This is a genomic window from Mesoterricola sp. MK458, from assembly GCF_055384935.1.
The window spans coordinates 453,920-509,834 of record NZ_AP045075.1 but is presented as its reverse complement, the minus strand read 5'-3'; the positions used below and the strand labels follow the sequence as shown (position 1 = coordinate 509,834).

General features: G+C 68.0%; 49 protein-coding genes and 2 pseudogenes (2 of these 51 cut by a window edge). 28 read left to right on the top strand and 23 right to left on the bottom strand.

Annotation, left to right across the window (positions count from 1 at the left end; translation table 11 throughout):
* Positions 1–371, bottom strand: partial view of a pyridoxamine 5'-phosphate oxidase family protein gene (locus tag ACZ5LB_RS02195; protein ID WP_464604528.1) — the 5' portion only. The gene continues 4 nt to the left of window position 1, outside the view; the window shows 371 of its 375 coding nt (coding positions 1–371); the start codon lies at positions 369–371; its stop codon lies off the left edge, out of view.
* A 49-nt stretch (positions 372–420) separates the two neighbouring features.
* Positions 421–939, bottom strand: coding sequence for an RrF2 family transcriptional regulator (locus ACZ5LB_RS02190; RefSeq protein ID WP_464604527.1), 519 nt, complete (start codon positions 937–939; stop codon positions 421–423).
* Between the two features lie 299 nt (positions 940–1,238).
* Between ACZ5LB_RS02190 and ACZ5LB_RS02185 the strand changes: the two genes are divergently transcribed.
* Positions 1,239–1,685 carry a helix-turn-helix domain-containing protein gene (locus ACZ5LB_RS02185; RefSeq protein WP_464604526.1) on the top strand — a complete coding sequence of 149 codons (447 nt, stop codon included), beginning with the start codon at positions 1,239–1,241 and terminating at the stop codon, positions 1,683–1,685.
* A gap of 3 nt (positions 1,686–1,688) precedes the next feature.
* Here the strand turns inward: ACZ5LB_RS02185 and ACZ5LB_RS02180 are convergent, their stop codons facing one another.
* The 4 genes from ACZ5LB_RS02180 to ACZ5LB_RS02165 form a co-directional block, all read right to left on the bottom strand.
* Positions 1,689–2,801 carry an ABC transporter permease gene (locus ACZ5LB_RS02180; protein WP_464604525.1) on the bottom strand — a complete coding sequence of 371 codons (1,113 nt, stop codon included), beginning with the start codon at positions 2,799–2,801 and terminating at the stop codon, positions 1,689–1,691.
* Complete coding sequence (locus ACZ5LB_RS02175; protein WP_464604524.1) at positions 2,798–3,547, bottom strand: ABC transporter ATP-binding protein; 750 nt, start codon at positions 3,545–3,547, stop codon at positions 2,798–2,800. Before ACZ5LB_RS02175 ends, ACZ5LB_RS02180 begins: the two co-directional genes overlap by 4 nt.
* Positions 3,544–4,608, bottom strand: a complete 1,065-nt coding sequence (locus tag ACZ5LB_RS02170) for an HlyD family secretion protein (RefSeq protein ID WP_464604523.1) — start codon at positions 4,606–4,608, stop codon at positions 3,544–3,546. Before ACZ5LB_RS02170 ends, ACZ5LB_RS02175 begins: the two co-directional genes overlap by 4 nt.
* Before the next feature lie 67 nt (positions 4,609–4,675).
* On the bottom strand, positions 4,676–5,305 hold the full coding sequence (locus tag ACZ5LB_RS02165) for a TetR/AcrR family transcriptional regulator (RefSeq protein ID WP_464604522.1): 630 nt from the start codon (positions 5,303–5,305) through the stop codon (positions 4,676–4,678).
* A gap of 124 nt (positions 5,306–5,429) precedes the next feature.
* Between ACZ5LB_RS02165 and ACZ5LB_RS02160 the strand changes: the two genes are divergently transcribed.
* From ACZ5LB_RS02160 to ACZ5LB_RS02120, 9 genes are all read left to right on the top strand, one after another.
* A complete protein-coding gene (locus ACZ5LB_RS02160; protein WP_306600021.1) occupies positions 5,430–5,762 on the top strand; it encodes an ArsR/SmtB family transcription factor in 333 nt (110 codons plus the stop codon).
* Positions 5,763–5,774: 12 nt separating this feature from the next.
* Entirely contained in the window at positions 5,775–7,076 is a 1,302-nt protein-coding gene (locus ACZ5LB_RS02155; protein ID WP_464604521.1) for a TolC family protein, read from the top strand.
* Between the two features lie 3 nt (positions 7,077–7,079).
* Positions 7,080–8,081: an efflux RND transporter periplasmic adaptor subunit gene (locus ACZ5LB_RS02150; protein ID WP_464604520.1), complete on the top strand. Its 1,002-nt coding sequence runs from the start codon at positions 7,080–7,082 to the stop codon at positions 8,079–8,081.
* On the top strand, positions 8,078–11,353 hold the full coding sequence (locus ACZ5LB_RS02145; protein WP_464604519.1) for an efflux RND transporter permease subunit: 3,276 nt from the start codon (positions 8,078–8,080) through the stop codon (positions 11,351–11,353). Before ACZ5LB_RS02150 ends, ACZ5LB_RS02145 begins: the two co-directional genes overlap by 4 nt.
* Entirely contained in the window at positions 11,350–11,754 is a 405-nt protein-coding gene (gene trxA, locus ACZ5LB_RS02140) for a thioredoxin (RefSeq protein WP_464604518.1), read from the top strand. Before ACZ5LB_RS02145 ends, trxA begins: the two co-directional genes overlap by 4 nt.
* Before the next feature lie 9 nt (positions 11,755–11,763).
* The gene (locus ACZ5LB_RS02135; RefSeq protein WP_464604517.1) at positions 11,764–11,970 is read left to right on the top strand and encodes a YgaP family membrane protein; all 207 of its coding nucleotides are present in this window, start codon (positions 11,764–11,766) and stop codon (positions 11,968–11,970) included.
* The gene (locus ACZ5LB_RS02130; RefSeq protein WP_464604516.1) at positions 11,970–12,161 is read left to right on the top strand and encodes a DUF6132 family protein; all 192 of its coding nucleotides are present in this window, start codon (positions 11,970–11,972) and stop codon (positions 12,159–12,161) included. The genes ACZ5LB_RS02135 and ACZ5LB_RS02130 overlap by 1 nt, the downstream gene beginning before the upstream one ends.
* A 3-nt stretch (positions 12,162–12,164) precedes the next feature.
* The gene (locus ACZ5LB_RS02125) at positions 12,165–12,536 is read left to right on the top strand and encodes a rhodanese-like domain-containing protein (RefSeq protein WP_464604515.1); all 372 of its coding nucleotides are present in this window, start codon (positions 12,165–12,167) and stop codon (positions 12,534–12,536) included.
* A 68-nt stretch (positions 12,537–12,604) separates the two neighbouring features.
* Complete coding sequence (locus ACZ5LB_RS02120) at positions 12,605–12,937, top strand: ArsR/SmtB family transcription factor (RefSeq protein ID WP_464604514.1); 333 nt, start codon at positions 12,605–12,607, stop codon at positions 12,935–12,937.
* A 4-nt stretch (positions 12,938–12,941) separates the two neighbouring features.
* On the opposite strand, the gene ACZ5LB_RS02115 is transcribed toward ACZ5LB_RS02120, so the two are convergent.
* The 3 genes from ACZ5LB_RS02115 to ACZ5LB_RS02105 form a co-directional block, all read right to left on the bottom strand.
* A complete protein-coding gene (locus ACZ5LB_RS02115; protein ID WP_464604513.1) occupies positions 12,942–13,325 on the bottom strand; it encodes a YciI family protein in 384 nt (127 codons plus the stop codon).
* A 76-nt stretch (positions 13,326–13,401) separates the two neighbouring features.
* Positions 13,402–14,649, bottom strand: coding sequence for an RNA polymerase sigma factor (locus tag ACZ5LB_RS02110; RefSeq protein ID WP_464604512.1), 1,248 nt, complete (start codon positions 14,647–14,649; stop codon positions 13,402–13,404).
* A gap of 81 nt (positions 14,650–14,730) precedes the next feature.
* Positions 14,731–17,055 carry a response regulator gene (locus ACZ5LB_RS02105; protein WP_464604511.1) on the bottom strand — a complete coding sequence of 775 codons (2,325 nt, stop codon included), beginning with the start codon at positions 17,053–17,055 and terminating at the stop codon, positions 14,731–14,733.
* 177 nt (positions 17,056–17,232) lie between these two features.
* Here ACZ5LB_RS02105 and ACZ5LB_RS02100 point away from each other — a divergent pair, with 177 nt between their 5' ends.
* The 3 genes from ACZ5LB_RS02100 to ACZ5LB_RS02090 are packed head-to-tail and all read left to right on the top strand — an operon-like array spanning position 17,233 to position 19,296.
* The gene (locus tag ACZ5LB_RS02100) at positions 17,233–17,856 is read left to right on the top strand and encodes an MBL fold metallo-hydrolase (RefSeq protein ID WP_464604510.1); all 624 of its coding nucleotides are present in this window, start codon (positions 17,233–17,235) and stop codon (positions 17,854–17,856) included.
* 56 nt (positions 17,857–17,912) lie between these two features.
* Positions 17,913–18,683, top strand: a complete 771-nt coding sequence (locus ACZ5LB_RS02095; protein ID WP_464604509.1) for a slipin family protein — start codon at positions 17,913–17,915, stop codon at positions 18,681–18,683.
* A 7-nt stretch (positions 18,684–18,690) separates the two neighbouring features.
* Positions 18,691–19,296: an exonuclease domain-containing protein gene (locus ACZ5LB_RS02090; protein WP_464604508.1), complete on the top strand. Its 606-nt coding sequence runs from the start codon at positions 18,691–18,693 to the stop codon at positions 19,294–19,296.
* Here ACZ5LB_RS02090 and ACZ5LB_RS02085 read toward each other — a convergent pair whose 3' ends face one another.
* Together ACZ5LB_RS02085 and ACZ5LB_RS02080 are read right to left on the bottom strand one after the other, a co-directional pair.
* Positions 19,297–20,742 carry a type IV pilus twitching motility protein PilT gene (locus tag ACZ5LB_RS02085; RefSeq protein WP_464604507.1) on the bottom strand — a complete coding sequence of 482 codons (1,446 nt, stop codon included), beginning with the start codon at positions 20,740–20,742 and terminating at the stop codon, positions 19,297–19,299.
* A gap of 66 nt (positions 20,743–20,808) precedes the next feature.
* Positions 20,809–23,028 carry a DNA topoisomerase 3 gene (locus ACZ5LB_RS02080; protein WP_464604506.1) on the bottom strand — a complete coding sequence of 740 codons (2,220 nt, stop codon included), beginning with the start codon at positions 23,026–23,028 and terminating at the stop codon, positions 20,809–20,811.
* 92 nt (positions 23,029–23,120) lie between these two features.
* Between ACZ5LB_RS02080 and ACZ5LB_RS02075 the strand changes: the two genes are divergently transcribed.
* Together ACZ5LB_RS02075 and ACZ5LB_RS02070 are read left to right on the top strand one after the other, a co-directional pair.
* The gene (locus ACZ5LB_RS02075; protein WP_464604505.1) at positions 23,121–23,555 is read left to right on the top strand and encodes an ExbD/TolR family protein; all 435 of its coding nucleotides are present in this window, start codon (positions 23,121–23,123) and stop codon (positions 23,553–23,555) included.
* Between the two features lie 7 nt (positions 23,556–23,562).
* Complete coding sequence (locus ACZ5LB_RS02070; protein WP_464604504.1) at positions 23,563–24,378, top strand: energy transducer TonB; 816 nt, start codon at positions 23,563–23,565, stop codon at positions 24,376–24,378.
* A 1-nt stretch (position 24,379) separates the two neighbouring features.
* On the opposite strand, the gene ACZ5LB_RS02065 is transcribed toward ACZ5LB_RS02070, so the two are convergent.
* Complete coding sequence (locus ACZ5LB_RS02065; protein ID WP_464604503.1) at positions 24,380–24,829, bottom strand: ATP-binding protein; 450 nt, start codon at positions 24,827–24,829, stop codon at positions 24,380–24,382.
* 146 nt (positions 24,830–24,975) lie between these two features.
* On the opposite strand from ACZ5LB_RS02065, the gene ispH reads away from it, so the two are divergent.
* Entirely contained in the window at positions 24,976–26,694 is a 1,719-nt protein-coding gene (ispH, locus tag ACZ5LB_RS02060) for a 4-hydroxy-3-methylbut-2-enyl diphosphate reductase (protein WP_464604502.1), read from the top strand.
* Positions 26,694–27,263, top strand: coding sequence for a hypothetical protein (locus ACZ5LB_RS02055; RefSeq protein ID WP_464604501.1), 570 nt, complete (start codon positions 26,694–26,696; stop codon positions 27,261–27,263). Before ispH ends, ACZ5LB_RS02055 begins: the two co-directional genes overlap by 1 nt.
* Positions 27,264–27,269: 6 nt before the next feature.
* Here ACZ5LB_RS02055 and mddA read toward each other — a convergent pair whose 3' ends face one another.
* Positions 27,270–28,010 (bottom strand): methanethiol S-methyltransferase, encoded by a 741-nt coding sequence (mddA, locus tag ACZ5LB_RS02050; protein WP_464604500.1) that lies wholly within the window; start codon positions 28,008–28,010, stop codon positions 27,270–27,272.
* A 220-nt stretch (positions 28,011–28,230) separates the two neighbouring features.
* Between mddA and ACZ5LB_RS02045 the strand changes: the two genes are divergently transcribed.
* From ACZ5LB_RS02045 to ACZ5LB_RS02030, 4 genes are all read left to right on the top strand, one after another.
* Positions 28,231–29,064, top strand: a complete 834-nt coding sequence (locus tag ACZ5LB_RS02045; protein WP_464604499.1) for an SDR family oxidoreductase — start codon at positions 28,231–28,233, stop codon at positions 29,062–29,064.
* Positions 29,065–29,109: 45 nt separating this feature from the next.
* Positions 29,110–31,914, top strand: coding sequence for a DNA polymerase I (polA, locus tag ACZ5LB_RS02040; protein WP_464604498.1), 2,805 nt, complete (start codon positions 29,110–29,112; stop codon positions 31,912–31,914).
* 26 nt (positions 31,915–31,940) lie between these two features.
* A complete protein-coding gene (locus ACZ5LB_RS02035; protein WP_464604497.1) occupies positions 31,941–33,095 on the top strand; it encodes an iron-containing alcohol dehydrogenase in 1,155 nt (384 codons plus the stop codon).
* Between the two features lie 145 nt (positions 33,096–33,240).
* The gene (locus ACZ5LB_RS02030; RefSeq protein WP_464604496.1) at positions 33,241–36,258 is read left to right on the top strand and encodes a diguanylate cyclase; all 3,018 of its coding nucleotides are present in this window, start codon (positions 33,241–33,243) and stop codon (positions 36,256–36,258) included.
* Here the strand turns inward: ACZ5LB_RS02030 and ACZ5LB_RS02025 are convergent.
* The 3 genes and pseudogenes from ACZ5LB_RS02025 to ACZ5LB_RS02015 form a co-directional block, all read right to left on the bottom strand.
* Complete coding sequence (locus ACZ5LB_RS02025) at positions 36,224–37,606, bottom strand: hypothetical protein (RefSeq protein ID WP_464604495.1); 1,383 nt, start codon at positions 37,604–37,606, stop codon at positions 36,224–36,226. The genes ACZ5LB_RS02030 and ACZ5LB_RS02025 overlap by 35 nt on opposite strands.
* Positions 37,607–37,880: 274 nt before the next feature.
* Positions 37,881–38,084 (bottom strand): annotated as a pseudogene (locus ACZ5LB_RS02020) (transposase); the annotation flags it as partial.
* 208 nt (positions 38,085–38,292) lie between these two features.
* A complete protein-coding gene (locus ACZ5LB_RS02015; protein ID WP_464604494.1) occupies positions 38,293–38,961 on the bottom strand; it encodes a pseudouridine synthase in 669 nt (222 codons plus the stop codon).
* A gap of 753 nt (positions 38,962–39,714) precedes the next feature.
* Between ACZ5LB_RS02015 and ppdK the strand changes: the two genes are divergently transcribed.
* On the top strand, positions 39,715–42,384 hold the full coding sequence (ppdK, locus tag ACZ5LB_RS02010) for a pyruvate, phosphate dikinase (RefSeq protein ID WP_464604493.1): 2,670 nt from the start codon (positions 39,715–39,717) through the stop codon (positions 42,382–42,384).
* Between the two features lie 275 nt (positions 42,385–42,659).
* Here ppdK and ACZ5LB_RS02005 read toward each other — a convergent pair whose 3' ends face one another.
* Genes ACZ5LB_RS02005 through ACZ5LB_RS01995 form a run of 3 tightly spaced genes read right to left on the bottom strand, consistent with a single transcriptional unit; the run spans position 42,660 to position 45,183 of the window.
* Positions 42,660–44,249 carry a hypothetical protein gene (locus ACZ5LB_RS02005; protein WP_464604492.1) on the bottom strand — a complete coding sequence of 530 codons (1,590 nt, stop codon included), beginning with the start codon at positions 44,247–44,249 and terminating at the stop codon, positions 42,660–42,662.
* Positions 44,240–44,983, bottom strand: a complete 744-nt coding sequence (locus tag ACZ5LB_RS02000; protein ID WP_464604491.1) for an ABC transporter ATP-binding protein — start codon at positions 44,981–44,983, stop codon at positions 44,240–44,242. Before ACZ5LB_RS02000 ends, ACZ5LB_RS02005 begins: the two co-directional genes overlap by 10 nt.
* Entirely contained in the window at positions 44,980–45,183 is a 204-nt protein-coding gene (locus ACZ5LB_RS01995) for a transcriptional regulator (RefSeq protein ID WP_464606360.1), read from the bottom strand. Before ACZ5LB_RS01995 ends, ACZ5LB_RS02000 begins: the two co-directional genes overlap by 4 nt.
* Before the next feature lie 1,022 nt (positions 45,184–46,205).
* Here ACZ5LB_RS01995 and ACZ5LB_RS01990 point away from each other — a divergent pair.
* The 3 genes from ACZ5LB_RS01990 to ACZ5LB_RS01980 all read left to right on the top strand — a co-directional run bounded on the left by ACZ5LB_RS01990 (position 46,206) and on the right by ACZ5LB_RS01980 (position 47,582).
* Positions 46,206–46,655 carry a hypothetical protein gene (locus tag ACZ5LB_RS01990; protein WP_464604490.1) on the top strand — a complete coding sequence of 150 codons (450 nt, stop codon included), beginning with the start codon at positions 46,206–46,208 and terminating at the stop codon, positions 46,653–46,655.
* Between the two features lie 170 nt (positions 46,656–46,825).
* Positions 46,826–46,963 (top strand): hypothetical protein, encoded by a 138-nt coding sequence (locus ACZ5LB_RS01985; RefSeq protein WP_464604489.1) that lies wholly within the window; start codon positions 46,826–46,828, stop codon positions 46,961–46,963.
* A 121-nt stretch (positions 46,964–47,084) separates the two neighbouring features.
* The gene (locus ACZ5LB_RS01980; protein WP_464604488.1) at positions 47,085–47,582 is read left to right on the top strand and encodes a hypothetical protein; all 498 of its coding nucleotides are present in this window, start codon (positions 47,085–47,087) and stop codon (positions 47,580–47,582) included.
* 14 nt (positions 47,583–47,596) lie between these two features.
* Here ACZ5LB_RS01980 and ACZ5LB_RS01975 read toward each other — a convergent pair whose 3' ends face one another.
* A complete protein-coding gene (locus ACZ5LB_RS01975; RefSeq protein WP_464604487.1) occupies positions 47,597–48,010 on the bottom strand; it encodes a helix-turn-helix domain-containing protein in 414 nt (137 codons plus the stop codon).
* Positions 48,011–48,091: 81 nt separating this feature from the next.
* Between ACZ5LB_RS01975 and ACZ5LB_RS01970 the strand changes: the two genes are divergently transcribed.
* Positions 48,092–49,684 carry a transposase gene (locus ACZ5LB_RS01970; RefSeq protein ID WP_464604486.1) on the top strand — a complete coding sequence of 531 codons (1,593 nt, stop codon included), beginning with the start codon at positions 48,092–48,094 and terminating at the stop codon, positions 49,682–49,684.
* Between the two features lie 167 nt (positions 49,685–49,851).
* On the opposite strand, the gene ACZ5LB_RS01965 is transcribed toward ACZ5LB_RS01970, so the two are convergent.
* The gene (locus ACZ5LB_RS01965; protein WP_464604485.1) at positions 49,852–50,958 is read right to left on the bottom strand and encodes a hypothetical protein; all 1,107 of its coding nucleotides are present in this window, start codon (positions 50,956–50,958) and stop codon (positions 49,852–49,854) included.
* 463 nt (positions 50,959–51,421) lie between these two features.
* The gene (locus ACZ5LB_RS01960; protein ID WP_464604484.1) at positions 51,422–52,540 is read right to left on the bottom strand and encodes a hypothetical protein; all 1,119 of its coding nucleotides are present in this window, start codon (positions 52,538–52,540) and stop codon (positions 51,422–51,424) included.
* A gap of 251 nt (positions 52,541–52,791) precedes the next feature.
* On the opposite strand from ACZ5LB_RS01960, the gene ACZ5LB_RS01955 reads away from it, so the two are divergent.
* Complete coding sequence (locus ACZ5LB_RS01955; protein WP_464606358.1) at positions 52,792–53,478, top strand: phosphorylase family protein; 687 nt, start codon at positions 52,792–52,794, stop codon at positions 53,476–53,478.
* Positions 53,479–53,694: 216 nt separating this feature from the next.
* On the opposite strand, the pseudogene ACZ5LB_RS01950 reads toward ACZ5LB_RS01955, so the two are convergent.
* A pseudogene (locus ACZ5LB_RS01950) lies at positions 53,695–54,987 on the bottom strand (ComEC/Rec2 family competence protein); the annotation flags it as partial.
* 846 nt (positions 54,988–55,833) lie between these two features.
* On the opposite strand from ACZ5LB_RS01950, the gene ACZ5LB_RS01945 reads away from it, so the two are divergent.
* A protein-coding gene (locus tag ACZ5LB_RS01945) for a hypothetical protein (RefSeq protein WP_464604483.1) crosses the window boundary here: on the top strand, positions 55,834–55,915 show its 5' portion. The gene runs 608 nt beyond the window's last position; only the first 82 of its 690 coding nucleotides appear in the window; its start codon is at positions 55,834–55,836; the stop codon falls past the right edge of the window.

Below are 55,915 nucleotides of genomic sequence, written 5' to 3'. Positions count from 1 at the left end.
AGGGTCTGGGTGATGTTCTCCGGCGTGATGGCCAGCGCGGCCCGGGCCCAGGAAAATTTCGCCTTCAGCACGTCGAACTCGGGACCCGCGGCCAGGAAGGCCGCCCTGCCCTTGACGAGGAAACCGGTTCCCGGGCCGTGGTGCCCGGGCACCTTGGAGCTGCCCAGAGTCATGAGCACCTGGTCGTTGAACGCGACGTTGGCTTCGGTGCGGGTCATGTACCCGGCGGGGACCAGGAACCGGCCGTCCTCGGTGACGCGGACATAGCTGTTCCAGGTGTTCACCATGTGGGGGCCGTCCGGCCCCAGGGTGGCGATGGCGACCACGCCATCCTTCGTGAGCACTTCCAGCAGTTTTTCGGGCATGACCATGGCGGCCTCCTTCATTGGGGGTGGGGAATCGTCCAGTCCTTGCGGCTGGCTAGGTGGCGTGGGTGCGGGCCTGCTTGCGGGACAGGAACCAGGCGCGGGTGTCGGCCAGGAAGGCTACCGGGGCCTTCCGTTCGAATTCGCACCCCAGGTCCGCCAGGGTCCTGGAACCCAGGAAATCCTGGAGGACCTGCTCGGCCTCCTGCATCACCGCGTGGATGCGGCAGGTCCCGGCCGTGGCCCATTCGGGGGCCTCCGGGCCGAACAGGGCGCAGTTGGCGCGGATCTCGGCACAGGCGAAGAGCTTGCGATCCGGGTCCACGGCGGCGAGCACCTCCATGACGGTGATCCGGTCCGCAGGCCGGGCCAGGGAGAACCCGCCGGAGATCCCTTCGCGTCCCGCCACCAGCCCGGCCTTCCGGAGCCGGGTGAGGACCTTGGCCAGGAAGCGCTCCGGGACCTTCAGGAAGGTGGCGAGGTCCTTCACCGACGCCGGCTCCGGCCGGGTGGCCAGGATGAGTAGCGCGTGCAGGGCATACTCCGCGCCGGCACCGTACAGGGACGAATTCAAACTAGCACCTCACAAGTAGTAGTTTACGGCGCCCAGGCCCGCCCGTCAACGGGATTGACCAGGAGCGCCCGGCCGTTCCTGGAATTGCGAATAATTCTATTGACCCTGGTCCGAAATTAGTTAAATTATACATCGAATAAAATTTCGCTTCTGGAGCGGAATTCCTCAGCGTTCAGGTATCAGACCTGCAAGTTGGAGGCGCAGATCCCATCACCCCCGAGGTGCATGGTACCTGCGCCTATTGTCTATTCACGAGGACCCGGAGCGTCCGCTCCGGTTCAACGTCCCGGGAGGTCCCCTTGTCCTTCACCGCCAGCGATCCCGAACCCAAGGGCGCCCTCTCGACCCTGGGTGACCGCATCAAGTCCGTGCGCCGCACCTGGAAGTGGTCCCAGCAGGACATGGCCGAGGTCCTCCGGGTGGACCAGGCCTCCATCTCCTTCTGGGAGCGGGACAAGATCCGGCCCTCCGGATCGGCCATCGTCGCCCTGGCCTCCCTCTTCCGCACCAGCGTGGACGCCCTGGAGGGCGGCAGCGAATTCAACATTCCCGATCCCCCTTCCACGCCCGGCGCCGCCGACCGGGAGTTCCCCAGGAGCGTCTGCCTACCCGTTGGCGGCAAGGACCAGGTCATGGTGGTGGACCTGGCGGACGGCTCCTCCAAGGGCGACCCCGTCTCCGAGGCCATGATGACCCTGGCCATGGGCGTCAAGGCCAACCGGCGGGTGTGGCTGGTCATGGAATAGGGGTCAGAGGGACCGGCGGAAAAGGAGGGTTCCGGCGGCCAGCGCCGCGCACCCGATCGCGCACAGGACCAGGACGTCCGGCAACGCCACCAGGAAGGGGGCGTCCCGGACGACCAGGGACCGGAACCCGTGCACGGCGTACGTCATGGGGTTGACCTTCGCCAGGAGCCTCAGCCAGCCGGGGAAGGCATGGACGGGATACACCGCCCCGCTGGAGAAGAACAGCAGGGTGTTCAGGAGCCCGGCCAGCACCTTGGGCAGCATCACGTCGTCCACCCGGGCGAACATGGCGATGGATAGGGTGTTGAAGGCGAAGGCCGTGGCCGCCATGAGCACCAGGACGCCGAGGATCGTGAGGGGGTGCAGGAGGAGATCCAGGCCCGCCAGCAGGGACCCCAGGGCCGCAAAGAGGGCGCCGCAGATCATGGCCTTGACCGAGCCGGCCAGGACCATCCCCAGGACCAGCTCCAGCCGGGTGATGGGGGTGACCAGGAACCCCTCGTGCACGCCCCGGTTCTTGTCCTCCATCCAGAGCATGACCCCGCCGAACAGCACCGACAGGAAAATGGCCAGGGTCAGGGTCCCGGGGAACAGGTACTTGATGTAGGCGACGTAGGGGTAGAGCTCGACGCGTTCCAGGGCCAGGGACCCGCGGCCATGGAGGGGCGCCGGCGGCGAGGCCAGCGTGGTGGTCATCTCCGTGAGGGTGCCCGACAGGGCCGCGCTCACGGCCTGGTCCGAGTTGTCCAGGAGGATCCCCACGTGCGGGTTCTCGCCCTGGAAGACGCGCCTGGATAGGTCTGCGGGCAGGATGACCGCCGCGTCCAGGCGGCCCCCCTCCATGGCGTCCCGGGCCCCCCGCTCGTCGGCGAAGGCCACGGTGGTGAACATCCCCGTGCCGCTGGAAGCGGCGGCGAGGGCCTCCCGGAACCGGAGCGCGTGGGGGCCGTGGTCGCGGTCCACGACCCCCACCCGAGCCCCCGTGATGTGCCCGCCGAAGACGTTGCCCATGATGAGCAGCTGCACCAGCGGGCCCAGCACGACCACGAAGATCAGCACGGGCGCGTGGAAGAACTTGCGCAGCTCCCGGCCGGCGATGGCGGCGATGCCGTTCATGGCCGGCCCCCTTCCAGGTCGTGGCCGGCGTAGCGCACGAACACGTCGTCCAGCGTGGCGCCTTGGCCCACGCTGCGCTTGAGGCTGGCCGGGGTGTCCAGGGCCGCGAGGCGGCCCTGGTCGATGATGGCCACCCGGCCGCAGAGGGCGTCGGCCTCGTCCATGTGGTGCGTGGTGATCAGGAGGGTGATGCCCTGCTCCGCGTTGATCCGCCGGAGCAGCTCCCAGACCCGCGCGCGCGACACGGGATCCAGCCCCGTCGTGGGCTCGTCCATGAAGAACACCTTCGGCTCGTGGATCAGGCCCCGGGCGATCTCCAGCCGCCGCCGCATGCCCCCCGACAGGGCGCGGGTCATGGCCCCCCGCCGTTCGGTGAGTTCCACCGCCTCCAGCAGGTCCCCGATGCGCCGTTCCCGGTCCGCCCGGCCGATGCCGTAGAGCTGGGCATAGACGAGCATGTTCTCCTCCACCGTCAGATCCAGGTCGCTGGTCATGGCCTGGGGCAGGACTCCGATGCTCCTGCGGACGTCGTCGGGCCGCCTGGCTAGGTCGTGCCCGTGGATGCGGACGCGGCCGCTGGTGATGGGAATGAGCGTGGTCATCATACGGATGAGGGTGCTCTTGCCCGCGCCGTTGGGGCCCAGCAGCCCCAGGACCTCCCCCGGGCCCACCTCGAAGCTGATGCCCTTGACGGCCTCGAATTCGCCGTAGCGCTTGACGACGTCCTCCACCTGGATGGCGGTCATCGGACCCTCCCGGGCACCAGGACGTCGGCGGACATGCCGGGCACCAGAACGCCGTCCGGATTGTCCACGCCCAGCTTGAGGCGGATGGCGCGGATATCGCGCCGGCCGGTGCCCGTGTCCCGCTGGGTGGCGAAGTCCGCCTCCGCGGCCTTCACCAGGACCCGCCCCGTCACCTGGGTCCCGGACGGCAACCGCACCGGCAGGCTGTCCCCCACCTTCAGGGCGCCGGCCCGGGTTTCCGGAATGGCCGCCAGGACCCAGGTCCGTTTGAGATCCACAAGGGTGGCGATGGCCCCGCCTGCCGCCAGGATCTCCCCTTGCCGGACCGCCAGGATGCCGATCCTCCCGTCGCTGGGCGCAAGGACGCGGGTGTAGGCCAGGCGGGTTTCCGCCCCGGCCGCCAGCGCCCGGGCCGAAGCGAGCTGGCCCAGGGCGGACCGGACGTTCTCCCGGGCCGCCACGCCCTGGTGGGTGCGGGCCTCGGCGCTGCGCACCGCCGCCTCGGCCTGGGCGACGCCGTTGCGGGCGGCCTGCTCTCTCGCCTCCGCGGCCTCCTGGCCGCGGAGGGCGTCGTCCCGGTCCTGGGCGGAAACGGCGCCCGCCTTGGCCAGGGCGAGCATGCGCCGGGCCAGGTCCTGCTGCTTCCGGGCGTTGGCCGAAGCCTCCGCCAGGGTCGCCTTGGCCATGCCCAAGGCCGCCTGGGCGCTGGCCAAGCCGTGCCGGGCCTCCCCCGCCGAGCTGGCCGCGGCCTCCCGGGCGGCGTCCACTTGGCGCTCCAGGCTGCTGGCCTGGGCCTTGAAGGACCCCAGGGAAGCCTCCTGCTCCGCCGGATCCAGGAGGGCGATGACGTCCCCCGCCCGCACGTCCTGGCCTTCCTCCACGAGCAGTTTGGCCACCCTCCCGGCGGCCTGGGAACTGACGAGCACCTGGTTGGCGTCCACGGTGCCCGCCACCACGAGGGGGGCCGGGGCGAGGCGCGAAAGGAGGGAAGCCCCCGCCCCCACCACCAGGAGGGCGGCGAAGGCGGCCAGGATCCGCCGGGTGGTTCTGGAAAGACGCATGATTTTCCTCTCAAGGCAGGCTTCCGCCCGCCGGCAAGCCGGGTGGCCAATTCGTTGGGTGAGGGCCTTAGGGCCTCAGGCTCCGGAGAACCCGGTCGAAGACCAGCCGGAGGGTCGGATCATCGAGCTTCAAGGGGCGGCCCGGGCCGGGTCCCCGTTCCTCCCCCTTGGCCTCGAGGCGCAACAGTTCATAAAGTGGGGCGTACGCCAGGGACCAGAAGATCCCCTTGGGGAAGTTCGCTTCCCCCACGGCCCCCATGCCGAAATCGGACAGCTCCCCCCGGGCGATGGCGGTGGTCACGAAGGTCCCCATCGCCTCGAACAGCGTGAGGTTGGGCAGCTCCCCATAGGTGGCCATGAGCGCCGAGTGGCGCACCTGCTCCAGGAACCGCCAGGCGAGCTGGTGCTCCCGGAAGAACCGGATCCGGTTCCGCCACTGGATCCAGAGCCCCTCCTCGAAGGGGGCCAGGGGGTCGAAGTCCTCCAGGAAGGCCTCGGCCAGGGCCTGGTTCTGCTCCACCCACAACTGGTACAGCAGGTCCTCGCGATCCTTGAAGTGGATGTAGAGGGTCGCGGGGGACACGCCGGCGGCCCGGGCCAGCTTCTGCATCGAGAAGCCGTCGATGCCCTCGACCACCAGCATCTCCACCGCCATGCGGCGGATCTTCTCGGCCTTGCCCGGGTCCCTGGGTCGCATCGTCACCTCAGAATTAAAAGTAAACGAACGTTCATTTATGGTCAAGGACGTCCTGCACTTTTTTTGGGAATGCACGGTTGACAGGCTTCAGAACTCTATTATTCTATGGTTGTATAGATAAAGGATGAACCAGTTGACCCTCACCCAGCCCATGATCAGCGACGTCAGCAGGCTCTTCGCCGCCCTGGGCGACGAGTCCCGGCTCCGGATCCTCAAGGTCCTCGTGGATGCCGGCCAACCCATGTCCCAGGGCGCGGTGGCCGAGGCCGCGGGCCTTTCCCAGGCCAACGCCAGCAAGCACCTCATCCACCTCGCGCGGGTCGGCCTTGTGAATCGCGAGCCCAGTGGTAACCTCGTGCTCTTCACCCCCGTCTCCCCCCTCGTTCCCGACGTCTGCGACCTGATGTGCGCCCACGTGGCCGCGCGCGTCAAGGCCGCCTATTCATCCATCTCCTAGGAGTCCCGTTCCATGTCCGCATTCGCGAAACGGCTCGTTCCATTCCTGGTGGCCCTGGCGGCTTCCGCCCAGGAGCCCCTCACCGTCCAGGACGCCATCCGCAAGGCCTGGGCGGACCAGAGCGGCCTCCAGGCGGGCGAAGCCCTGGTGGACCGGGCCCGCGCCGAGGCCGCGGCCATGCGCGCGCTCAACCTCCCCTCCGTCAGCCTCGGCGCGGGCCTCATGCGCACCACCGAGCCCATGATGGTCTTCGGCATGCACCTCAACCAGGCCCGCATCGCCCAATCGGACTTCATGCCCGAGCGCCTCAACCACCCGGATGCCGCCTCCGGCCTGGGCGCCACCCTGACCGTCACGCAGCCCCTCTACGCCGGCGGGCGCCTGGACGCGGCCGCCCGGGCCGGCGCCGCCCTGGCCGGCAGCGAGGCGGCCTCCCAGGCCCACCGCCGCCAGCAGGTGGCCTTCGCGGTGGCCCAGGCCTACTTTGGCGCCCAGGTGGCCGAGCAGGGCCTGCGCTTCGCCGAGGACACCCTCCGGCAGGCCCAGGAGACCGAACGCTTCGTGACCGCCCGGGTGGACCAGGGGCTCATGCTGCGCTCCGAGGGCGACCGGGCGCGGGCCTTCCGCGCCCAGAGCGAGGCCGGCGTCGCCGAGGCCCGCAACCGGGTGGCCTCGGCCCGCTCCGGCCTGGCCCTGCTCATGGGCGGTGAGGCCACGGGTCCCCTGGCCACCGCCGTGGACGCGCCCCTTCCGGCCCTGCCCGCGGCCCCCGGCCGCCGGGGCGACCTGGAAGCCCTGAAGCTGCAGGGGCAGGCCGCCCGGGAAGGCGTGGCCGCCGCCCGCGGCAGCCTGAAACCCGAAGTGGGCCTCAGCCTCGCGGCCGGCACCGCCCGCTACGCCCTGGGCGAAGGGGGGAACTGGACCACCGCCTCCCTGGGCGCCAAGTGGACCTTCTCCTTCTCGGACACCCGGCGGGTGTCTTCCGCCCGGGCCCAGGCCCGGGCCGCGGAGCTGGGCCTGAAGTGGCAGGAGCACCAGGCCGCGCGCGAGGCCGACGAGGCCCGGCGCTTCCTGGAAACGGCCCAGGCGAAGATCGCCTTCGCCAAGGTGGCGGTGGAGGCCTCGGAAAGCGCGCGGACCATCCGCACCGCCCGGCACCGCGAGGGGCTGCTGCCCCTGGTGGAGGTGCTGGACGCGGAAGCCGGGCTCTCCGGCGCCCGCACCCTCCTGCTGAACAGCGAACTGGAATGGCGCCTGGGCGGAGCCCAGCTCGCCCTGGCTCTCGGACAACCCATTGAAGGCATCACGGAGTAGATGATGAAAAGCACCCTGATCCTGCCCATCACCGCCCTGCTGGCGGGCCTGGCCTGCGGCAAGCACGAGGCCCCCCAGGCCCCCCCCATGCCCGCGGCCCGGGTCCGCCTGGCCCCCGTGGACCCCGCCGGCGACGCCGGCTGGATCGCCGCGACGCTCACCGCGACCCGGCGGGCCACCCTCTCCACCCGCATGGCGGCGTCGGTCACCCGCGTCCTCGCCAACGAGGGCCAGCACGTGGCCGCGGGGGCCCTCCTGGTGAGCCTCTCGGACGGCGACCTCCAGGGCGGCCTGAAGGCGGCCGAAACGGCGGTGGCCGCGGCCCAGGCCCACCACCGCCGCATCGAGGCCCTCTCGAAGATCAACGCCTCCACCCCCAGCGAGCTGGAGATGGCCGCCACGAACCTCGCTCAGGCCCAGGCGGCCCTGGCGGGCGTGAAGGCCAACCTCGCCTACACCCAGATCCGCGCGCCCTTCGCGGGCGTCGTGCAGAGCCGCATGGTCAACGAGGGCGCCTTCGTGGGCCCCGGCCAGCCCCTGGTGGAGATCGAGGGCCAGGGCGCCCTGGAGCTGGAGGGCACCGTGTCCGAACAGGAGGCCAAGGGCCTGCGCATCGGCCTGAAGGTGCCCTTCGAGGCCGAGGGCAGAACGGGCTCGGCAGAGATCACGGCCCTGTCCACCGGCGGGGACCCCGTGTCCCACCGGGGCACGGTCCGGGCCCGCATCCTGGGCGCCACGGGTTTCCGCTCCGGCACCTTCGCCCGCATCAAGGCGCCCGGCGCGGCTCCGGAAGGGCTCTCCGTGCCCAGGTCGGCCCTGGTGGTCCGCGGCGAGCTTTCCGGGGTCTTCGTGGCCCGGGACGGCAAGGCGGAGCTGCGCTGGCTCTCCCTGGGCGACGCCCGGGGCGCCGCGGTGCCCGTGCGCGCGGGCCTGAAGGCCGGTGAGCAGGTCATCGACACCCCCGGCACCCTCGTGGACGGGCAGCCCATCGAGGTGTCCAAATGAGCGACGCTCCCAAGCTGGGCCTCGCCGGCAGGATGGCCAAGGGCTTCCTGCGCAGCAAGCTCACTCCCCTCATCGTCCTCGCCTCCCTCATGCTGGGCGTCATGGCCGTGGTCCTCACGCCCCGCGAGGAGGAGCCGCAGATCATCGTCCCCATGGTGGACCTCTACGTCCCCTTCCCCGGGGCCAGCCCCCGGGAGGTGGAGGCCCAGGTCACCACGCCGCTGGAGAAGCGCCTCTGGGGCATCCCGGGCGTCGAGTACCTCTACGGCACGAGCCGGCCCGGCATGGCCCTGGTCACCGTGCGCTTCAAGGTCAACGAGCCCCAGGAACCCAGCCTGGTGAAGGTCCACCAGGAGCTGGCCGCCCACCCGGAGATCTTCCCGGCGGGGGCCATGAAGCCCATCGTGCGCCTGCAGACCATCGACGACGTGCCCTTCCTCACCCTCACCCTCCACGGCGAGGGGCAGACTCCGGGCCAGCTGCGGCGCGTGGGCGAGGTCCTGGCCCGGGAGCTCTCCACCGTGCCGGACACGGCCCAGGCCCGGGTCATCGGCGGGGCGCGGCGCATGGTGCGCATCGAGCCCGACCCCGACAAGCTGCGGGCCCTGGGCATGTCCCTGGCCGAACTGCAGCCCGCGCTCCAGAGCGCCGAGGCCCAGCTGCCCGCGGGCGCCCTGGTGGACCACAACCGCCGCACCGCCCTTGAGGCCACCGGCTTCGTCCTGGAAGCCCGGGAGCTGAACCGTCTGGTGGTGGGCGTGCGCAACCAGAAGCCCATCTACCTCGCCGACGTGGCCACGGTGTCCGACGGCCCCGACCCCGAACCTCCGGTCGTGCTCTACGGCGAGAAGGGAACCCTCGAGAACGCCGTGACCGTCGCCCTCTCCAAGCGCGCCGGCTCCAACGCCACGGCCCTGTCCCGCCTGGCCCTGGACAAGGTCGAGGCCCTGCGCGGCTCCGTCCTGCCCCGGTCCCTCAAGGTGGACGTCACCCGCGACTACGGCGAGACCGCCGGCGACAAATCCAACGAGCTCATCGAGCACCTCCTCATCGCGACGCTGTCGGTCATCGCGCTGATCCTGCTGGCCATGGGCTGGCGGTCCGCGGTGGTGGTGGGGGTGGCGGTGCCGGTGACCCTGGCCCTCACGCTGCTGCTCACCTACCTCCTGGGCTACACGCTCAACCGGGTGACGCTCTTCGCCCTCATCTTCTCCATCGGCATCCTGGTGGACGACGCCATCGTGGTGGTGGAGAACATCCACCGGCACATGCACCTGCCCGGGCCGCGCAGGTCCTTCGCCGCCACGGTGGTGGAGGCCGTGGACGAGGTGGGCAACCCCACGATCCTGGCCACGTTCGCCGTCATCGCCGCCATCCTGCCCATGGCCTTCGTGCGGGGCCTCATGGGGCCCTACATGCGCCCGATCCCCATCGGCGCCAGCCTGGCCATGATCTTCAGCCTGGCCATCGCCTTCGTCATCAGCCCCTGGGCCGCCCTCAAGATCTTCCGCAAGGAGGCCCACCTGCCCGAGGTGGACGGGACCGGCCTGCACCCCGCCACCGACGAGAACGAGCCCCCCGAGCCCGACCACGACCACAACATCGCCCCCGAGGACCTCAGCACGCGCATCTACCGCAAGGTGATGCGGGCCCTCCTGACCAGCGGCAAGGTGCGCCTGGGCTTCCTGGCGGCGGTTCTCGCCATGCTGGGCGGTGCCATGGCCCTGGTGGGCACCGGCGTGGTGAAGGTCAAGATGCTGCCCTTCGACAACAAGTCCGAGTTCATGGTCCAGCTGGACCTCCCCGCGGGCACCCCCCGCGAGGATTCCCTGGCCCTGGGCCAGCAGCTGGCGAAGCGGCTCATGCAGGAGCCCGTGGTCAAGGACGTGCAGGTCTACGCCCAGGAGGCCGCGCCCTACACCTTCGTGGGCATGGTGCGCCACAGCTTCCTGCGCCAGGACGCGAGCCAGGTGGACATCCAGGTGAACCTGGTGGCCAAGGGCGACCGCAAGGAACAGAGCCACGCCATCGCCACCCGGCTGCGGCCGGAGCTGGAGAAGTTCACCGTCCCCGCCGGCGCCCGCATGAAGGTGGTGGAGATCCCCCCCGGTCCGCCGGTGCTGGACACGGTGGTGGCCGAGATCTACGGGCCCACCCCCGAGGAGCGCTCCCGGTACGGCGCCGAGGTCCTCAAGGCCTTCCGGTCCGTGGACGGCGTGGTGGACGTGGACTCCACCCTCAATCCCACCGACCCCAAGATCAGCCTCCTGCTGGACCGGGAGAAGGCCGCCCTCCACGGCGTGGCCCCCGCCCACGTGGTCCAGACCCTCTCCATGGCCGGCCAGGGCTTCCCCGCGGGATCCTTCCACGTCCTGGAAGGCTCCTCCCAGGTGCCGGTGGTGGTCCAGCTGGCTTCCGCCCGCCGGCGCGACCTGCGGGACCTGCTCCAGCTTGCGGTGCCCGGGGCCAAGGGCATGGTGCCCCTGTCCCAGCTGGTCACGGTCCAGGAAGGCCGCGAGGAGGCCGACATCTTCCACAAGAACCTGATGCCGGTGGCCTACGTCTTCGGCGACCTGGCCGGGAGGATCGAGAGCCCCGTCTACGCCCTGTCCGCCCTCGGCAAGAAGATCGACGCCATCCCCGGCACCCAGGGCCGCCCCGTGGCGCGCCTGGGCCTCTCCCACCCCGCCGCCACCGAGGATCTGGTCATGAAGTGGGACGGCGAGTGGCACATCACCCTGGAGGTCTTCCGGGACCTGGGGCTGGCCTTCGCGGCGGTGCTGGTGCTGATCTTCGTGCTGGTGGTGGGCTGGTTCGAGAGCTTCACCATCCCCTTCGTGATCCTGGTGCCCATCCCGCTCTCGCTCATCGGCATCATCCCGGCCCACGGGATGCTGGGGGCCTTCTTCACGGCCACCAGCATGATCGGCTTCATCGCCGGCGCCGGCATCATCGTGCGCAACTCCATCATCCTGGTGGACTTCATTGAACTCAAGCTGTCCGAAGGCATGGCGCTGGAAAGCGCCGTGGAAGAGGCCGGCGTGGTGCGGTTCCGCCCCATGCTCCTCACCGCCGCGGCCGTGATGGTGGGCTCCTCGGTGATGCTGGCCGACCCCATCTTCCAGGGCCTGGCCATCAGCCTCATGTCCGGCGAAGTGGCGGCCACGCTCCTGTCCCGCCTCGCCGTACCCGTGCTCTATTACCTCGTCGCCCGCCGCGGCCGCGCCGCCGAACTTCAGCGCAGGGCATCCAACCCCCAGGAGCCGTCATGAAGATCCTCGTCCCCGTCCTCGCCGCCGCCGCCCTCCTGGGCTGCGGCACCCACCCCCAGGCCGCCTCCAAGGAGCCCGCCGTGTCCAACGTCGTCACCCTCACCGCCTCCGCCTTCCCCGCCATCAAGGCCCAGGGCAAGCCCGTCCTCATCGACTTCTGGGCCCCCTGGTGCGGCCCCTGCCGCACCCAGGGCCCCATCGTGGACCAGGTCGCCAACCAGATGGGCGACCGTGCCATCGTCGCCAAACTCAACGTGGACGACGAACGGAACCTGGCCTCCCAGTTCGCGGTGCAGGCCATCCCCACCCTCGTCGTCCTGAAGGACGGCAACGTCGTGCAGCGCTTCGTGGGCGTGCAGAGCGCCGACGTCCTCAAGAACGCCCTTGAATCCGCCAAATAGGGAGGTCCCATGAACGTCGACCGCATCGTCCACATCTTCGCCGGCACCATGATCATGGTCAGCCTGGCCCTGGGCCACTGGGTGAGCCCCTGGTGGTTCCTGCTCACCCTGTTCGTGGGCGTCAACCTCTTCCAGAGCGGCTTCACCAACTGGTGCCTGATGTCGCGCATCCTGGCCAGGCTGGGCGTGCCCACCCAGGGCAGCTGCGGTCTGTGATGCCGACCCTCCTCGTCGCCAAGCGCCTGGCCCTGGGCATCCTCCTCGGAGGCGGCCTGGGGCTGGGATACTGGAAGCTCATCGGGTGCTCCACCGGCACCTGCCCTCTCACCGCCACCCCCATCCGTGCCATGCTCTACGGTGCCGTCCTCGGCACCCTCTGGGCCCTGGGCGGCGCTTCCCGGTCCTGACCCATGCCCCACATGTCCAACGCCGAATTCACGCTCCTGGCCGCGCTCCTGGTGGGCCTGGCCTGGTTCCTCCTCCTGCGGAACCGGAACCGCACGCCCCCCCTCACCCGGCAGCAGGTGGCCGAGCTGCGCGGGCGCGGCGCCCTGGTCCTGGACGTGCGCTCGGTTGGCGAATTCAGCCAGGGCCACGCCAAGGACGCCCGCAACATCCCCCTGCCGCTCCTGCAGGACCGGCTGGGGGACCTGGACCGGGAAAGGCCCATCCTCACCTGCTGCGCCTCGGGCATCCGCAGCGCCTCCGCCCGGAGGATCCTGCTGAAGGCCGGTTTTCGAGAGGTGCACAACGTGGGCGCCTGGACCGCACTGAAGTCCTGAGAACCGGCCCTCCGCCTGGACACGCCGGCGCGCGGAACGTATGCTTGTATGCGTAAACTGGAGACTGGATGGAGCATCCGCCCCTGAGCGACCCCATGATCGAAGAGGTGAGCCGCCTCTTCCTGGCCCTGGGCGACCCGTCCCGGCTCAAGATCCTCCGGACCCTCCTGGAAGCCAAGGGGCCCATGAGCCAGGGCGCCATCGCCGAGGCCACGTCCCTCTCCCAGGCCAACGCCAGCAAGCACCTCGCGTTCCTGGTGCGGGTGGGCCTGGCGAACCGGGAGCCCCAGGGCAACGTGGTCTTCTTCTCGCCGGTGATGCCGCTGGTGGGAGAGGTGTGCGACCTGGTGTGCGGGCACGTGGCGGAGCGGGTGAAAGCCGCTTACCACGCGCTGGGCTGACCCTCTAGTTCGCGCTTCCGCGACGCTTTTCGCTCGCTTCGATCATGGGCTTCAGGTCCTCCGCCGGGCGGATTTCCCAACGGCCCATGCGGATGCCGGGGTGGTTCGAGATGAGCTGGATGGCCTGGTTCAGGTCCCGGGCCTCCAGGATCAGGAGGCCTCCCAGCAGTTCCTTGGTCTCCGCATAGGGTCCGTCCGACACGGCGACCTTCCCGTCCCGCCAGGCCAGGGTGGTGGCGCCCTGGAGTCCCTCGCCCCACACCCAGTGGCCGTTCTTCTTGAGCACGTCGTCGTAGGCGAAGCACTGGTCGATCATGGCGTCCTGCTCGCGGGGCGCGATCTTCTCCCAGCTCTCCACGTCCAGGTATCCGAAACAGATGTATTTCATGGTGGGTCTCCTCGAAGGGTTGCCTTCATGGATTAGTCGATCGGGGAAGGCGCGGATCGACAGCGGGGTAAAAAAATCAGCCCAGGCCCTTCAGACGGCCCTCCAGGAACCGCCGTTCGGGGTCCTGCCGGACCAGGGCCAGGGCGGCACGGTAGGAGGCGCGCGCCTCGTCCGCCCGGCCCAGTTGCCGGCACAGGTCCGCCCGGGCGGCGTGGGCCAGGTGATAGGTCGCCAGCTCGCCCGCATCCAGGAGGCGGTCGATGAGCGCCAGGCCGGCCGAAGGTCCGTCTCGCATGGCCACGGCCACCGCGCGGTTGAGGCGGATGACCGGCGACGGGTCGAGGCGGGTCATGAGGTCGTAGAATCCCACGATCCGCCGCCAGTTCGTTTCGGCGATGGCCGGCGCCCGGGCGTGGGTCGCGGCGATGGCCGCCTGCAGGGTGTAGGCCCCCGCCCGGCGTGACCTCAAGGCCCGGGCCACCAGGCGCGTGCCTTCCTGGATGAGCGCCCGGTCCCAGAGGGTGCGGTCCTGGTCGGCCATGAGGACCAGGTCCCCGGACGGGGAGACCCGGGCGGCGCGCCGGGATTCCTGCAGGAGCATGAGCGCCAGGAGCCCCAGGACCTCGGGGTCCGGCAGGAGCGCCTCCAGGAGGCGTCCGAGGCGGATAGCCTCGCCGGACAGGTCGGAGCGGGTCAGCGATTCCCCCGAGGAGGCCGAGTAGCCTTCGTTGTAGACGAGGTAGACCACCTGGAGGACGGCCTCGAGCCGGTCCGGGAGTTCCGGGGGGGACGGCACCTCGTAGGGGATGCGGTCGCTGCGAATCTTCGCCTTGGCTCGCACGATGCGCTGGGCCAGGGTGGAGGGCGGCACCAGGAAGGCCCGGGCGATCTCCTCGGTGGTCAAGCCGCACACTTCCCGCAGCGTGATCGCCAGGCGCCCTTCCGCCCCCAGGGCGGGGTGGCAGCAGGTGAAGATGAGGCGGAGGCGGTCGTCGTGGAGGACCTCGTCCTCGCCCCCGGCCTCCGGGGGTGCGGCGAAGGCCCCGTCCTGGGCGTCCAGGGTGTCCAGGGGGGATTCGAACCGCGCGCGCCGGCGCAGGGCGTCGATGGCCTTGAACCGGCCCGTGGAGACCAGCCATGCCCGGGGCCGGGCCGGAACGCCCTCGGCCGGCCACTGCTCCAGGGCCGCGCGGAACGCCTCGTGCATGGCCTCCTCCGCCACGTCGAAGTCCCCCAGCAGGCGGATCAGGGTGGCCAGCACATGACGGGATTTGTTTCGGTAGAGCGCGTCAAGAACGTCGGGGACCGGGTCGGCGGTGGGCATGGTGGGGCCCATTCTAGGGTGGAATTTCGGCGGGACGCCAACCCTCAATTCGCGTGGCGAGCCGCCCGCGGACCGATCGTTTCAACCGCCCCCGGGTCCGGGGGTCCCGTCGGCCCAGGTCCGCCCCACCAGCCGCCGGATTTCCTCCAGCAGCTCCCCGCGGCCGAAGACGCCCTTCTGGAGGGTCTTGACGACGCCGGCGTTGCGCAGCTTCACCCGGTCGGCGGGCGTAAGTTCCCGGGCGGTGACGGCCACCAGGGGGATGTCCGCCCAGTCCGGGCGCCGCTGCCGGGCCACCAGGAACTCGAAGCCGTCCATGTTCGGCATCATGAGGTCCAGGAGGATGGCGTCGGGCCGGGCCTCCTCCAGGCGGTCCAGGGCCTGGAGCCCGTCCCCGGCGGTGGCGGCGGCGTAGCCCTCGGTGCGCAGGATCCGGGCCATGGCCTCCCGGGTGGGGGGATCGTCCTCCACCACCAGCACCGAGGCGGCGGGGGCCAGGTGCCGGGCCAGCACCCGCCGGAGCCGGTCCCGGTCCAGGGGCTTGTTCAGGTAGTCCACCGCCCCCAGGGAGAGCCCCTTCTCGGCCTCGTCCAGGATGGTGAGCATCACCACCGGGATCGCCGCCAGCGCGGGGTCGGCCTTGAGGGCGGTGAGCACCTCCCAGCCGTCCATGCGCGGCAGCAGGACATCCAGCACGATGAGCCCCGGCCGCAGTTCCCGGGCCAGATCGAGGCCCTCCCGGCCGTCCCGGGCGCAGCGGGTCCGGTAGCCGTCCCGGGCCAGGAGCCTGGAAAGGGAGTCCAGGAGGGAGGGGTCGTCGTCCACCAGGAGCACCAGGCGCCCCGGGGGCGTGGCCTGCGGGGGCGCCGCGGGCGCCTGGGGATGGGCTTCCTGGCCGGGCCTCAGGGGCAGGAGGATGGTGAAGGTGGACCCCTGGCCCTCCACGCTCTCCACCCGCACCTCGCCGCCCATCATGTGGCAGAACTTCCGGGTCAGCGACAGGCCCAGGCCCGTGCCGCCGAAGCGCCGGGTGGTGGAATCGTCCCCCTGGATGAACTCGCTGAAGATGCGCTCCACCTGTCCGGGGGCGATGCCGATGCCCGTGTCGGCCACCGACAGGCTCACCCCGTCGCCCTCCAGGCGCCCGCCCACGCGGATGGCCCCGTCCCGGGTGAACTTGCAGGCGTTGCTCAGCAGGTTCAGCATCACCTGTCGCACCTTGGTGGCGTCGCCCACCATCCCGTCCAGGCCGGGGCCGCACTCCAGGGTCAGGGTGTTCCCGTTCTGCGAGGCGAGGCTGGCCATGGTGGCGACCACCTCCTCCAGCACGTCGCGCACCTGGAACGGCTCGTTCACCAGGGTCATCCTGCCGGCCTCGATCTTGGCCAGGTCCAGGATGTCGTTGATGAGGTGCAGGAGGTGGCGTCCGGCCTGGTCGACCCGGGCCGCGTCCGCGAGGATGTCGGCGGCGCCGCTGTCCTCCGCCTCGTTCTTGATCACTTCGCTGTAGAGCAGGATGGCGTTCAGGGGCGTGCGCAGCTCGTGGCTCATGTTGGCCAGGAAGGAGCTCTTGGCGCGGCTGGAGGCCTCCGCGCGGTCCTTGGCCACCTTCAGCTCGCTGTTGGCCTGCACCAGTTCGGCGGTGCGCAGGGCCACCTCCCGCTCCAGGTGGTCCCTGTGGTCCGCGAGCCGGGCGTCCTGGTCCTGGATGCGGGCCAGCATGGTGTTGATGCTCTCGGTGAGGAGGCCCAGTTCGTCCGCGCCGCCCTTCACCGCCCGCAGGCCGTAGTCCTGGCTGGAGGCGACGCGGGTCACCACCTCCACCAGCCCCAGGATGGGCCGGGTGAGCACGCCCTGGAACCGGGACGCGAACAGGAAGGTGAGGGCCCCCATCAGGAGGGTGATGGCCGTGAGAACGATCCCCGTCCAGGCGATGCGGCTGGTGAGTTCGCCCTGGTCCGCCTCCAGGTACAGGACCCCGATGGGGTGGCCCTCCTCGCTGCGGATGAGGCAGGTCATGGCCAGGTTTCCCGAGGCGGTGGCCCTGACCTCCTCCCGGGCGCCGGCCAGGGGCAGGACGGGTTCGTCCGGGGGGGCGCCCACCGGGTAGCGGGCCAGGACGGAACCGTCGGCCCGGTGGATGCGGGCCGTGGTGAGGTGCTTGCGGTCCTTGAGCACCTCCAGGATCTTGGAGGCCGGGGTGGGCACGTCGAAAGCCACCGCGGGGCTCGCGTTGTAGGCGATGATGTTCCCCAGGCTGCGCAGGTCGCCGGCGGCCGCCGCGCGCAGGGACCAGGCCTCGAAGGCGAGGAAGCACAGCGCCGACAGCACCATCGCCAGCCCCGCCGTGACCAGGAGCATGAGGGTGACCCGGCTTCTCAGGGAATGGGGGACGAGGGCTTTCATGGGACCTCGATCACGGCGTGGAGGTTCGGGGGCAGTGCCGGCACAGGTTGATCCCTTCGCCCTTGCGGGTCCGGTGCCTGCCGATGGGGGACGGACTGTCCATGTCATTTGTGCAAACGGGGATATTGGATAATCTAATCGGAAAAGGGCGCCGTGGACAGCCCTTCCGGAGACGCCGTGCTCAAGCTCGAATCCTTTCCCGTCGGCCCCCTGGGCTGCAACTGCACCCTCCTCTGGGACCCCGCCACCGCCCAGGGCGTCGTGGTGGACCCCGGGGGCGAAGGCGCCCGCATCGCCCAGCGGGTCAAGACCCTGGGTTTCAAGGTCGCCGCCCTTCTCCACACCCACGCCCATTTCGACCACGTGGGGGCCACCCGGGAGCTCCAGGAGTTCTGGCAGTGCCCGGCCCTGCTCCATCCGGCTGACCTCTTCCTGTTGGACGCACTGGACATGCAGACGGGCATCTTCGGCATGGACCCCATTCCCCGCCCCGACACCGCGCCCCTGGCCGAAGGGGAGGCCCATGGCGGCCTCACGACCCTGCACACGCCCGGGCACACCCCCGGCTCCTGCTGCTTTCGCGGCGAGTTCGAGCGCGGCGGCGTGGTGCTGGCCGGGGACACCCTCTTCCAGGGCGGCGTGGGCCGCACCGACCTGTGGGGCGGCAGCTTCGAACACCTGGAGCAGAGCATCCAGCGCGAGCTGTATGCCCTGCCGGACGCCACCCTCGTGATCCCGGGGCACGGCCCGTCCACCACCATCGGGGAGGAGGCCGCGGGCAACCCGTACGTCCGCCGATGAAACCGGCGCCGCCCGAGGCGCTCCCTGCGAGAATGGGGTGAACGAAGGAGGTTCACATGCCCGCACCCTTGGCAGGTCTCGGCTGCACGTTGCCGATCATCCTGGGCGTCATCTTCTGGCTGGCGTCCTGCATCCGTGTGATCAACGAGTACGAAAGGGCGGTGATCTTCACCCTGGGCAAGGTGGGCCCCGTGCCCAAGGGCCCCGGCCTCATCTTCGTGCTGCGCCCCTTCCAGCGCGCGGTGGTGGTGAGCCTTCGCACCGTGGTGCTCGACGTGCCCAGCCAGGACATCATCACCCGGGACAACGTGAGCCTGAAGGTGAGCGCCGTGGTGTATTTCAAGGTCCTGGACACCAAGCAGGCCATCATCGGCGTGGAGAACTACTACTACGCCACCAGCCAGATCGCCCAGACCACCCTGCGTTCCGTGCTGGGCGAAGTGAGCCTGGACGAGCTCCTGGCGGACCGCGAGAAGCTCAGCGTGCGCCTGCGGGAGATCATCGACCGTTCCACTGAGCCCTGGGGCGTGGAGGTCACCAGCGTCGAGCTGAAGTCCGTGGACCTGCCCGAGCAGATCCAGCGCGCCATGGGCAAGCAGGCCGAGGCCGAGCGCGAGAAGCGCGCCAAGGTCATCGCCGCCGAGGGCGAGCTCATGGCCTCCACGCAGCTGCTGGAAGCCGCCGACACCATCAGCCGGAACCCCGTGGCCATCCAGATGCGCTACCTCCAGACCCTCACGGAAATCGCCGTGGAGAAGAACAGCACCATCGTCTTCCCCCTGCCCATGGAGTTCATGAAGGCCCTCGAGAAGATCGCGGCGAAGTAGGGGATCCGTGACGCCTTCCCCCACCACCCTCGTCGCCGTCGTGGACACCGAGACCACGGGGCTCTACCCGTCCCAGGACCGCCTGGTGGAGATCGCCGTGGTCCTTCTGGAGGTGGAGACGTCCACGGGGCGCCTGCTGCGCACCGTGGACGCCTACCAGGAGCTGAACGACCCCGGCATCCCCATCCCCGCCGTCGCCACCTCCATCCACGGCATCACCGACGCCATGGTGCGGGGCCGCCGCATCGACGCCGCCCGGGTGGAGGCCCTGCTGGGCCGGGCCGCCCTGGTGGTGGCCCACAACAGCGGCTTCGACAAGGGCTTCGTGCGCCAGGTGATGCCCCTGGCCGATGCCCTGGTGTGGGGCTGCTCCTGCCGGGGCATCCCCTGGCGCAGGCTCCACCCCGCCCTGGAGAGCACCCGGCTCCAGCACCTGGCCGAACGCCTGCGCATTCCCGCGGGAACGGCCCACCGCGCCATGGGCGACGTGGAGACGACGGTCAACCTCGTGATGCTGCCAGACGCCGACGGGAACGCGCACCTCCTGCACCTCCTGGCGCGCAAGCTCGCCCCGCCCCGAGGCCGGAGGCCGGCGGCGGTGGCGGCGCGCTGATCAGCCTTCGGTCACCAGCTGCCCCGCGTCCCTGGGATCGAAGTCGATCTCAGCGCGCTGGCACGCGGCGATGAAGGACTCCCGGTCGTGGCACCGCAGGTAGGCCACCATGGGATCCACCTTGCCCGACAGGATGAGGGCCACCAGGGCTTCGTTGTGGGAGGTCTGGCCGTAGCGGCTCTGCTTCATGGCCTCGGCCAGGTGGCCGAGGCGGTCGCCGCGGATCAGGGCGGCGATGCCCGGGTTGTTGAAGAGGGTCTCCAGGGCCACCACCTGCCCCCCACCGGCCTTGGGCAGGAGGGTGTGGCCCAGGATGGCGGTCAGGGTCTCGGAAATGCGCGCCAGGACGCGCCGGCGCTGGTCCGGAGGGAAGAACCCCGCCAGGGTGGCCAGGGTCTCCTCCTGGGTGGCGGTGGAGAGCGTCGCCAGGACCATGCGTCCCGTCTGGGCGGCCTGGAGGCACAGCTCAAGGGTCTGGCCGTCCCGGATCTCGCCCGCGGCGAGGATGTCCGGGGCCTGGCGGATGGCGGCGCGCAGGGCCTGCTTCTGGCGCACGGGATCGCACCCCACCTCCCGCTGGCGGATCAGGCAGGCCCCGGGAGGGAACTCGAACTCGATGGAATCCTGGATGGTGACGGCGAAGCTCTTGCGGCTGGCGTTGGCCAGGGCCAGGAGGCAGGCCAGGGTGGTGGACTTCCCGCTGCCCATGGGGCCCGTCAGGAGCACCAGCCCCTTGTTGAGCCCCGCCAGGCGCCGCACGGTGTCGGGCAGGCCCAGGGTGTCGGGATCGGGAACCTCCCGGGGAACCACCCGCACCGCGATGCTGGGGCCGGCGTGGCCATGGTAGAGGCTCACCCGCAGCCGGCAGGGAAGGCCCGGGTCGGTGCGGGCGAATTCCGTGTCCTGGCCGGCCAGGAAGGCCTCCCACACCTTGGGGGGAACCCACGTCTGCACCAGTTCCTGGAGCCGCTTGGCGGAGAGCTTCCCGTAGTCGCCCAGGGACTGCACCTCGCCCCCCATGCGCACCAGGGGGGCCTCGTCGGCGCCCAGGTACAGGTCCGAGCCGCCCCCGGTGAGCAGGGTCAGGATGAGCGGGTCGAGGCTGTCCAGGGCCGTGGCCACCGCGCCGGTCTCCGCCGCCGGGCGGAACCGCCCCACCACGAACCTTGTGCCCAGGCTGGTCCGGCAGAGCAGCACCTGGAACCGGACGCCCTCCAGGACGTAGTCGAAGCTCACGTTCTCCCCGCGCAGGAAGGCGGTGGAGTGCTCCTCGGGCAGGATCTCCTTGGCGAGGCCGTCCAGCACGGTCCCCAGCAGCTCCTGGGAGCTGAGCGCGATGCGGTGGCCGCCGGCCACCTCCACCACGGGCGAATCGCCGGGGTCCAGCCGCAGCACCGCCGCGCCCTTGTTCACCATCTGGACGAGGAACTTGTCGATTTTTGCCATGGCGACCCCCGTGGGACCAGGAAAGTCTGCCCATGATACCCGTTTTCAGGATCCGCCACAGGGGGATCAGGGGAGTTTGAGGGGTTCCACGGTGCCGCAGGGGGCGCAGCGGCGGAAGAACTGTCCCCGGGTGGTGGAGCGGATGATGCGCATGGGCTGCCCGCAGCCGGGGCACAGGCCGGGTTCGGGCAGGCCCTCGGGCTGGTCCGAGGCCCAGGCGCCGCACAGCACGCACACCTTGGAGCCGGCCTTGGTGGTGCGCAGGGGGCCCTGGCACAGACGGCAGAGGTCCGCGGGCTTCCCGTCCGCCCCGGTCTCGTAGGCCACGCGGCATTCGGGATCCCGGGACGCGGCGCACTTGACGTAGTGGCGCCCCTCCCATTCCCGCAGGTGGAGGGGGGACCCGCACCGCGGGCAGTCGCCCACCACCGGGCCCGAAGGGGGCCGCGCGGCGGCCGCGGGGGCCGAGGCCTTGATCTGCCCCACCACGTCCTTCACGAAGCCGCGGATGCCCTCCATGAAGACCTCCCGGCTGGCCTCGCCGCGCCGGATGCGCTCCATCTGCGCCTCCCATTCCCCGGTGAGCTGGGGGCTGCGCAGGGGCTCGGCCCGGATGCTGCGGATCAATTCGATGCCCTTGGGCGTGGGGGCCAGGATGTTGCGCTTGCGCTCCAGGTAGGCGCGCTTGAGGAGCGTCTCGATGATGTTGGCCCGGGTGGCGGGGGTGCCCAGCCCGCAGTCCTTCATGGCGCCCTTGAGCTCGTCGTCGTCCAGCTCCTTGCCGGCGCTCTGCATGGCGCCCAGCAGGTCGGCCTCGCTCATGCGCTTGGGGGGCGAGGTCTTGCCGGCCTTGGGGAAGAGGTCCCTGGTCTCCACGGCCTCGTCCTTGGCCACGGCGGGGAGGGTGCCGGCCTCCTCCTCCTCTTCGGGCTCCTCGCCCTCCTCGGCCTTGGCCTCCTTCTTCGGCCGGGAATGGGGCGGATCCACCTCCGACCAGCCCAGGGCCTTGACCACGGTGCCGGTGGTCTTGAAGGATTCCTTCTCGATCTTCGTCACGATGGTGGTCTTGGCCTCGACCCGGTCCGGCCAGAAGGCCGCCAGGAACCGCCGGGCGATGAGCTCGTAGATGCGGAGCTTGTCGCCCGAGAGGTTCTTCGCGGGGTTCTCGGTGGGGACCAGGGCGGTGTGGTCCTCCACCTCCTTGTCGTTCACGAACCGCTTGTCCAGCTTCTGGGGCCAGCGCTTGCGCAGGTCGTCCACGAAGGGCCGCAGGGCCTCCAGCTGGCCCGTGGCCAGGGAGCGGATCCACGCGGGGATCTTCGCCGCGTCGGCCTCGGTGAGGCAGCGGGAATTGGTGCGGGGGTAGCTGATGAGCTTGGCTTCGTAGAGCTCCTGGGCCACGGCCAGCGTGTGTTCGGCGGTGAGGCCGAAGCGCTTGTTGGCCTCCTTCTGCAGGTTGGTGAGGTCGTAGAGGAGCTCGGGTTTCTTCTTCTCCGTGCGCGCCGTGACCGACGCCACGCGCCCGGGCTTGCCCTTGAGGGCCTCGGCGAGGCCCCTGGCGGCCTCCTCCGTGTCGAAGCGGTCCTGGTCCCGGCCCTCCTCCTTCCGGAACCACTTCCCCTTGTAGACGCCGGCCTCGGCCTGGAACACGGCCCACAGCGTCCAGAAATCCTTGGGCACGAAGTTCTGGATTTCCAGCTCCCGGTTCACCAGCAGGGCCAGGGTCGGTGTCTGCACGCGGCCGATGGAGTAGACGCCTTCGCCTCCGGCCTGCTGCTGCGCCAGCGTCTGGGCCCGGGTGCAGTTGATGCCCACGAGCCAGTCCGCCTCCTGCCGGCACCGGGCTGCGTCGCGCAGGCCCGCGTACGCCTCGCCGGGCTTCATCTTCCCGTAGGCCTCGCGGATGGCGTCGTCGGTGAGGCTGGAGGTCCAGAAGCGGTGCACGGGCTTGGTGGCCTTGGCCAGGCGGTACACCAGGTCGAAGATGAGCTCCCCTTCCCTCCCGGCGTCGGTGGCGTTCACGATGTCGCCCACGTCATCCCGCTTCATGAGCCGCTCCACCACCTCGTACTGGTCCCGGGTGGACGCGATGGGCGCGTAGCGGAACTCCGGCGGGAAGAAGGGCACGCTGTCCATGCGCCAGCGCTTGAGCGCGGGGTCGTAGCCTTCGGGATCCAGGGCCTCCACGAGGTGGCCCACGCACCAGGTGACGATGATGCCGTCGCCCTGGATGAAGCTGCGCCCCGAGCCCTGGATGCCCAGCGCGGCCGCGATGGCGCGTCCCATGCTGGGTTTTTCGCTTACGATGAGACGGATCGGAGTGGCCATGGACTACCATTCTATGTCGAAGGTGTAGACTGGTGCAGAGGTAAGGGCGAATGGCATTCACTCCCGGTTCCAAGCGCGGACAGATGGCCGACATCAACATGACGCCGATGATCGACGTGATGCTGGTGTTGTTGATCATCTTCATGGTGGCCGCGCCCATGCTCACCACCGGCGTCGACGTGAACCTTCCCGAGAGCCGTACCGGGAAGAACCTGGAGTCCGAGGCCCTGGTGGTGACCCTGGTACGGGACGGGCGCATCGAGTTCGAGAAGCACTTCGTGCAGGAAGGGGTCCTCAAGGCCCAGCTTCGCCAGCGCGCCGCCGAAAGCCGCAAGCGCCCCGTGATGGTGCGGGCCGACCTCAACATCCCCTACGGACGCGTCATCGCGGTGGTCGACGCCATCCGCGAGGCCGGCTTCACGCAGGTGGGCTTCGTCACCTCGGCCTCCACCGCCCCCGCGGGAACCGAGCCCATGGAACGCTGAGGCGCCCGTGAGCCAGGACCTGTACGCCTACCTCCACGAACGCGCCCAGCTGGGCAAGCGGGGCATGTCCCTGGCCATCGGCGTGAGCGTCGCCTTCCACGTGCTCGCGGTGGGCGCGATCCTCTTCACCCCCAAGCCCGACCCCGCTCCCGAAGACGCCAAGGTCACCTGGGTGCGCCTGCCCGCCGCCGGCGTGGAGGGCGTGGCCGGGGGCGAGGCGCCCATGGAGGAGGGCAAGCAGGGCGAGCGCCAGCGGCGGGTGGAGGAGGTGGCCCCCAAGCGCAACGAGCCCACCGGCTACAACCCCTCTCCCAACGCCTTCGGCACCAAGGCGTCCAAGCCCCTCCAGGGCACCAGCACCAACCCCGACAGCATGGGCAAGGCGCCCGTGGCCTCCAAGGGGAAGACCCCCAGCCCCAATCCCTCCATCGGCGCCTCGGGCTCGGGCGGCGGGGGCGGCATCGGCGTGGGCACGGGCATCCCCGGCCTCAAGGCGTCCAACGGCGTGGCCGGCGGAACCGGCCTGGTGGGCGAACTCGACGGCAACTTCCCCTTCATGTGGTACGTCCAGCAGGTGCAGAGCCGCATCACCGGCAACTGGAACCGCGTCACTTCCAGCCAGGGCCGGGTGCAGATCTACTTCCGCATCCGCCGGGACGGCGGCATCGACGGGGCCCGCATCGAGATCCCCAGCGGGAACCCGAACATGGACCAGAGCGCCCTGATGGCCGTGCGCAGGTCGGACCCCCTGCCGAGGCTGCCGGACGGATTCGAGGGCAGTTCCCTGGGGGTGAGGTTCTGGTTCACCTACCTGGGAAACTAGCCTAGGCGGTTTCCACCGTGTGCTCCGCCGTGCGGCGGTGCTTCACCAGCAGGAGGGTGCTGCCGCCCGCGTCGGTCTCCATGGACACCTGGTCCATCACCTGCTTCATGAAGAACACCCCCCGGCCGCAGGGCTTCAGGAGGTTCTCGGGCAGGTTGGGGTTGGGCAGGGCCGCCAGGTTCACGCCCTTGCCGGTGTCGTGGATGCGGATCTCCAGCTTGTTGGCCAAGGGGGTGAAGGTGACCTCGATGTTCTTGCGCTTGTCCAGCTTGTTCCCGTGGCGCATGGCGTTGCCGATGCCCTCCTGGATGGCCAGCCAGACGCGTTCCCCGTCCTCGTGTGAAAAATTCATATGCTTGAGCAGTTCCGATCCCACCACCTGGATCAGATCGATGAACCTCAGATCCGTGTTGCAGGTCAGGGAGACGGGAAGCAAGGGGGCAGCGGTCATGTACAAATATCCTTGGGCATCAGGAACCCTGACTTCAGGTTAATTGGAAAACCCGAAGAAAAGCCAGGAAATAACACCTGCCCGGCGGGCCTGGGGAACGGTAGACTTGAACCCTGACCGGATTGGTCTGGATTGGAGCGGGGCAGATGAAGGTGATCGTGGCCAAGACGGCGGGGTTCTGCTGGGGCGTTCGCAGGGCCATGGACGCGGTTCTGGAGGCCTCCACCCGCACCCACGCCGGACCCGTCCAGACCCTCGGCCCCCTCATCCACAACCCCCAGGCGCTGGAGCTCATCGGCCGCCGGGGGGTGTCCGTGGCCTCGGCCCCGGAGACCGTGGCCCCCGGCACGGTGGTGATCCGGGCCCACGGCATCCCCATCCAGTCCCTGCGGGGCCTCAAGGAGCGCCAGCAGCAGGGCGAGCTGGACATCGTCAACGCCACCTGCCCCGAAGTGGCCAAGGTCCACAGCCGGATCAAGAAGTGGAGCCCCAAGGGCTACTTCACCATCATCCTCGGCACCCACGGGCACGCGGAAAGCGTGGCCCACCAGAGCTTCGCCGACAGCGGCAGCGCCATCGTGGCCAACATGGACGAGGCCAGGGCCCTCCCCGACGAGGTGCTGGAGAAGGTCCTCGTGGTGGCCCAGACCACCTTCACCACCAAGGACTTCCAGGAGATCTCCGAGTACATCCGGGGGCGTTCGAAGGAATGCATCGCGGAGAACACCATCTGCGAGGACACCTGGACCCGCCAGGAGGAGGCGCGCAACCTCGCCCGCACCGTGGACTACGTGGTGGTGGTGGGCGGCAGGGCCTCCTCCAACACCAAGCACCTGGCGGAGCTGGCCGTGCACTACGGCAAGCCCGTGCAGTACGTGGAGACGGCGGCGGAACTGGACCTGGCCCGCTTCGAGGGCGTCGGCACCGTGGGCGTCATGGCCGGGGCCTCCACCCCCACCTGGCTGGTGGAAGAGGTGGTCGACATCCTCGAGCAGCACGGCAAGGGCCCCGAGCGCTACACCAAGCTGCTCAACGCGGCCTTCGGCACCCCCATGAAGCTGGCCGTGGGCGCGGCGGTCCTGACCCTGGGCGTCCACGCCTGGACCGGACTGCCCCCCTCGTGGAAGTACGCCGCCATCACCGGCTTCTACGTGCTGACCATGTTCCTGATCGCCCCCTACCTCAACCCCCTGGGCCTGGGCTCCAAGGGGCCCGCCAGGGCCCGCATCCTGGAACGGAACCGCACCCTCATGGTCGGCACCGCCCTGGCCGCCCTGGTGGCGGCCCTGGTGCTGGCGGCCACCCTGGGCCTGGGCTCCCTCCTGGTGGTGGCCGCGGCCTCCATCTTCGGCATGGTCTACAAGCGCAAGCTCCAGCTGGGCGGCATGACCGTGAGCATCCAGGCCATCCCCGGGTCCAAGGACATCCTCGTCCCCTCCGCCCTGGCGGTGGTCGCCCTGGCGCTGCCCCTCTGGCACCACGGCATGGCCTGGGGCCCCCGGGTCTGGGCCGGCATCCTCCTGGTGGCCGTCCTGGGCTTCGCCCGCACCACCCTGTTCAACCTCAAGGACATGCAGAACGACCAGATCCTGGGCAAGGAGACCCTGCCCATCGTCTTCGGCCGGCGCACCACCAAGATCCTCCTCCTGGCCGCCCTGGCCGTGGCCGCCGCCGCCGTCCTCGCCGCCACCCTGCGCGTGCCTTCCCCCCACGGATGGATCCAGGCGGGGATCCTCCTGGCGTGCCTGGCCTACCCGGTGCTCCACCTGTGGCTCTTCCAGGAGCGGTTCTCCGCCGGCAAGCCCCGCTTCGAGCCCTGGGTCGAGGTGTGCTTCTACATGGCCGGCCTCCTGGCGTTCTTCTAGTGGCCATCTTCACCTCCGTCACCAGCGCGGCGGTGCAACTGGCCCTCCTGGCGGCCCTGTGCGCCGCGGGCATCCGGGACGGGCTGCCCTTCCAGGTCCTGGTGGCGGTCCTCGCCATCTCCTCGGTCGCCATCGCCTGGAAGCGCAGGCCCTATGACCGGGCCCGGGTCGGCTTCCTGCTGGTCCACACCGGTCCCATGCTCCTGCTGGCGGGGCTCGCCGGCCCCCGCTGGGCGGCGGCTCCGGGTCTGGCCTTCCTGGCCGTGGGCATCCCGTGGATGTTCTGGGTCAAGCCCCTCCTGAAACCCAGGAAGGACAAGGCGGCGCCCCCCGGCTGGGAGCGGTTCACCCTCCAGGGGACGCGCATCCTCTTCCTGGCCGCCGGGGCCTCGCTGGTCCTCCCGGCCCTGCGCAGGGACGCCCCCGCGCCCTGGCTCCTGGCCTCCTGGCTCACCCTGGGCGTGGCGCTGCACCTTCACCACGTCAAGGCCCTCAAGGGCCCCCGGGCCCAGGTGGCGGGGCTGGCGAGCTGGGCGCTCTGCCTGGTCGCCTTTCTGACCCTCCGCTGACCGGGCTCAGGGCCGCCCCGCCCTGCGCCACGGCACCGGGAAGAACCGGGGCACTTCCCGGCGGTAGGCCTCGTACCTAGAACCGAGGCTCCGCAGCAGGTCCCGCTCCTCCAGGGCCGTGCCCACGAGGATGTAGCCGGTCATGGCCACGGAAAAGACCAGATGGCCCAGCGTCATCCGCGGCGCCGCCCAGAACATCACCAGGAAGCCGAGCATCAGGGGATGCCGGACCCGGGCATAGAAGGCCGTGAGCCGGAAGGGCGCCTCCAGGTAGGGCCCCCCCCGGAACCGGGCCCACACCTGGCGCAGGCCGAAGAGGTCCCCGTGGCTGATCATGAAGGTGCTCGCCAGAACCACGGCGGCCCCGGCGCCGAAAGCCGCCTGGGCCGCCAGCCGCGGGAGGGGATGGCGCAGGAGCCACACCTCGCCCTGCAGGGGCCGCCAAAGCCAGAAAAGGAGCGCCAGGGCGGCGCTGGAAAGCAGGACGTAGGTGCTGCGCTCCAGGTGGGGCGGCACTAGGCGCGACCAGGCCCGCTTGAACCCCGGGCGCGCCATGAGGCTGTGCTGGATCCCGAAGATGGCCACCAGCGCCAGGTCCACGGCCAGGGCCAGCCCCGCCGGGGCGGCAGGGCCCACGGAGACGGACCGCGGCACGACCAGGTCCCCCAAAAATCCCATCAGATACACAAAAGTGCCCAAAAAGAGCAAATAAGATATTAATCCATAAATTAATGAGAAAATTCCCATCCAACCTCCCGAATAAGGCAATTCTACGACCCCTATTCCGATTGGGCCACGGGAAAAGGAAGCCCATTCCCGCCCCTGGGGCCCTTCCGAACGGGCGAAGAATCGCAAGAACGATCGAAATCGCGAGGATGCTTCGCCGGAAGCCACGGCCTTCGGGAAAGCCTCCGGGCCCCGGGAAGGCGGGAATGTGCGCTACCCTGGCCGCATCCTTGGAGGACGCATGCGGCGCTGGGTGCTTATCACGGGCTGTTCCACCGGCATCGGCCGCGCCCTGGTGGAAGCCTGCCGGAGCGCGGGCTGGGGGGTGGTGGCCACGGCCCGGCGGATGGAGAGCCTGGAGGGCCTGGCCGAGGGGGAGGACCTGCTCCGCCTTCCCCTGGACGTCACCGACGCGGCCAGCCTGGCTTCGGCGGTGGAGGCCTGCCGGGGCCTGCGGCTCACGGCGCTGGTGAACAACGCGGGCTACGGGCAGATGGGGCCATTGGAACTGCTGCGAACGGAAGAGATGCGGGCCCAGTTCGAGACCAACGTGGTGGGGCTCCACGCGGCCACCCGGGCCTTCCTGCCCCTGATCCGGGCCGCGGCGGCCCCCGGGGAGGGGCGCATCGTCCACGTGGCCTCCATCCTGGGGCGCATGAGCGTGCCCATGGCGGGGGCCTACACCGCCTCCAAGCACGCCGTGGTGGCCCTGGCCGAGACCCTCAGGCTGGAGGTGTCGCCCGCGGTGCGGGTGATCCTGGTGGAACCGGGAGCGGTGCGCTCCGAGTTCCGGGAGACCCTGGCCCGGGCCCTGGGCGACCTGCCCGAACGGATCCGGGGAACGCCCTTCGCCCCGGCCATGGAGGCCTACCTGGACCGCCAGCGCACCCACGCCGCCAGTCAAGGCCTCAGCGCGCAGGCCTGCGCCGCGCGCATCGCCTCGGCCCTGGGCCAGGCCGACCCGCCCCGGCGGATCCTCATCGGCCGGGACGCCCTCCTCGCGACCCTGGGGAAGGCGCTCCTGCCCGGCGCCGTCTGGGACTGGGCGGTTCGCAAGGCCTTCGGCCTTTCCTGACCGTTCCCTGATGACAGGGCGGGGCCGCCGGCCCACACTATCCCCATGTCCGAAGACCGCCTCTACCTGATTGACGCCTTCGCCCTGATCTTCCGTGCGTACTACGGCAACCTCCGCATGAAGAACGGTGCGGCCCTGACCATGGCCCGCATGCTCCTGGCCCTGGTGGCCCAGCACAAGCCCACCCACATCGCCGCCGTCTTCGACCGGCCCGAGCCCACCTTCCGGCACGACATCTACCCGGAGTACAAGGCCAACCGCGCGGAAATGCCCGAGGACCTGCGCCCCCAGGTGCCGCTCATCCGGGACCTGATCAAGGCCCTGAACATCCCCATCGTGGAGCTTTCCGGCTACGAGGCCGACGACGTCATGGGCACCCTGGCCCGCCAGGCCTGCGCGGCGGGGCTCCCGTCGGTGATCGTGAGCCCGGACAAGGACCTCCTGCAGCTGGTGGACGACGCGGGGTGCATCCGGGTCCTCAACAACCGCGACGGCGAGGTGTGGATCGACCGCGCCGGGGTGAAGGAGCGCTTCGGCGTGTGGCCCGAGCAGGTGGTGGACGTGCTCACCCTCATGGGCGACGCCAGCGACAACGTCAAGGGCGTCGACGGCATCGGCGAGAAGGGCGCCCGGGACCTGGTGGAGCAGTACGGCACCCTGGACGCCATCGTGGAGCACCGGGGCGAACTCAAGCGCAAGGCCCACCGCGAGGGTCTGGAGGCCGCCCTGCCCCGCCTGGAGCTCGTGCGCCGCCTGGTCACGGTGGTCACGGACCTCTCCCTGCCGGTGACCCTGGCGGACCTGGCCTACCAGGGCGTGGATCCGGCCCAGGCCCGGGCCGCCTTCAAGGCCCTGGGCTTCGAGCAGCTCACCAAGGAGTTCACCGAAGTGGGCAGCGCCGCCACGCCGTCCCCGGCCCGCACCTACCGCGCGGCGGCCACCAAGGCCGATCTCGTGGAGGCCGCGGCCCGGTGCCGGGAGGCCGGCACCTTCGGGCTGGACACCGAGACCACCTCCATCGACCCCACCCGGGGCCACATCGTGGGCCTGAGCCTCGCCTGGAAACCCGGCGAGGGCCTCTACGTGCCCCTGGCGCACCTGCGGCCCGGCTCCGGGGACACCGCCGGGTCCCTCCCGGGGCTCCTGCCGGACTCGGGCCTCCCGGAGGGGCTCCTGGACCTGCAGGGCGAACCCGGGGCCTTCTTCCGGGAGCTGGAGCCCTACCTGGACCCGCGCAACATTCCGTTCGAGGAGGCCCGGGAGGTGCTGGGGCCGCTCTTCCTGGACGAGGCGGTGGGCAAGGCCGGCCAGAACCTGAAGTACGACCTCCAGGTGCTCAAGCGCCACGGGATGCCCGTGCGGGGCCTGGCCGACGACAGCATGGTGCTCAGCTTCCTGGTGGATTCCCGCCTGCGCCACAACCTGGACGACCTTTCCTCCCGCCACCTGGACCTGCGTCCCATCCCCTTCGAGGCCGTGGTGGGCAAGGGCAAGACCCAGAAGCGCTTCGACGAGGCGGATTTCGCCCAGGCGGTGCAGTACGCGGCCGAGGACGCCGATCTGGCCCTGCAGCTCTGCGGCAAGCTCAGGCCGCTGGTGGACGGCGGCCTCCTGAAGCTCTACCGGCACGTGGACCTGCCCCTGGTGGAGGTCCTGGCGGACCTGGAGCTGGACGGGGTGCGCCTGGACGTGGACGTGCTCGAGCACCTGGCCAAGGCCATGCGCGTGGCCCGGGACGGGGCCGCGGACCGCGCCTTCGAGCTTGCCGGCGAGGCCTTCAACCTCAACAGCCCGGCGCAGCTGGGCCGGATCCTCTACGAGAAGCTGAACCTGCCCGTCCTCAAGCGCACCGACAAGACCAAGGCCCCGGCCACCGACGAGGACGTGCTGACGGAGCTGGCCCTGCGGGAGGACGGGGAGATCGCCCGGGTGCTGCTGCGCCACCGCCAGATGCAGAAGCTCCTTTCCACCTACGTGGAGGCCCTTCCGACGATGGTGAGCCCGGTGACGGGCCGCCTCCACACGAGGCTCCACCAGGCCGCGGTGGCCACCGGCCGTCTGGCCTCGTCGGACCCCAACCTCCAGAACATCCCCGTGCGCACCGAGGAGGGCCGCGCCATCCGGGGCGCCTTCGTGCCCAGGGCCGGCTGGGTCTTCCTGGACGCCGACTACAGCCAGATCGAGCTGCGGGTGGTGGCGGCCCTGGCCGGGGATCCGGTGCTCCTGGGCGCCTTCGCCCGCGGCGAGGACATCCACCGCCGCACCGCCTCGGAGGTGCTGGGGGTCGACATGGAGGCCGTCACCGCCGACCAGCGCAGTGCCGCCAAGGCCGTGAACTTCGGCCTGCTGTACGGCCAGGGCGCCTACGCCCTCTCCGCGAGCCTTGGCATCAGCTTCAAGGAGGCCAAGGCCTTCATCGAACGCTACTTCGAGCGCATGCCCAAGGTGGCTGAGTGGATCGAGGCCACCAAGGCCCGGGCCCTGGAGGAGGGCCTGGTGCGCACCCTGTGGGGCCGCGTGCGGCGCATCCCGGACCTCCAGTCGCCCAACCAGGGCCTCAAGGCCCAGGCCCTGCGGGAGGCCGTGAACACCGTCGTCCAGGGCACCGCGGCCGACCTCATGCGCCGGGCCATGGTGCGCCTGCACCGGTCCCTGGTAGCCGGGGGGCTGGAGTCGCGGCTGCTGCTGCAGGTGCACGACGAGCTGCTGGTGGAGGCGCCCCCCGCCGAGGCCGACGCCGTATCCGCCCTGCTCAAGGACGCCATGGAGGGCGCCGACGACCTGGGGCCCCTGGGCGTGAAGCTGGCGGCCGAGGTACGGCGCGGGAACAGCTGGCTGGAGTGCAAGTGAACCGTTGAACCCATTCGCGAGGCACCATGCAGAACTTCACCTTCCACAATCCCACACGCATCCTCTTCGGGGCCGGCCAGATCGGCTCCCTTCGCCGGGAGGTGCCCCACGGCGCGCGCGTCCTCATGACGTACGGGGGCGGCAGCATCAAGGCCAACGGGGTCTACGACCAGGTCCGCAAGGCCCTGGAGGGCTTCGAGCTGCTGGAATTCGGCGGCATCGAGCCCAACCCCACCTTCGAGGCCCTCATGAAGGGCGTGGAGCTGGCCCGGGCGGAGAAGGTGGACTTCCTGCTGGCGGTGGGCGGCGGCTCCGTCATCGACGGCACGAAGTTCATGGCCGCCGCCGTGCCCTGGCAGGGCAACGAGTGGGACATCGTGAGCCGCCACATGGCCCCCCGCACCGCCCTGCCCCTGGGCACCGTCCTCACCCTGCCCGCCACGGGTTCCGAGTCCAACTGCTTCGCGGTGGTGACCCGGGCCGCCACCCGGGACAAGATCGCCTTCTCCTCGCCCCTGGTGTTCCCCAGGTTCTCGATCCTGGACCCCGAGACCACCTTCACCCTCTCGCCCCGCCAGATCGCCAACGGCGTGGTGGACGCCTTCGTGCACACCGTCGAGCAGTACCTCACCTACCCCGCCGACGCGCCGCTCCAGGACCGCTTCGCCGAAGCCATCCTGCGCACCCTCATCGAGGAGGGGCCCCGGACCCTGGCCGACCCCACGGACTACGCGGCCCGCTCCAACGTCATGTGGTGCGCCACCCTCGCCCTCAACGGCCTCATCGGCGCCGGGGTGCCCCAGGACTGGGCCACCCACACCATCGGGCACGAGCTCACCGCCTTCCATGGGCTGGACCACGCCCAGACCCTGGCCATCGTCCTGCCCAACCTCCTGTGGGTCCAGCGAACCGACAAACGGGAAAAGCTCATCCAGTACGCCACCCGGGTGTGGGACTTCCATGACGCCAATGAAGCCGTCCGCCTGGAAAAGGGCATCATCGCCACCCGGACCTTCTTCGAGAGCATGGGCAATCCCACCCATCTCAACGCCTACTCGGTGGGCGAGGAACGTTTCGGGGAGATCGTCGACCGGCTCCAGGCCCGCAAGGTCCTGCCCCTGGGCGAGCGCAAGGACATCACCAGCGAGAAGGTCCTGGAGATCCTGGCCCTGGCCCGGTAGGGCACGCTTGAACATCCGGCCTGGGGCACGTATGTTCATAATTGAACCGATCCCATCCAGCCTCGCCTTTCCGTCACCCACCTAAACCCCAAGGAGGCCTTCCATCCGTCCGGTCATGGGCCGCGCAGTCGCGGGTTTGATCCTCATGCTGCCCCTCCTCGGAGCGCCCGCCCCCGGTCGCAGGGTGCCGCCGGGCGTGTACTCCTTCCAGAGCTACGGGGTGGAGGACGGCCTGACCAACCTGGGCGTCTACAGCTTCACCCAGGACGCGGAAGGCTACCTGTGGGCCGGCACCGAGGACGGCCTCTACCGCTACGACGGACAACGGTTCCAGCCCTGGGGCCGGGGGCTCAAGTCGAGCGTCATCTGGGAACTGGCCGCGTCCCCCACCGGGGGCCTGTGGGTAGGCACCGACAATGGCATCTACAGCCTGGAGGGCCGGGACCTGAAGCCCGTGGAGGGCCTGCCCCGCCAGCGCTCCACGTTCCTGGCCCTGGGCCGGGACGGGGACGCCATGGCCGCCCAGGGGAACGTGCTGTTCGCCCGGCGGGGCAAGGGCCCCATGGCGATGGTCAAGACCCTTCCTGACCCCATCACGTCCGGGTGGGCCTCGGGGGACCTGCGGACCCTGCTGCTCTCCACGGAGACGAGGCTCTGGCGCATGGCGGGCGGCGCCTGGACCAGCCTGGACCTGCCCCCCACCTTCCACGGCACCGGCTGCCGGATCCTGCAGGACCGCTCGGGGCGGATCTTCCTGCGGGACCGCAAGAGCCTCTGGCGGAGGGACCGCTGGGACGGATCCTGGGTTGACCTCTCCGCCAAGCTGCCCGGCAACACCTACAACCCCTACCCCCCCGTGGAGGACAGCGCGGGCCGGATCTGGGTGGGCACGTCCCTGGGCCTGGCGTGCTTCGACGGGGACCTGGCCTGGACCCTGGGCGAGGCCAAGGGCCTCCCCGGCGGCTGGGCATCCCTGACCTTCCTGGACCGGGAGGGCAACCTCTGGGTGACCAGCGAAGGGGTCCACAAGCTCAAGGGGCGCTCCCTCTGGACGAACTTCGGCCCCCACCAGGGCCTGCCGTCCCCCTCGGTGTGGGACATCGGCCCCAGCGTCGACGGCCGCGTCTTCGCCTGCACCGACAGCGGGGTGGCCGAGCTGAAGGGCGAGACCTGGCACGTGCTCCGCGGCACCGAGGGGCGCACCCTCCTTGCCGGCGGCGGCACCGGGCGCGAGGCCCTCTGGTTCGGAGGTTCGGGCAAGAGCGAGGCCTTCAACACCGTCTTCCGCCTGGACCTCAAGACGAACCGCGTGGAGAAGATCTCCATCGAGCCCTGTAAGACCAGCAACCTGATCCTCACCATCGCCAGCGCCCCCGAGGGCGGGGCCTACCTGGGCTCGCGCACCGACGGCGTCTACCAGGTCTCCCGGGTCAAGGGGGGCTGGAAGACCGAGCGCCTGCCCTTCCCCGGCCACCAGGCCGAGGAGCGCGTCAATTCCCTGCGCAAGGACCTGGGCGGCGGCCTCTGGGCCGCCGGCGAGCACGGCCTCTACTACCTGGAGAACCGCACCTGGACCCGCCTGGGCCGGGAGCAGGGCCTGCTGGGCACCAACTGCGCGAGCCTGACCCGGGATCCCAAGGGCTTCATGTGGGTCTCCTACCTCGATGCCAAGGGCATCAGCCGCCTGGCCCGGGTGAACGGAGCCTGGAAAGTAGTGGAATCCCTCACCCAGCCCGAAGGCCTCTTCAGGGACAGCATCCTGAGCATGGGCTTCGACGCCAAGGGCGTTCTCTGGCTCGGCACCGGCGGCGGCATGAAACGCTGGGACGGCAAGCAACTCGACGTCTTCATCAAAAGCGACGGCCTGGTGAGCCAGGACCCCATGGCCAACGGCCTCACCATCGAACCCGACGGGGGCCTCTGGCAGGGCTTCTCCAACGGCATCTCCTACTTCCAGCCCCGGGCCTACCAGGGCCCGCCCCCGCCCCCCGCCGCCCGGATCCAGGAGATCCGCGACCTGCGCCGGGAGCACGCGGTGGGCGAGGCCGACCCGCAGGTCCCCTACGCGGACCGGACCCTCTCCTTCCATTTCTCCGGCCTGTCGTTCCAGAACGAGAGCCGCATCAGCCACGAGGTGCGCCTGGTGGGCCTGGAGAACGAGTGGCGCGACACCCGGATCAACGAGGCGCGCTACCCGGCCCTGCCCGCTGGAACCTACCGGTTCGAGGTGCGCAGCCGCTTCGTGGACGGTCCCCCCGGGCCGGTGGCCGGGTTCTCCTTCCGGGTCCTCCCCCCCTGGTGGGGAACCTGGTGGTTCCGCACCCTTTCGGTCCTGGCCGCGGGAGGGCTTGTGGCCCTGGGCTTCCGCCGGCGCACCGCCCAGTTGCACCGGCGCAATACCGCCCTGGAAGCCATGGTCGCCGCCCGCACCGAGGCCCTGGAGGCCTCCAAGCAGCAACTGGAGAAGGCCAACCGCGCCCTGGAGGAGGCGTCCCTGGTGGACCCCCTCACCGGCCTCCACAACCGCCGGTTCCTGGACCTCTCCCTGCCCACCGACGCGCTCCAGGCCCAGCGGGCCTTCCGGGAGCACCTGGACGCCGGCCAGGACCCCCTCCTCAGCAAGGAAGACATCCTGTTGTTCCTGATGGACATCGACCACTTCAAGTCCGTCAACGACACCCATGGCCACCTGGCCGGGGACCTGGTGCTCAAGCAGCTTTCGGGAATCCTCAGGACCACCACCCGCGCCACCGATTCCCTGGTGCGCTGGGGCGGCGAGGAATTCCTCCTGGTGGCCCGGCGCACCCGGCGCGCCGGCGCCCCCGCCATCGCCAACGGCCTCCTGGAGGCCATCCGCGCCTGCACCTTCGCGCTCCCCGGCGGGGTGGAATTCCAGAAGACCTGGTCCATCGGCTTCACCGCCATCCCCGTGCACCCCCACCATCCCGAGGTCGCCGACTGGCAGCAGGCCCTGAAGCTGGCCGACCAGTGCCTCTACGCCGCCAAGAACACCGGCCGCGACCGCTGGGTGGGCGCCCTCATGCCCCCCGAAGCCGACGTGAAGCTCCTGGAGGGCATGAAGACCTGGGACGTGGGGTGGGCCGCATCCCGGGGCCTGATGGAAGTGGTCAGTTCGGAGCCGGGCTTCCGGTGGCCGGGGTGAGGAACCGAAGATCCACCCCCTTCCCGCCCGGGTCGATCCAAAGCGAAGACGGAGAGACGGAGAGAATTGACGAAACCGGTTTCTGGCCCTGGAAAGGACGGATTCTCCGGTGAGGGAGATCCAACTCATACAGTTGGAAGGACTCCCCCCGGGCCACCTCGTCATCGGAGAATTCGCGGGAAACGGGCATGAACCGGTTTCCCCGTTTTCGGGCGTCCAGGTCCATTTTCCTGCTTTGCCCTGGCCTGAAACTGTCGTTCAGGCTCACCAGGAGGATCGCCTTGAGGCTGTCCTGCGGGTAGAAGGTGATGGAATAGGGAAACGAGGCGCTTGACAGGATCGTCCTGGATCGAGGATCCCGGGTTGAGAGCCATTTCATCCCCTCTCGCAGGAAGGATTCCGTCATGGAAATCCATGGAGTTTCGATTCTGACAAGTTCCTTGGATTTTCCATCGAACAGGTAGACCAGCCCCAGATGAGTATTCAGAAGCAGGATCTGGTCATTGAACGGGATCGTGCGGTCGAAGACCGGCAGATCCTCGACCATCCTGCAGAGGCCTGAGAGCTCAGGTGGCAGGCCCATGGCGAAGGAAGGCCGGTCCCGGGCTTCCCCGCACTTATAAATTTCAATGAAGCTAAATGTGTCCGCCAGATGCCTCTGAAAGGTCATATCCCTTCCAGGGCGCAGCGGGAACGATGGATCTGGGGTTCCGGCGCAAAGAAGCAGGATGTCGCCGTTGGATAGGACCTCGAACTGGGAGAAGGACTTGCCCGTCCTGAGGATCTGACGCCATCGTCCTGTCTTCGAATCCCGTTCAAAAACGCCGCGCTCCGTTCTCTTGTAGAAGGTCCCCCACCTCAGCTTCAAGTCGTAATGCTGGATGGAACCGCCATCCTCAACATCCATGGCGGCGAGTCCTTCCAATGGGTTCCGGCTGGGATCGAACCCTGATTGCATCCCGTAGAAGCGGCCACCATACGAGAAATGAATCCGGTTGTCGTTGACCCAGGCGTCGAGGTATCGAGGCCCCGAGCTGGTTTCGCCGTAGTAGAAGCAATCGGAAAGCACAAAAGGCTGCCCATCGGCCCAACCCTTATCCGGCTCCACGGCCCAGACCGCAAGGGCCGACCCGAAGCAAAACGAAATGCTAATAAATGGAATATTTCTCTTGAACATGTTTGACTCCGATAGAATAGGGTTTCTAGAATCCACCACCATCCGGAGGCGTAACGGCCCCACCATCGACTGCATGGTAATGGCGCTCCCGGCCGCAACAGAAATACTTCCGCTTGCCTGGATAATCAAGCATTCCGCCCCTGAACCGGCATTCCACATGGCGTCGTCCATCTTTGATGCTCGTTTCGAAACTTTCGTAGGAGCATGGCATTTGAGTTGGGTCATGGCCGTGCCCTTGCTCGCATTTATGAACGCATTGGCCCTGGCATAATTCCGATGCAGGTTTGGGTGGCACCGCGACCACGGGAGCCGAACAAATCAAGTAAACAAGTATAGTCCGCATGCTCTTCTCCTTGTCTGATAATCACGGCTTTATGCCGATCCAAGGGAAGATGCATGAACTTATTCACATGTTACAAAAAATGTTTCTTATTTTATTATCCGATCATGCGACTGCGTCAGGACCGTTCGGCTGGCCCAGGGCCAGCAATGCCACACCTTCGCCCGGCCTCGGGGGCGGAGGGCCGTGGGCGGTGCAGACCATGTTCCATTCGGCCTGGACCTTGGCCAACCCCCTCAGGAGCAACTGTCGGAATCCCAGTGCCTGTTTGATCTGGCCGAACACCGGTTCCACGACCATGTCCCGGACGAAAGTGTTTGGCCATACCCACTTATCGTACCAATCTGGCCAGACTTTACCCAAAAATAGGCCTTCCAGGCACTTTTGCGGCGCCCCCTGGTCGTTAGGCGGTTCCGTTTCCGTTGAATCAGCCTGACCCAGAGCGACGAAGGAGCGCAGGGGCAGGCTGATTCAACGAAAACGATCGCGGGGCGCCTATCTGGAACACGTGCGCTTACTAGAGGGCCTTCAGCGCCGCCAGTTCCTGAGGATTCAGGAACCTCCACTCCCCGGGCTTGATCGCCGGATCGTCCAGGGGGCCGAACTGCACGCGGCGCAGCTTTGACACCGGGTGCCCCACCGCGGCGAACATCTTGCGGATCTGCTGGTTCTTGCCCTCCACGAGGGTGACGCGCAGCCAGGGGTTGTCGGCCTTCTCGGCCACCTCGATGCCGCAGGGCTTGAGGCGCCTGCCGTCCAGGCGGAAGCCCTCCCGGAACTCGTCCAGGGTCTCGGGCCGGGGCATGCGGTGGACCTTCACAAGGTAGACCTTGGGCACGTGGAACTCTGGCGCCATGAGCCGCTGCGCCATCGCCCCGTCGTTGGTGAGCAGAAGCAGGCCTTCGGAGTTGAAATCCAGCCGCCCGACGGGATACACCCGCGCGTCCACCCCGTGGATGAGCGCCATGACCGTGGGCCGGCCCTGGTCGTCCTTCACGCTGGTGACGTAGCCCTTGGGCTTGTTCAGGAGGATGTAGACGAGGTTCTCCCGGGCGATGGGCTGGAGGTCCACGGTGATCTCGTCCCTGCGGGCATCCGCCCGGGTGCCCAGCTCCGTGACCGTTACCCCGTTCACCTGCACGCGTCCCTCCAGGATGATCTGCTCGCAGGCCCGGCGGGAGTCCACCCCGGCCGCCGCGAGGATCTTCTGGAGGCGGTCACCCGACTGGACGGTTTTGGGCCTCGCGCCCGGCTGGGCCTTGGCGCGGGGCTTGGCCGTGGCGCCGGCGCGGGGAGCGGGCCGCGTGCCGGTTCGGGGCGCAGGCCGCTCGCCAGTTCGTGGAGCAGGCCGCTCGCCAGTCCGAGGCGCAGGCCGCTCGCCCGTCCGTGGAACAGGCCGCTCACCAGTCCGGGGCGCAGGCCGCTCGCCCGTCCGGGGCGCACGCCGCTCGCCGGTCCGGGAAGGGGAAGTGCCCTCGGGGCGGGAAGCGGGGGTCTCGTCCGGCCAGTAGGCGGGGTTCACTTCATTCCGGAAATCGGGCTTGGAGGCGGTCCGAGGAGCAGGTCGCGCAGTTCGGGAAGGAGGTCTGGAACCGGCCCGGGAAGCGGACTTTGCCCCTGGGCGAACCGGGCCTCCAGGCTTCTTCGCGCTCACTCGTTTCTTCGAGTCCTTGCGGGGGGGGGTCGCCATGGGTGTGCCTCCAGCGTCATCACGACGCGAATCGATCATGATCTCACAGTCCGGGCCCGCCACAAAGCGTTATTTGCCAAGCCAACCTCCCTGCTGGAAGGATTTATGACGACTGCCCGGTCCAGAATTAAGGCAGGACTTTTCCCGTCAGTCGGCTAGACTGGAGCCTAATTTGGTTTTTTCTCCGAGGAGCTTATGACAAAACACGTATACACCTTTGGCGGAGACCGGAACGAGGGCAACGCGACCATGCGTAACCTCCTCGGCGGAAAGGGCTGCAACCTCGCCGAAATGGCCGGCCTCGAGATCCCCGTGCCCCCCGGTTTCACCGTCACCACCGAGGTCTGCACCCTCTACATCGCGGGTGGCAAGACCCTCCCCGAGGACGTCAAGGCGCAGGTCCTGGAGTCCCTCAAGTGGCTGGAAGGCAACCGCGGCCGCAAGCTCGGCGACGTGGAGAACCCCCTCCTCCTTTCCGTCCGTTCCGGCGCCCGCGTCTCCATGCCCGGCATGATGGACACCGTCCTCAACCTGGGCCTCAACGACAAGACCGTCGAGGGCCTGGCCAAGGCCAGCAACAACCCCCGTTTCGCCTACGATTCCTACCGCCGCTTCATCATGATGTTCTCCGACGTGGTCCTGGGCGTGCACAAGGACCTCTTCGAGCATGAGATCGAGAAGCTCAAGGAGAAGACCGGCAAGAAGCTCGACACCGAGATCACCGCCGAGGAGTGGAAGGACCTCACCGTCGTCTTCAAGGCGATCGTCCAGAAGGAACTGGGCAAGCCCTTCCCCCAGGATCCCATCGAGCAGCTCTTCGGTGGCATCTGCGCCGTATTCGACAGCTGGGAGACCGACCGCGCCAAGATCTACCGCCGCCTGAACCGCATCCCCGACGACTGGGGCACCGCCGTCAACGTGCAGACCATGGTGTTCGGCAACATGGGCGACGACTGCGGCACCGGCGTGGCCTTCACCCGCGACCCCGGCACCGGCGAGCCCTACTTCTACGGCGAGTACCTGATCAACGCCCAGGGCGAGGACGTGGTCGCCGGCGTGCGCACCCCCCAGCCCATCACCAAGTTCCAGGCCGAGGGCACCGGCCACCAGAGCCTCGAGGAGGCCATGCCCGCCGCCTTCAAGGAGCTGCTGGCCACCTGCAACCGGCTTGAGCGCCACTTCAAGGACATGCAGGACCTGGAGTTCACCATCGAGCGCGGCCAGCTGTTCATGCTCCAGACCCGCATCGGCAAGCGCACCGCCCTGGCCTCCATCCGCATCGCCATCGACCTGGTGGAAGAGGGGATGATCGACAGCAACACCGCCCTGACGCGCATCGACCCCGACAGCCTCAACCAGCTGCTGGCCCCCGTGTTCGACCCCAAGGAGAAGGCCGCCTTCAAGAAGGACGGCAAGCTCATGGCCAAGGGCCTGAACGCCGGCCCCGGCGCCGCCGCCGGCCGCATCGCCCTGAGCGCTGACCAGGCCGAGGAGCTGGCCAAGACCGGCCCCGTGGTCCTCGTCCGCATCGAGACCTCCCCCGAGGATCTGGCCGGCATGGTCGCCGCCAACGGCATCCTCACCGCCCGCGGCGGCATGACCAGCCACGCCGCCGTCGTCGCCCGCGGCATGGGCAAGCCCTGCGTCTGCGGCGCCTCCGCCCTGAACATCGACGTCAAGGCCGGCACCGTCAACGTCGGCGACATCACCCTCAAGGCCGGCACCGACTTCATCTCCATCGACGGCTCCACCGGCGAGATCTTCGCCGGCCAGCTGAGCGCCTTCCCCTCCGAGGTCAACCAGGTGCTCGTCGAGAAGAAGCTCGACGCCTCCAAGAGCGAGCTCTTCCAGCGCTTCGCCAAGATCATGACCTGGTCCAACGCCGTGCGTAAGCTCAAGGTCCGCACCAACGCCGACACCCCCCACGATTCCGACGTGGCCCGCGCCTTCGGCGCCGAGGGCATCGGCCTGTGCCGCACCGAGCACATGTTCTTCGAGGGCGAGCGCATCATCGCCGTGCGCGAGTTCATCCTCGCCAAGGACCTGGACGCCCGCAAGGAAGCCCTCAAGAAGCTCCTGCCCATCCAGCGCGAGGACTTCGAAGGGATCTTCACGGCCATGAACGGCCTGCCCGTCACCGTGCGCCTCCTGGATCCCCCCCTCCACGAGTTCGTCCCCCACGACGAAGCCGGCCAGGCCGAAATGGCCAAGGTCATCGGCGTCAGCCTCGCGGAAGTCAAGCACCGGGTCGAGAAGCTCCACGAGTTCAACCCCATGATGGGCCACCGCGGCTGCCGCCTGGGCATCACCTACCCCGAGCTCATCCGCATGCAGATGCGCGCCATCTCCGAGGCCGCCATCAACGTGGCCAAGAAGGGCATCGTCGCCCTGCCCGAGGTCATGGTTCCCCTCATCGGCACCGTCAAGGAGCTGGCCTTCACCAAGGCCGAGATGCTGGACGAGCTGGCCGCGGTGAACAAGGAGAACGGGTCCGACTTCAGCTGCCCCATCGGCACCATGATCGAGATCCCCCGCGCCGCCATCACCGCCGACAAGGTCGCCGGCGAGGCCGAGTTCTTCTCCTTCGGCACCAACGACCTCACCCAGATGGGCTTCGGCTACAGCCGCGACGACTCCGGCTCCTTCCTGCCCGAGTACGTCTCCAAGAAGATCCTGGAGGACGACCCCTTCCAGAGCCTCGACCAGGAAGGCATCGGCGAACTGGTCCGCATCGCCTGCGAGAAGGGCCGCGCCACCCGCCCCGGCATCAAGCTGGGCGTGTGCGGCGAGCACGGCGGCGATCCCCGTTCGGTGAAGTTCTTCCACCGCGTGGGCCTGAACTACGTCAGCTGCAGCCCCTATCGCGTGCCCATCGCGATCCTGGCCGCCGCCCAGGCCGTCCTGGAAGATAAGAAGTAGCACCCGCAAGCCGATTTGAAAAAGGGGCGCGAAAGCGCCCCTTTTTTCTGGTGTTTGACGGGTTTGATGGCTAACTATTCTGATAGCACAATGTTACCGTAAACAGAGTTGGGCGATCCAGACTTGGTCGGCGGGAAATGTGACCGGCAGTCCTAAGTCCTAAGGCGTCTGGACAAAACAACCTTGACACTCGGCATTATCAGACGGCTGATTAAGCCGGAATGGGAACCTGAAGTGTCAAGGTTGTTTTGTCTGCAATCCTAAGCCCCGGCCTGTCATCCACCCGCGGTCAAGGCGAGGGTGACGCCTTCCCGCTCTTTCGCTAAAAATGAAGCGGCCCAATTCAGGCGCCAGCGCAACCTCAGCGTAGCCAGCAAGGCCAGGAGGGTCATCGCGGCGGCCGAGGTCCTCCATCCGAGGGCCAAGGTCAGCCCGAAAACTAGCCCCATCCACGCCAGGGGTGCCAGTAGCGTGCCCACGCGCGCCATTTTCTCCTCATCGAAATCCAGCTTCACCCCGTAGTTGTCCAGGCCCTGGGGCCAAGCTCCCCGCAGGGAGCGCTCCAAACCTGACCCGGCCCACCACAGAAAGATGGCCACCAAGAACATGGCCATGGCCAGGGTTTCTCCGGCCCGTAGTGGGTCCGTGGACCGCACTACTTCCAGGCTGATGCCGCCCGGGACGCGATGCTGCACCAACCGCCAGATCTGGGCCTGAGTAACAAGAGCCAGCAGGATGGTTGCGGCGATGGCGGCATAGGCTGCACAACCCAGTATTTTGCCCAGCAGCAGATCCCGGTCCAGGATGGGGGCACGCCACCATGTCCTCACCCCGCCGCGGTCGTAGCCCAGCAAGTTGCATAGGGGCACAACCATTACCGCCCCGAAGGTTAAGCCAGCGGCAGCTCCCACCCATGCATGGGGGGACTTCAAGGTGCCGATGGTGATGATCTCTGGTTCTTTGGTCAGAACCACTGAAAGAAGGAGGACGAAGAACCGCATCTGCCCCGAACGACTCGCCAGAAGATTGTGGAACTGTAGCCGCGCGACGGTTATCAATGGGGAGGACCCGGCCCAGGCTCGGCCTCCGGCCAGGGCGGTCCCAGGCCGTCGGTCCATGGCTAGGTCCCGCGCCACGAAGGCAGCGGTGATGGCCAACAGCACCAGGGAGGCCCCTACAGGAAGGGCCAGATGCGCACCATCCCTGGTCTGCCAGAACCTAACCAGTTCCACTCCCGGCAGGGACCAGGCCACCTCCAGGGCGTGGATGAAGGGTGGGGCGGTGGGCCTGCCCCGCAGGAAGGCCAGCGACGCGCTCAGGACCAGGATCCAGACCAGGAAGGTTCGCTGCCTGAAGATCCCCGCTGGGACCAAGCCATTGATCACCCGCTCGAGACAGGCTGTCCACATGATTGCTAGCACAGCATAGCCCAACCCCAGAGAGAACAGTGCCGGGCGTCCCCAGGCCATTCCCAAGCTGAAGGCCAGTCCCATGCCCGCCATTCCCCGTTTGATGGGGGTAGTGAAGCCCAGCATCCCCTCTGCCAGGATCAGGGTGCGCAAGGCAACGAAATAAGGCCGACAGGGGGCCGGATCCACCACGCAGCCGCCGTCCCACAGGGCCCCGGCTACGCCAAGCGCCAAAGGTACCCGCCAAAGGAGGTTACCGGTCGCACATGGATCCAGCCCCTGCATGCCGCCACCGGTGGCGGTGCCGACCCAGAAGGCCACGGAGGCCAAGTAGACCGCGAGCAGAAGGAGGATTCCATTCGTGAATGCCCTGCGGACCCGGGATGCGGGCCTGGGTTTGCGGAAGCGCGGTCCCCGCGCAGCCTGCCAGAGGGCTGCCAAGGCGTTCAGATCCACGACAGGCCTCCCCTTGTCCGGGCGCCCTTCCCCACCATGCGCAGGAAAAGCCCTTCCAGGTCTTCGTCCGGGCCGAGCACCTCCTGGGCGGGCCCATCCAAAAGCAAACGCCCCTCTTCCACCAGGAGCACCCGCGTGCAAAGCCGTTCGGCAAGGCTGAGTTGGTGACTGGTCATGACCAAGGTGACTCCCTGGGCCCTAAGCTGGCCAAGGAGCACCAAAAGCGTCTGCACTACCGAAGGGTCGAGGCCCTCGAAGGGCTCATCTAGGAACACCAGTTTCGGCCCGTGAAGAATGGCTGCCGAGAAAGCCAACTTCTTCTTCATGCCGTAGCTGTAGTCCCGAATTGGATAGGGGGCGTGGAAGTCCACTTGCAGAACATTCTGAAGCTCTCTGACGCGCCCTTCCAGTACCGCCATGCTCAGCCCGTGGAGCCGGCCGGCAACGTGGAGATACTGGGCGCCGCCCAGATCTTCCAGCAGGGCCCCGTCCTCCGGCATCACGCCTGCCAATTGGCGCAGGGCTGGTGGCGCCTGGGCGGGGTTCATGCCTGCCACGGCCACGGCTCCTTCGGTGGGTCGCATCATACCCGTGAGTAGGCGCACCAGGGTCGTCTTGCCGGCGCCATTACGTCCGAGGATGCCCAGGAAGTCTCCCGGCGCCACACGCAGGTTCAAGCCCCGCAGTGCCCACTTTTCCCCGAACCGCTTGCCGAGCTCAGTCGCATGAATCATGTCTGATTTCTCCCGCCATGAGCCGTACCCATTTGTTCCCAATAGCGCCGCAGGGCCTCGCGACCCGTTTCTGTGAGGCGAAAGGAGGTCACGGGCGTCTTACCCCGAAATTCCTTCAGGACTTCTAAGTAACCCGCCGTCTCCAGTTTCGTGGCGTGGCTGTTTAGATTGCCCTTACTCAGTCTGGTTACGGCTTCCATGAACTTGAATTCCACTCGTTCCGCTGCACGAAGGATGGTGAGAATGGCTAGGCGTGCCGGTTCGTGAACTAGGCGGTCCACCTGGAGGATGGCCCGTAGGGAATCCTGGTCATCAGGGGCACCGCCTGTCAAAGGTCACCCCCCAGTTCCCGTCCCAGGCGTAGGAAGGCTGCATGCTCCCGCAGGCCGATTAGGATGGCCGCAAGGCCCACCAGTGGGAAGGCCAGCAAGGTGTCACCCGCTGGCATCCGAAGGCCAGAAAGGAGCAGAGATGGGCCGGCGAACAGGAGAAGACAAGTCATCCGTTCCACCTTTCCCAAGCCCCGAAGTCGGCGCCATATTGCGGCCAACGTCATAGCGAGGACGAGCACCAGGGCCGCTCGGAGCCGCCCAAAGGGACGGTGCTCTGCTAGGAGGGGCACCAGCCCTAAAAGCATCAGTGATGGGAAAAGTATCCCCCCCACAACCAGCCGCAAATGTGACTGGGGGCCGTGTGGTCCCGCCACCGGTTCCACGGCCCCGAACCGCCTTTCCCAGCGTCGCGCTAGGCCTTCCCTGGCTCCAAGCCAAAGGTAGGGCAAGGTCGTCATGGCTAGTACGGGCCCAATGGGAAGGGGGGCCAAGATCACCAAGAACGAGAGACGCCCCCGGTGTCCGAAGAACTCGATGCCTGCAAGCAGCAGCAGGAATACACCCCCAAGGACCTTGCCTAGCCCCGCGCCCCTGCGCGAAAGGCGGGCATACTCCTGGGTCAGCACCTGGAGGCGGGCAATCTGTTCGGGATGGAGAGGAAGGTCGTTCATAAAAATAGTCTGCATCGCAGACTGGTCTTCGTCAAACAAATCTCCTTTGCCGAATCGCCCCATCGACAAGGTGATCGAACTGCTGCGATTGGACGTAGCCAACCTGATAGAATCGCTCCATTGCGTTTCCCTGGTTCTTATCGAACATGATTTTTAGAACTTTCAAACTTTCTCTTTACAACGTCCAGAAATGATGGAGACTCATGGTAAGGGGCTGCCATGTCTGATGATTTGTCGCGTTACGAAGAACTTCTGACCAAGGAAGCAAGGGCCGCCGCCGCCGTTGCTGCCACGAAGGTTGCCTTGTTGGATCAGGAACAGGCGTTCGAAAGAATCCGTTCGGAGCGTTTGCAGGTTCGGAATCGTTTACAACGTTCGATCGCCGGGAACCCTGACGGGTCCGTGGCCACCCAGGCCCCGACTCCAGCCCCTTCCCCTGCCGCGAAGGTGGCGGATGAATCCAGCCTGATCGCCCCACGGGTCCGCGCGTTATTCCAGGATCGGACCGAATCGATTTCGATTCCTGAGATCTGCGCCTTCCTGGGCGTCACCCCGGACAACAAGACCGTCCGCAGCGCGCTGCACCGGCTTCTTCACGAAGAAAAGACCATCAAGCGCGTCAGGCACGGGGTCTATCGCGCGATCCACCAAGGGGAGGCCACCATGTAGTCAGCGGTGAAGGTCCCGGCTGAATACAGGAAGGGCCAACCGGTTACGACGGAAGGCCCCCTGAAACCTAGGTGAGGAGGATCGACCTACACCCAACACAGGTAAATTGTAGGCCGTCCCCCTCGAATCCGGAGCCCCCTAATTTGGGAAAACTTTCGGGGAGGATCGAAATGCAGCACATGGAACGCCCGGACGGACCGGGCACGTGGGTGCGCGTGCAGGTGTACACGGACCGCAAGGCGCAGACTCGGCGGGAGCACCCTGCCCAGGACCGCTGGCCCCGCTGGGTCTGGATCAGGGTGGCGTAGCCATCCATTTCAAAGGACGCCCCTGGGTCCGGTGATCCAGGGGCGAAGTTGACTACCCTTGCCCCCCCAGGGTGCCGGGGAAGGGACGTCATGCCAAACGACAACCAAGTGAGGAGGGCCATTGCCGAAAATGCCATTACACGCTGAACAACCTGACCTGGATTGGGCCCGGTTCGCCGAAGCCATCCGGCAGCACATCACGGATCTGCAGGCCGCGCTGGCCGCAGTGGAAAGGATCATGGCCTGGACTGGGCCTGCCGAAATCGCCGGCGTGCCGGCCCTGGGGTCCCATGGCGGTACCCTGGATCCCACTGGGGTGGCCGCCGCTGCCCCCCTATGGGCGAACTGCTACGCCACCATCCGGGACTATGGGAAGCCCATGTCCGTTGGGGCCCTAGCGGAGGCCCTGAAGGAAAACGGCGTCGCCAGCAAGGCGTCGGATTTCCCCAACACCCTGAACAGCATCATGACCAAGCGCAAGGATCTGTTCCACCGGGCCTCTCCCCGAGTGTGGGGGCTGACCGAATGGGAAGGTTCGCCCAAAGGACGCATTCAGCCCCTGCGCCCTGCCGGAAAGGGCATGGCCCCCATGGGTGAATGCGGACCGAAGGTTCCCTGATCAGGTCGAACGTTCTACGCCTTGGCCATGGCCTGAAGGGCAGCGACCAATTCCGTGCGGGTACCACGCTGAACAGCAAGGCCAACCGCACAAGCCCTTCGATAAAGTTCCATGGCCAAGGCCGCAGGGTCGGCTTGGCCGGCCAGGGGAAGTGCAACTTCGATGCAGGCTTCGATCAAGGGTCCGTAGGGCAGTTCCGGGGTCCACGGATCACCCTGACCGGTGGCCAGCCACTGGAAGTTGCACCCAGTTGCCTGGGCCAAGGCGATCAAGGAATCCACGCCGGCGTGACGGTGCCCGGTTTCCCAATGGCCAAGCTGGGCCTTCGGAAACTTCGTCTTGGCCGAAAGGGCTTGCTGGGACAGGCCCAAGGCCGAACGGATCAGTCGGATCCGATCGCCAAGCGACAGTTCCTGTCTAACATTCATACCTATCCTTTGGGTCGGCTATCACCTGATAGCCGACCGGGGAGGGCAACACCAACCCATCAAGCAGAGAAAGGAGAACCCATGACCAACAATCAGTATGGCCTCGGCCTTGCCGCCAAGGAATCCACGGCTGAGAAGAAGGCGCAGAAATCCCTGATGGCGGCCTTCGATGCCCTTATCGCCAAACACATCGCACCTGCCTTCCTGCAGGCCCGTACGGCAAGGCGCGTGATCGGACTGTTGAAAACGATGCTGACCATGTCGTCCACCAGGACCATCGCCAACACGGTCCTGGCCCAGGGCTTGGACCAAGTGAAGAACTGGAAGATGAACTACCTGGCCTTCTCCCAGGGGAAATGGGATGTCGGCAGGTTCTTCCGCGGGGCGTTTGACGCCGCGGTGCCGTTCCTCCCGGCCGAAGGGCCCATTGTTCTTGCCATCGACGACACCGCGTTGCCCAAGTCCGGTCCCAAGATCGCGCAGACGCGCTGGGTCCATTCGCCCTTGGCGCCCAAGTGGCAGCATCCGGCGTTGCAGTGGGGACTGCCGGAATTTCACGCGGCCTTGATCATCCCCACCGTGGAAGCCCACCGCGTCACCGCCATCACCGTCGCGTTCGAACCTTTGCCGAACGATCCTGCCAAGGAGGCCAAGAAGAAGCGTAGGAAGCCAGGCGAGAGCAAGGTCTGGAAACCAGCGCCCGTCGACAAAAAAGTGTCGGGGGAACCCGCGCCACCGCCTACCCCCAAGAAGCGCGGCCGGCCTTCCAAGGAAGAATTGGCCCGCAGGCTGGCAGCGGAAGGGATCTCCCATGCCGCCATCACGGATGGGAGAGAGAAGGCGACCGTCATCGCCAGAAAGGCCATCAACCGGATTCGGGAATGGATGAACGACAGCAAGATGAACGACCGCATGCTGCTGGTGGTCGGGGACGGATCCTATTCCAACAAGACCGTGATGGTCGGGCTACCCAAGAACACGATCTTCGCCGGCAGGGTGAGGCCAGATGCCAAGCTGTGCGCCCTTTCTACGAAAGCGCGCGCGGGGGTGCCCGAATATGGCGAAGCCCTGCCGACCCCGGAGGAAATGGGCAAGGATCCTTCAATCCCTGAAATCACGGGCATGTTCGACTACGGCGGGGACCTTCGCGAACTCCGGTTCAAATGCGTTGGCCCCGTCTACTGGGAAGGATCCACGCGGAAGCTTCCGCTCCGTTTGCTGATCCTTCAGCCTGTTCCCTTCGGGGAAGGTTTGGATCGTGGCTACAATCGGCGAGCGTTTTTGCTCACCACGGACCACCAACTCGACCCTGCCGTCATCATCAATGCGTATCTGCAAAGATGGCAGATCGAGGTGCTTCACCGTGATCTGAAGAGCGCTGGCCTTGGTCAAGCCAGCGTTCAGAACCCACAGTCCGTGGCGAGGCTGCACTCGGCTCTGGCAGCCCTTTACGGGATCCTTTTGATCGCCATCCTGAGGACCCAAGGTCAGGTCAGGACGGACGCCTATGGGGCGCTGCCGCGGTGGCGGGTCGATCATAGGGAATGGTGGAAGCGGAAGCGCATGGCGAAAGGAAAGTCGGCCCCCGTCCATCGGCCCAGCGTGGCGGACATCACCACCCTCCTTCGGCGGGCCTTGAATGGGCATGGCCATGGGTTGCCGCCAGCAGCCTGAAGGGGCTGGGAAGGAGAAGATAAATGCGGGTTGCCGATGCCCTCGGCAACCCGCTTTCTTTGTCATTTCGACTTCACAACCTCAATGGCTGCAAGGGGGCATAATACGGGATGGCGGTTCAAACCCGTCAAACACCAGGAAAAAGGGGCGCGAAAGCGCCCCTTTTTTCATGGCTCCGGCCGCTTGCCGCCGGTGGCCAGGAGGCGGCCGTCCAGGTCGAAGGTGAAGCTGAAGGGATGGTCCGCATCAAGTTCCGTCGGGGCGTCGCCGAGCAGGGCCGGGTCGGGGTCCTCGACGGTGCCGACCACGGGATCAATTTCCTTCCAGACGATTTCCGGGTGGCGGATGGGAGTTCGGGGGGCGGAGGCTTCGCCTCCCTCTTTCTTGGTCGTCTGGGCATCGGGTTTCGCTTCTGGAAGATCCCCGGCCGCATCCCGGACCGCCTTCTCCGACCGCATGGCCACCAGGACGTGGCCGTTGACCATGGGCTGCAAGGCGATGATGACCTCCGGATACTTCACCTTGCCGGAAAGGCGGTCCTCATCGAGGTGCATCAACCGGATGACGCGCTTGGGAACCGGTGCGTCATCCGGAATGACCCAGAGGATGCCCGCGTGGAGAGAGACCACGAGGAAGGCATCCCGCGTGCGCACGGGGTATTCCAGGAAGGGTGCGAGACCCGCGAACCGGGGCCGGAGCTTCACCATCGGCAGCCAGCGCAGGGGACCTTCCCCGAAGAACAAAGGGGAATCCAGTTCGATGGGAATCAGCGCCTCCGGCTCGAGCATCCCCTTCGTTCCCAGTTTCCACCAGGAGCAGATCGAGAGTTCCCCATCCTGGTTGAAACCAAGGTCCAGGTTCATGGAAAAGAACCGCGTCGGCGTCCCGGACTCGTTCAGCGTGATCGGGAAGCCGCGGAGGCCGCCCCGGCGTTGCTGGTGGTCCAACGCCACAGGATAGTCCCGCCACTCCCCGTCGAAGGCCTTGCGGGAGCACACAAGGGATTTCTCCACAGCCTTGAGGAGGGTGATGTTCCCGTTCCAGATCGTCGCGCCGAAGGAGCGGGGCGGCGTGAGAATCGATTTGCAGGTTCTGGACACGGGATTCCAATAGTCCAACCGATCAGCAAAATAATTTGTAATGGCCAAATTCTCGCCATCCCATAGGAGCCTGGGTTGGCCAAAGCGATAGGCTCCGTCTTCTGCCGACAGGCTTGAGGTTGAGTTGAGGCATAGGACAATTGACAGAACGAAAAGGAATTTACCTGGAAGCATGGGCCACCTCATCGCGGAATCGAAGTCCTTTACGCCTTTCACAAGCCTTGATGCACAGGTCCCTATCCAGTGAAACGGCCAAAATGCACTTTATTGGATCCGGGAAAAACCAACAATTCGAGTTGTCGCTATTCGCTTTTTTTTGGCATCCATTAACGCATTTTGCATATTCATCACCTGAGGACGAACTCGAAACCCCAACGCCGTTTTCCGACCTTGACTCGAATGGGTCATCATATTCAATCGTGGACCCCTCCTTGTGTTGGATCCCTCCGGGCGCCGCAGCCCTGGGAAGAGAGAAGTTACTGGGCCCAGGGTGGGCGCCAGGAAGAGGAACACTTAGAAAAATGAAGACGAACGCAAATGCACATTTATTTAGAACCATTACTGTCTCCACGGTTATTTAAAAGGGTGTTTTCGAAAATCTGAACCCAATGCGATCCCCATGCTTGCCACATTAGGTTCAAAGAAACAGGTTCATACGCTTACCCCCGGTGGCCTTGAGGCGACCTTCTGGGTCGAAGGAGAAGTGGAAGGGGCGGTCGGGGTCCAGTGCCCTGGGGGCGTCGGCCAGGAACTCTGGGTCTGGATCCTCCGGTTTTCCTTCGAGGGGATCCAACTCTTTCCATATGATTTCAGGTTGGAGGATGTCCCTCGGGCGTTCCGGCTCTCCACTCCCGTTCCGGGCGTGGTCCTTCGCTTCGACCTCCGCGGACGAACCGGGCACTTTGGGGGGGTCCCGGACCGCCTTTTCGCTTCGCATGGCCACCAGGACGTGCCCGTTGACCATGGGCTGAAGGTCCAGGATCACCGGGAGGTGGAGCTGCTTGCCCGAAAGCTGGTCGTCGCTCAAGGCCATCATCCGGACCACGCGCATGGGGGTGTGCCCGTCCTCGGGCACGACCCAGATGATCCCGGCGTTCAGGGATACCACCAGGAAGGCGTCCCGGGAGCGCAGGGGGAATTCCAGGAAGGGTGCGAGGCCCGCATACCGCGCCTTGAGTTTCGGCCAGGGGAGGACCTTCGGCCCGATTTCCGGTTCGAAGACGGATTCGCCCAATTCCATGGGGATGAGGGATTCGGGTTCGACCACGCCGTTTGGTCCCTGTACCCACCAGGAGCAAAGGGAGACCGCTCCCCCCTGCCCGAAACCCGGCAAGGTGGACATTGCCAAGAAGCGTTTGCCGGACCGGGTCTCCAGCATGGAGAAGGGAATGCCCCGCAGGCCTTGGCTGCGCTTTCCCTTCTCCCAGGAGATCAGGTAGTCCTGCCAGTTCTCGCCCGGCGGCATCCGGGAATAGACCAAGGTGTCGTCCACCATTCGGATGGCTGAAAAGGTCCGATTCAGGACACTGATTCCCAGCCCCCCGGACGGGGCTTGCACCTTTGCGGAGGTGCCGGCCGGATTCCAGTACGTCAACTCCGGGGACAGGAATTTCATCTCGACGAGACAGTCCCCATCCCACATGACACTGGAGACCTTTCCGGGCACGAGCGGTTGCGGTTCTTGCTCAGCGGACCATCCAGGGTTGGCCCCGGAACCCAGGCAAAAGGCCAACAAAAGATGTTTCAGCAGCTTCATCTGTAACCTTATTTTAAAATTTGTAACTGTTTCATAAGTGAGCCGCCATGGAAATTGCTGCGGCCCATATGGGCGGAAGCCAAATTGGGTTAACCAGTAATGACTCATTGAATATTGGCAATTAAAATTATTAGAAAATTAATAGAATGGCAATGCAAACAGTACAAATTTGAATCATGCTAAACATCGATTTTGATTCACGCAAGTGAAATTTTACGATAAAATTAATATCATTATAGTGCCATTTCATAATGATCCCAAGCCATTGCGTTCCTGCTTCTTGCACGCCTTCGCCTGATCCGGGCACTCTAGGGGCCACTGTCCTACCATGGAAACCCATGATCTCCCGCCCCTCCCTCCTCCTCGCCGCCTTTCCCCCTGAGCTTGCGGGTTGGGAGGCCGCGCCTCCGGAAGGATGGCGCGTGGCCTGCACGGGCATCGGCGCGTTGGCGGCCGCGGCTGCCACGGCGCGGCTGCTGGCGGAACTGGAGCCGGACCGGGTCCTGTTCGTGGGGACCTGCGGGAGCTACGACGGGCGGCTGGGGCCGGGGGATGCGGTCTGGGCCTCGGAGGCCCTGGCGGTTTCCCTGGACGAGTTGGAGGGCCGGGCCTACCGGCCGGAAGCGGAGATCGTCCGGTGGCCCGCGACCCTGGCGCCGGCCCTGCCCTTCCCGGCCCACGGTGTGGCCGTTCCACCGGGCATCACCCGCACCGAGGCGGGGGCGCGGCTCCTGGGGTCGTTTGCGGCGGTGGAGCACCTGGAGCTCACGGGGGTCTTCGCGGCCTGCGCGCAGGCGGGGGTTCCCTGCGGGGCGGTGCTCGCGGTGGCGAACCGCGTCGGACCGGAAGCGCACCGGGAGTGGCGGGAGAACCATGAACGGGTGAGCCGCGCCCTCATGGCCGACCTTGCGGGGCTGGGGGTCTTCGGGGGGCGGTGAGGCCAGGAGAAGCCGCCGGCCCGTGCCGGTTTCCACCAGCCATCCCGCGGGCTGGGCCTCGGCGCGGATGCCCAGGCATGGGCCGGTGACGAAGACGTGGGCGGTTTCCAGGGCCGCAAGGGCCTCGGGATGGGGATGGTCGAAGGCGTTGTCCCTGCCCGCGCAGACCAGCGCCAGGCGGGGATCCAGGGCCGCGGTCCAGGCGGCGTCGCTGGCGCTGCGGCTGCCGTGGTGGCCGGCCTTCAGGAGGCGGCCGGGAACGGGAGGCCCGGGATCGCCCAGGTCCAGGAGGTCGCGCTCCTGGGTCGCGAGGGCGTCGCCCATGAGCCAGAGTTCCCGGCCGCCCCAGGTCACGCGCAGGACGAGGGAGTTCATGTTCACGTCGCGCAAGGCCATGGGACCCGGCGGCCACCGCACGGAAAATTCGGCCCCGCCCCGGGTCCAGGCTTCGCCCCGCCTCAAGGTGCGGGCCCCGCGGGCGGCGCCGGCCCCGAAGGGCTCCCATTTCGCGGGGGCCATGGCGGGCCGGCCCATGGAAGCCAGGGGCCACAGGCCCGCCAGCGCCTCCAGGCCGCCGGCGTGGTCCTGGTGGGGATGGGTGAGGAGGAGGTGGAGGGGCTCCCGAACGCCGCGGCGGCTCAGGACCCGCGCGATCCTCCGGGCCGCGCGGGCGTCGGGGCCCGTGTCCACCAGAGTGGCGTCGCCGCCGGGGGCGCGGATCAGGAGGGCGTCGCCCTGGCCGATGTCCAGGGCCTCGATGCTCAGGGTGCGGGGAGGCCCCCCGGTGCCCCGGGTGGCCAGAAGGCCCAGGGAGCCCACCACCAGGGCGGCCGTGAGCCAGCGCGTGCGGCGGAAGGCCGCGTGGAGCTGGGCCAGGAGCACCCAGCCCAGGGCCAGGGCGATCCAGGGCCAGAGGGTCCCCGTGGCCAGGGGCACCACGTGCGCGAAGGCGGGCACCAGCGTTCCGCCCACCCAGGCCAGGACGCCCCCCAGGGGGCCCACGGCCCACGGCGCCGGCAGGAAGACCAGGGCGAGGCACAGCGGCGCCAGCACCGCCACCACGGGCAGGAGGGCTAGGTTGGCCAGGGCCGAATACAGGGGGGCGCCGCCATGGAACAGGGCCAGCAGGGGCAGGGTGGAAAGCCAGGGAGCCAGCACCCTCGCCAGGTGCGGCGCGAAGCGCCCCGCCAACGGCCCCAGGAGCCCCGCCAGGGGAAGGGTTCCCCAGAGAAGGCCCGTCAGGGCGAGCCAGGAAAGGAGGAAGCCCGGGTCGCACCCGGCCGCGGGGTGGACCAGGAGCCACGCCAGGAGCGCGCCGTGGAGGGCCACGACCCGGGGTGCCTTCCACCCGGTGCCCTTGGCCGCGGCCCAGGCGAGGCCCATGAGGAAACCCCGCCAGACGGGGGCGGTGAACCCCACCATGGCGCAGTAGGCGAGGCCCCCCGCCATGGCGGCGACGGGGCTGCCCCGGCCCAGGGTGCGGCGCCACAGGGCTTCCAGGCCCGCCATGACCAGGGACACCTGGAGTCCCGAGACCACCAGGGTGTGGATGGTTCCGCTCTGCACGAAAGGACTGAAGGCTTCCCCGTGGGCGGGCGGGATGCCCAGGGTCAGGGCGCCCCAGAGATCCCTCGCGGGGCCTTCGAGGGGCAGCGCGAGGAACCTCCCGTGGACCCAGGTGCGCAGGGCCAGGAGCGGGGAGGGTCGGCCCGGGCCCAGCACCTCCATCACCAGGGCCGAGGGCAGGTGCAGCCTCCGGGGGGCCCCGGAATCCCGGGCACGCCACAGGGGGCGCTCCGCGAGGAAGACCGGGCCCGGGAGCACCGGCCGGAGGTCGGCGGCGAAGGCCACCCGGACGCCCGGCGGCGGCGGAGGAAGGCCGGACGCGGGAAGCCCCAGGGGAAGCGTAAGGCCCCGCAGGGATTCGGGAGCCTCGATGCGCACGGCGCCGGCCCGGGAGCGGCCCCGGACCGTCCACGGCGCGGCCAGGACGCCCCGGATCCGGGCGGGCCCGGCGGGCAGCGCCCCTTCCCACCGGGCCAGGCGCGCCAGCCCGCCCAGGGTGCCCCAGGCCAGGGCGATGGCCAGGGGGAGCCAGGTCCAGCGCCGTCGCGGGGCCAGTGGCAGCGAAAGGACCAAGGCGCCCCAGCCCGCGAAGTGCGCCGCCAGGGGCAGCCTGCCGTCCCAGGCCTCCGGCAGGGCCCACGGGACGGCGCACGCGGCCGCCAGGGCCCAGGGGAGGGCCCAGAAACCGTCCCCGCTCAGGCGCTGCCAAAGTTCATCCCGGGAAAGCATGGCGCGAGTCTACGCGCGGGGGCGATCCATGTGAAAATGGCTGTTCATGCGGGATTCCAAGTGAAGCGCGACCACCTTTTCCCTTTCGCCGTCTGCCTCGCCGTGGGGTGGGCCTCCCTGGGCGCCTGGAGCCCGACCTTCC

Coding starts and splice junctions, on each gene's coding strand:
- ACZ5LB_RS02150 (WP_464604520.1), top strand. CDS start 7,080: ATGAAAAGCACCCTGATCCTGCCCATCACCGCCCTGCTGGCGGGCCTG.
- ACZ5LB_RS02155 (WP_464604521.1), top strand. CDS start 5,775: ATGTCCGCATTCGCGAAACGGCTCGTTCCATTCCTGGTGGCCCTGGCG.
- ACZ5LB_RS02075 (WP_464604505.1), top strand. CDS start 23,121: ATGGCATTCACTCCCGGTTCCAAGCGCGGACAGATGGCCGACATCAAC.
- ACZ5LB_RS02080 (WP_464604506.1), bottom strand. CDS start 23,028: ATGGGACGCGCCATCGCGGCCGCGCTGGGCATCCAGGGCTCGGGGCGC.
- ACZ5LB_RS01995 (WP_464606360.1), bottom strand. CDS start 45,183: ATGGAAGCCGTAACCAGACTGAGTAAGGGCAATCTAAACAGCCACGCC.
- ACZ5LB_RS02130 (WP_464604516.1), top strand. CDS start 11,970: ATGCCGACCCTCCTCGTCGCCAAGCGCCTGGCCCTGGGCATCCTCCTC.
- ppdK (WP_464604493.1), top strand. CDS start 39,715: ATGCGTAACCTCCTCGGCGGAAAGGGCTGCAACCTCGCCGAAATGGCC.
- ACZ5LB_RS01970 (WP_464604486.1), top strand. CDS start 48,092: ATGACCAACAATCAGTATGGCCTCGGCCTTGCCGCCAAGGAATCCACG.
- ACZ5LB_RS02035 (WP_464604497.1), top strand. CDS start 31,941: ATGCAGAACTTCACCTTCCACAATCCCACACGCATCCTCTTCGGGGCC.
- ACZ5LB_RS02180 (WP_464604525.1), bottom strand. CDS start 2,801: ATGAACGGCATCGCCGCCATCGCCGGCCGGGAGCTGCGCAAGTTCTTC.
- ACZ5LB_RS02165 (WP_464604522.1), bottom strand. CDS start 5,305: ATGCGACCCAGGGACCCGGGCAAGGCCGAGAAGATCCGCCGCATGGCG.
- trxA (WP_464604518.1), top strand. CDS start 11,350: ATGAAGATCCTCGTCCCCGTCCTCGCCGCCGCCGCCCTCCTGGGCTGC.
- ACZ5LB_RS02065 (WP_464604503.1), bottom strand. CDS start 24,829: ATGACCGCTGCCCCCTTGCTTCCCGTCTCCCTGACCTGCAACACGGAT.
- ACZ5LB_RS02135 (WP_464604517.1), top strand. CDS start 11,764: ATGAACGTCGACCGCATCGTCCACATCTTCGCCGGCACCATGATCATG.
- ACZ5LB_RS02170 (WP_464604523.1), bottom strand. CDS start 4,608: ATGCGTCTTTCCAGAACCACCCGGCGGATCCTGGCCGCCTTCGCCGCC.
- ACZ5LB_RS02160 (WP_306600021.1), top strand. CDS start 5,430: ATGAACCAGTTGACCCTCACCCAGCCCATGATCAGCGACGTCAGCAGG.
- ACZ5LB_RS02030 (WP_464604496.1), top strand. CDS start 33,241: ATGCTGCCCCTCCTCGGAGCGCCCGCCCCCGGTCGCAGGGTGCCGCCG.
- ACZ5LB_RS02025 (WP_464604495.1), bottom strand. CDS start 37,606: ATGGACGACGCCATGTGGAATGCCGGTTCAGGGGCGGAATGCTTGATT.
- ACZ5LB_RS02095 (WP_464604509.1), top strand. CDS start 17,913: ATGCCCGCACCCTTGGCAGGTCTCGGCTGCACGTTGCCGATCATCCTG.
- ACZ5LB_RS02145 (WP_464604519.1), top strand. CDS start 8,078: ATGAGCGACGCTCCCAAGCTGGGCCTCGCCGGCAGGATGGCCAAGGGC.
- ACZ5LB_RS02115 (WP_464604513.1), bottom strand. CDS start 13,325: ATGAAATACATCTGTTTCGGATACCTGGACGTGGAGAGCTGGGAGAAG.
- ACZ5LB_RS02085 (WP_464604507.1), bottom strand. CDS start 20,742: ATGGCAAAAATCGACAAGTTCCTCGTCCAGATGGTGAACAAGGGCGCG.
- polA (WP_464604498.1), top strand. CDS start 29,110: ATGTCCGAAGACCGCCTCTACCTGATTGACGCCTTCGCCCTGATCTTC.
- ispH (WP_464604502.1), top strand. CDS start 24,976: ATGAAGGTGATCGTGGCCAAGACGGCGGGGTTCTGCTGGGGCGTTCGC.
- ACZ5LB_RS01975 (WP_464604487.1), bottom strand. CDS start 48,010: ATGAATGTTAGACAGGAACTGTCGCTTGGCGATCGGATCCGACTGATC.
- ACZ5LB_RS02045 (WP_464604499.1), top strand. CDS start 28,231: ATGCGGCGCTGGGTGCTTATCACGGGCTGTTCCACCGGCATCGGCCGC.
- ACZ5LB_RS02105 (WP_464604511.1), bottom strand. CDS start 17,055: ATGAAAGCCCTCGTCCCCCATTCCCTGAGAAGCCGGGTCACCCTCATG.
- ACZ5LB_RS01955 (WP_464606358.1), top strand. CDS start 52,792: ATGATCCCAAGCCATTGCGTTCCTGCTTCTTGCACGCCTTCGCCTGAT.
- mddA (WP_464604500.1), bottom strand. CDS start 28,010: ATGGGAATTTTCTCATTAATTTATGGATTAATATCTTATTTGCTCTTT.
- ACZ5LB_RS01985 (WP_464604489.1), top strand. CDS start 46,826: ATGCAGCACATGGAACGCCCGGACGGACCGGGCACGTGGGTGCGCGTG.
- ACZ5LB_RS02120 (WP_464604514.1), top strand. CDS start 12,605: ATGGAGCATCCGCCCCTGAGCGACCCCATGATCGAAGAGGTGAGCCGC.
- ACZ5LB_RS01965 (WP_464604485.1), bottom strand. CDS start 50,958: ATGCTTCCAGGTAAATTCCTTTTCGTTCTGTCAATTGTCCTATGCCTC.
- ACZ5LB_RS01960 (WP_464604484.1), bottom strand. CDS start 52,540: ATGAAGCTGCTGAAACATCTTTTGTTGGCCTTTTGCCTGGGTTCCGGG.
- ACZ5LB_RS02000 (WP_464604491.1), bottom strand. CDS start 44,983: ATGATTCATGCGACTGAGCTCGGCAAGCGGTTCGGGGAAAAGTGGGCA.
- ACZ5LB_RS02125 (WP_464604515.1), top strand. CDS start 12,165: ATGCCCCACATGTCCAACGCCGAATTCACGCTCCTGGCCGCGCTCCTG.
- ACZ5LB_RS02175 (WP_464604524.1), bottom strand. CDS start 3,547: ATGACCGCCATCCAGGTGGAGGACGTCGTCAAGCGCTACGGCGAATTC.
- ACZ5LB_RS02110 (WP_464604512.1), bottom strand. CDS start 14,649: ATGCCCACCGCCGACCCGGTCCCCGACGTTCTTGACGCGCTCTACCGA.
- ACZ5LB_RS01990 (WP_464604490.1), top strand. CDS start 46,206: ATGTCTGATGATTTGTCGCGTTACGAAGAACTTCTGACCAAGGAAGCA.